A 57671-nucleotide genomic window follows, 5' to 3' on the forward strand; every position below is an offset into this window, starting at 1 on the left:
CCTTTTATTGAGTGCGCTTTAGGCTTCAGCAGCCTTCAATTCTTTCTTTTTAAATCTTTTGTCCTTCTTCTCCTTTTTACCTTTTAGTACATCTTCAACGTAAGTCAATGTCTTTGCAGTTTGCTTTGCTTTCTTATTTTCCTTTTTTAGAATGTCTGCAAACTCAACTGCAATTCGCTTTGAACTTTTGTTAATTAATTTTTTAACCTTCTTTGATGGTTCCGGCAATTGTAAACGGCCAATTGCGTCACGCATTGAATCATTTAGCAATGTTCTCAATGCTTTCTTAGATACGTTTTTGTTTTCCATAACTAGTAGTTACAACTCCCAATTTACCAATTGTTAACTGAATATTTCCTCCTTAACAAAAACTTAATATTAGTTCTAAAAAGATTCGAAATTAGCCTAAAAAAGCACTCTTATTCATACCGCAACGAATGTACCGGATTCGCAATTGCGGCTTTGATAGATTGATAACATACCGTAATCCATGCAATAAGAACCGCAGTCACGCCACTTAGAACAATTATCCATGGGCTTACTTCTATACGATAAACGAACCCGGAAAGCCAATGATTAGAGATAAACCATCCTGTTAATGCAGCAGGAACAAAGGCTATCAAAACAAGTTTCGTGAACTCTCTGGATAATAAAACTGTGAGGCTAAAAACGGTTGCCCCCATTGCTTTGCGAATACCAATTTCTTTGGTTCTTTGCTCTGATGTAAATGCAGCCAATGCAAATAAACCCAATGAAGCAATAAATATTGCCAAGGCAGAAAAGATACTAAATATAGTACCCATGCGCTGCTCGACACGAAATAGCTGATCAAATTCCTGATCCAGAAAAGTATATTCGAAAGGTTCATTTGATGAATTGTCTCTCCATAACCTTTCAATAGTCGATATCAATGATTGCGCACTTCCCTCGTAACGGATAAGAAGGTTGTTCTCATTTTTTCTTAGTCTTATGGAAAGAGGTCTTACCTGACTTTTGAACGACTCGAAATTGAAATTTTTAACAACTCCTACTACTTTTAAACGCTCTGTTGTACCATTATCCTTATAAAGGATCTCTTCTCCAACGGGATTCTGATATCCAAATTCCTTTGCCGCAGCTTCATTCAAAATAATGCCCATCGAATCTGAAGGAAACTCCTTAGAGAAATATCTTCCTTCTTTCATTTCAAATTTCATTACGTCCATATGATCATAATCCGCATAGTATATACCCATGATATGATCTTGCTCAGAACCTGCCTCCTTAAAAACAGTAGTGCTGTTAACACCGGGAAAAGTGTTATTGGTATAGCTTAGTTTTGTTACACCTGATTGCTGAGCCAATGCATTTCTGAATGCTTCCTTATTTACACCTAGCCTTCCTGTGTTCTGCAAAATAAGAACATTACTTTTATCAATACCCATGTTCTTTTCCTGCATGTATTGTATTTGTTGATAAACAACAAGGGTAAAAATGATAAGAAAGATAGATAACGCGAATTGGAACACAACAAGAAAACTTCTAACTCCTTTGCTTTTCATCCCTGCCCTTACCTTTCCCTTTAATACTTCAACTGCATTGAAAGAAGTGAGGTAAAATGCTGGATAGCTTCCGGCTACCAGTCCCACAATAATGACAAGTGTTACAAGGCCCGATATAAACAAGGGACTTACCAATGTTGCCATCCCTAGTTGTTTTCCTGATAATAGATTGAAATGCGGTAAAAGGAAATAACAGGCAACCAAAGCGAATATGACAGCAGCAAAACTATAGACAGTAGATTCCGCAAGAAATTGCCCTACCATCTGACCTCGAAGTGATCCTAGCGTTTTTCTTAAACCAACCTCTTTAGCACGGCCTGCAGATCGTGCCGTAGATAAGTTCATGAAATTAATGCAGGCAATAACTATAATAAACAGTCCAATAGCAGCAAAGAAATAGATATACATAACATTTCCCCCGGCCTCTATATCATCTTTGGATGTTGAATGCAGGTGTATATCTGTTAACTTGGTAGAATAATAGCCATACTCCCCTCCCTGGCTTCGCATCTGCTTCAAGGAAATTCCCATGAACCGTTCGGCTTCTGGGCCAACATATTTCTCAACAAGAAATTTAAATTTCTCATTTACCTGCTCCACGTGTGCGTTCTCGCGCAGCAAGAAGTAAGAATAAAGGTAATTATTTAACCAAACGGTACTTTTCAACCCTTCATTAGATGAGGCTGAAATAAGCATATTAAAGCTAAAGTGAGAATTTCCTGGCGTGTTTGCTGCAATGCCTGTTACTTTATAGGAACGATTGTCATTTCCGATTACTAACAGTTTCCCCATAGCTTGCTCGTTACCAAAATACTTTTTAGCTGTAGCTTCTGTTACTACTACCGTATTAGGCTCTTTAAGGGCGGTAGCAATATCACCATCCAGTAACTTAAAGCTAAAGAATTGAAAGAAGTTAGAATCAGCAAAAATCACTTTCTCTTCTGTAAAAGCTTTACCGTTGTATTTTACTGAGGGTTTTCCCCAGTAAGGACTAATGCGAGTAGCAGCTTCCACTTCAGGAATTTCAGCTACAAGCGTTGAGGCCATGGGTGGGCATGTACTTGCTGTTCTTATATCCTGGCCTGAAATTTTGCCATGCAAACCTACCTGGTATATTCTTTCTGCACGTGAATGAAATTTATCATAACTTATTTCATCAGCTATGTATAATATGATAAGCAGACATGCAGTAATACCGATCGTCATGCCTAAAATATTTATGGCCGAGAAAAACTTGTACTTAAGAATATTACGAAGGGCTACCTTAAAATAATTTTGTAACATAAATAACCAATTAAAAATCTTTATTGAATAATCTACGACTCACTCTGTCCTCAACGTATTTACAGGATTCATAGACGCTGCACTGAATACTTTATAGCCTATTGCTATTGCGGAAATAAGAAACATAATAGACACTGAGGCAATTAAGGTCAACTCCGTTGTCGATTGGTAATATTTCCAAATGCTTCCCATCAATGCGTCAACAAGTAAAAAGCTTACAGTAGATCCAAGAAGTGAAGCAATAACGAGTATAACCACAAATTCAGTATTGATGATTCTGGTGATATTACCAATAGATGCCCCAAGCACTTTGCGAACACCTATTTCTTTCATCTTTTTAATGATGTTCAAGGATACAAGCGTGAAGAGGCCGGTAGCGGAAAGAAGCAGTGCAACTGCACCAAGAAATCCAAACATCTTTACAATGTTATTATTCACCGTATCTGCCTCAACCATATCTTCGTTTATAACACGGCCATTGTACAATCTATTTGGGAATACATCTTTCCATGATGCCTCCATAAACTTATCTACGTCTTTCACTTTATCGGAAGGCATATTAACAACCACATGTGTGTATTTATCTTTAGACGTATACCTGATCATTAATGGTTCATTCTCGCGCCACAAGCCATTGGTATAAACATCTTTTACAACGCCAACCACAAATAGTTTAACCGTATCCATCCACTTTATCTCTTTCCCTATAGGATCATCCCAGCCGAAGCTTCTAACTAATTTTTCAGATACGATGATTGATTCACGCTTGTCTGTCTCTGAGTCCTTTTGAAAATCCCTCCCCTTAATGAGTTTAAGGTCCAATGCTTTTAAATATTCATCGCCAACTTCAATAATATCTACTTCCAACTGTTGCGATTCATATTTAACGGGATCATTATATCCGGCAGAAAATAGACTGTGGGTGGAACCTGCTATCAGATTAATATCTTTATTTTGAAGCAGTGTGTTTTTATACGTCTCATACTCGTTGCCATTTTCAACGTAAGCTATAATTACATTATTAGGATTAAATCCTATATCGAAGGCACGCTGATATTTAGAATTCTGATAAAAGGCAATCGCGAAAATTATTGCTAGCAGTGAGATAGAATATTGCAGTGCGAGAAGAGCCCTGGTAAATACATTGGTACCACCAAACTTCAGCTTGCCTTTAAGAATGCTTACTGGTTCAAAATGACTTATATAAAATGCCGGGTAGGATCCAGCAATCAATGCGGTAACAAGAAGTGTGCATACAATAAAAATAACAAACGCCGGATTATCGATATAATGCGAAGTCAACTTCATGTTTACCCAAAGAGAATTCCACGCATTCAATAATACTTCACCAAAGAACAATCCTAAAAGCAGGGCTATTGTACATATAAAGAAGGTCTCTCCTAAAAATTGAGCAATTAGTTGACTACGCAAGCTTCCCATCACTTTCCTTACACCGATCTCTTTCAACCGTCGTGAAGAAATAGCAATAGCAGTGTTTGTCATATTAAAACATGCAATGAGTAATACAAGCACCGCCATAAATCCAGGAGCAACAACTGCAGCACGATTATTTGCTGAGGTTGTCTGTGACCAGGTCTCGTTGGCGGAGTCTCTCCTTGCCATACCTTCAAACGGATCAAGAACGTATTCCTTGATCTGAAAATCCTCCCTTACCTTATTATTATTTTCAATGTATTGCTGGATTTGTTTACTTACTACAGCCACGCGTGCGGGTTCTTTTATATGAACGAATATTGTGTTGTGATTCTTCCAATCATCCTCCTTCAGGCCCCTTGCCTCATCGTAATAGTTTTCGAAGTTCATGAAAGCCTGCCAGTGAAAACTTGAATTACTGGGTTGCTTTTTAAATACACCTCCTACCTGAAATTCTTTTAACACAGTACCGACTACCTGCGTTAGTTGCTTACCTACTGCATCGGTAGTGTTAAATAGTTTAAGTGCCATTTCATCACTTAAAAATACTTTCGACTTATCCTTTAATTCATCAGGATTGCCAGATATAAACTCAAAAGAAAATACATTGAACAAGTCAGCATCTGCATAGCCTAGTTGGCCAGGAAATAAGTTATCTTCTACTTTAAAGTTTGACCATGAATGGTTAATCCTTACAACTTTGTCTACATCAGAAATATTATGTCGGATTACTTCGCCTAAAGGACCAGGAGCATGACCATATAATGTTGTTACATTATTGAACTCTCTTACTGAACTTATCCTATAAGTGTTTTTGGCGTTGACATGATGAGAATCGAACATCACATCATATTCCCAATTAAAATAAGCTACAATACAACAGGCAATACCAATGGCGAGACCGAAGATATTAATGAAGATAAACATTTTGTTCTTCATCATACTTCTCCAAGTAATGAGTAAGTAATTTCTAATCATGAAGGATGCGTTTTATTTTGGTAGCTATAAGACTACATTTTCAACATCAAGGTTGCATCTCTTTGCCAGAAATTATGCCATAATCAACTTCTTTAATTAAAGAACGATTGAACAGCTTTTCGTTTTTACAATGTTCAGATACGAACAGAAGGTGTACAGATATAAAAAAAGCCTTTCAATTTGAAAGGCTTTTAAGAATCAAAAATTGATTTCGACTCAGAGTAAACTTGTTAAATATGGAAGTGTTCTTTAATGTTTTCAGTTACTACCTTACCATCGAACAGGTTAACAATCCGGTGTGCATAGTTAGCATCATAAGGAGAGTGAGTAACCATTACAATAGTAGTTCCTTCTTCATTCAATTGCGAAAGAAGCTTCATTACTTCTTCACCATTAGCAGAGTCAAGGTTACCAGTAGGTTCATCGGCTAGAATTACTTTTGGTTTGGCTACTATGGCACGTGCTATGGCTACACGCTGCTGCTGCCCGCCAGAAAGCTGTTGAGGAAAATGGTTTCTTCTATGCATGATATTCATACGCTCTAACACCTCTTCAACACGTGTTTTACGTTCAGCAGCAGGCACCTTTAGATACAACAAGGGCAACTCTACATTTTCAAATACAGTAAGTTCGTCAATCAGGTTAAAGCTTTGGAATACAAAACCTATAGAACCCTTACGCAATTGTGCGCGCTGGCGTTCCGAATATTTTGAAACTTCGTGTTCGCCGAAATAATACTCACCTCCTGATGGATTATCAAGTAGTCCGACAATGTTCAGCAAAGTAGATTTGCCGCATCCTGAAGGCCCCATGATGGCTACGAATTCGCCATCTTTAATATCAAGGTTAATGTTATTAAGTGCCGTTGTTTCTACTTCTTCAGTAGTGTACACTTTCTCGAGGTTTTTAAGTTTTATCATGGCGTTAAGATTTATGCTTTATTGAGATGTTCTATTGGTACAATTAGTTTTAACTCTATACTTCTATTTTTAAAAAAGGTTACTAATTCAGAAGTAATACTTCGTTATCCCCGAAGTTTTCGTACGACGATGTAATCACGCGATCGCCAGGCTGAAGGCCTTCCAGTATTTCAAAGTTCTCAGGATTCTTCCTGCCCAACTTAATATCACGCTTCACTGCCCTGTTTTCACCATCCAACACATAAACCCAATTTCCACCAGTATCCTTGTAGAATCCACCTACTGCCAATAACAATTCTTCAGTTGACTGGCTAAGTTCTATTCTTAATCGTAATGATTGTCCCCTAACAATTCCTTTTGGTGCTTCGCCCAGAAATTTCATATCCACATCAAATCTACCATTAGAAATATCTTCATATTTATAGATAATTTCCAGTGAATAATCTTTATTATTATAAGTTGTGGTTGCGCGTTGCCCTACCGTGATCCTTGGAAGGTATAACTCATCAATAGGCACCCTTACTTTATAGCTTCCTACAACATCCATCTGACCTAAACGTTGGCCAATGTTAACATTCTGCCCTGGATACAATTGCTGAGGAAATATAAGCTGTCCGTCAATCGGTGCACGAATAACCAGGTTATCCAATATTTTACCGGCACTAACTAAACTCTGGGTCATTTTGCGCTCAGAAAAATTAAGATCATTGTATTGTCTGATACGATCAACCGAGTCTGCCTTATACACTTCATAAGTTATTCGCTTTCTCTCAAGATTATATAGATAATCAGCTTCAGTTTTTTCGAACTCCTGCTTAGAGATCAACTTTTTAGCAAAAAGTTGCTTCTGACGAGTATATTGTGGGCCGAGAACCTGTAATTGATTTTCAATCAAAGCCAGATTCTGACGTTGTTCAAGGTCGTTTCTTGAAATCTGTAATCTCGTCTCGCGCAATTGGTTTATACTCTGATTTAACTGAGCTTCCTGCTGTAAGACATTCAATTCGCGGTTGAGGTTGCTTAATTCGAGAATTTTATCTCCTTTTTTTAGCATCTGACCACTTTCAGCTGATATATTTTTAATGATACCACCTTCAACAGCATCCAGGTATACGGTAAGACTAGGCATTACTGTACCTGTCTGCGGAATTGTTTCCTGAAATACACCACGCTTTACTGTTGAGATGGTTATTTTATCCTTTTCGATTTTTAATTTGGAACGCCTGTCTGCAAAGATGAACTGGTACCCTACAAATACAATGAATATTGCTATCCCACTGTAAGTACCAATGCGCTTCAGCGTCCATTTTTTCTTTTGAATTTTCTTATCCATTCTTTTGGTCTTTCACTAGACAGCTTATGAAAGCCAACAAGCGTGCCAGACGATTTTCGCTCTAACAAACCCTTAAATTAGTCAAATTTCGATGTTTTTCTCGTTCACATATGAACGAAGCTGTTCGGGACCGAACATAATCGGACAGCGTAAAAGCGAACAATCCTTTAAATTTACCAGATTTCAGCGAAAGAAGGTGAAAATAGAAATCGGTATGTACTTTGCCCATTAACGGACAGCCCGTTTCGAATTCGAAACACTAACATTACTTAAACTCACGATCAATGTCAGAAAATAAGCATGGTAAAATTCTAATTGTTGACGATAACGAAGACCTTCTTAAAGCTGCCAAGATGTATCTGAAAAGACATTTCTCGCAGGTTGATATAGAGAAGAATCCGGAAGCAATACCCTCCCTTATGAATAATGAGGATTACGATGTTATTCTTCTCGATATGAATTTTACCAAAGATGTGAGCAGCGGCAGTGAAGGATATTATTGGCTTGAAAAGATTTTACAACTCGATCCTTCCGCTGTTGTTGTACTCATTACAGCTTATGGTGATGTACAAATGGCTGTAAGGGCAATTAAAGCCGGGGCGACGGATTTTGTTTTGAAACCGTGGGAGAACGAAAAGCTGTTGGCAACACTTTACTCAGCCATGCGGCTGCGGGAAACACGCGACGAAGTTGAGACACTCAAGATAAAAAACCAGGAGATAAATCAGGTTATTAATACACGTTTTAGCGAGATCATAGGCCAGAGCCCCAGTATGCAAAAGATCTTTCAAACCATTGAGCGTGTAGCCAAGACAGATGCTAACCTGTTAATACTGGGTGAAAATGGAACGGGTAAGGAATTAATTGCGCGGGCTATTCATAAAAATTCTCCCAGGCAGAATGAATCCTTTGTAAGTGTCGATCTTGGTTCTATAACAGAAACATTGTTTGAAAGCGAACTGTTCGGGCATAAAAAAGGAGCGTTTACCGATGCAAAAGAAGACAGGGCCGGGCGTTTTGAACTAGCCAATGGAGGCACTTTATTTCTTGATGAGATAGGAAATTTAAGTATGCCATTACAAGCAAAGCTTCTTACTGTTTTACAAAATAGAAAGGTAAGCCGGGTAGGATCAAACAAAGATACACCAATCAATATCCGTCTTGTTTGTGCTACAAACATGCCTCTTTACGAGATGGTAAAGGATAATCGTTTCAGGCAAGATTTACTTTATCGTATCAATACAATTGAAATAGAAATTCCACCGTTAAGAGAGCGTTTCGAAGACATTCCACTGCTTGCCAATCACTTCCTTAAATACTATAGCGAGAAATACGAAAAACAAGTTGCCAAAATCAGCGATGCAGCCATGACACGGCTTCACAAACATAACTGGCCGGGCAATATACGAGAGCTCCAACACGCCATTGAACGCGCTGTTATTCTTAGTAACGGAAGTGTTTTACAGCCTGAAGACTTTAACCTGAGCGCATCACAAACAAAAGAAGATGGACAGCTAAGTCTCGACCAATATAATCTCGAAGAAGTAGAGAAACTACTGATACGAAAGGTGTTAAAGAAGTTTAATGGCAATATAACCCAGGCAGCTTCTGAACTTGGACTAACAAGATCATCGTTATACCGAAGGCTGGAAAAGTATGGACTTTAAAAATCAACTGAACAAGGGCCTATTTTTACTATCTTTGTTCTATCTGCATGCACTTTGGATTTAATGATTTTCCCACCCGCGTAGCATTCCGGGTAATAATTTTAGGACTAACGATGGCCTTGTTCATCTTTATGATATCGAGGCCTAATATGCTATTTGCCGCTATTTTAACCTTTATCATTATAATAGGGCAATTGGTAGAGATCTGCCGTTTTGTTAGTCAAACCAACCGTAAGCTTACACGCTTTCTTGAATCCGTAAAGTATTCCGATTTTATTTCCGGCTTTACTTCTGATAATAAGCTTGGCAAAAGTTTTCGTGAGCTTAACGTAGCATTTAACGAAGTGCTTGAGGCCTTTAGAAAAGCGCGTTCAGAAAAAGAAGAGCATTGGCAATATCTTAATTCGGTAGTTCAACAGGTCCGAACAGGTATACTATCTTTTGATGCAGAAGGCAACGTACAGCTAATGAATGCAAATGCTAAGCGATTCATGAATGTTACTTCCATCAAAAATATAAAAGAGCTTATTCAAATCAATGCAAAACTGTATCATGCTATAAATAGTGTTGAACCAGGCAAAAGCGAACTTTATAAGGGAAGTAACGAGCTATACCTCACCATACAGGCTACAGAATTGCGCATACGGGCAATAGACGTAAAACTGGTAACACTTCAGAACATTCAGCCTGAATTACAAAAGCAGGAACTTGAAGCCTGGCAAAATTTAACCCGCGTATTACGTCATGAGATCATGAATTCAATTACACCTATTTCCTCACTTACCTCTACGCTAAGAGATATTCTTGAGCAGGAGATGGTAAGGAAGGATGGCCACTGGGAATTAAAGGAAGAAGGAGCAGATGATCTCAAAGAAGGGCTCAGTACTATTGAAAACCGTAGTCGTGGTTTAATTAAATTCATTGACGCCTATCGTGAATATACTTCACTGCCTAAACCCCATTTATCAACGATAAGACTGAAAGACCTTCTCGATAAGGTAGCGCAGCTGATGAAGAATGAGATCAGGAAAACGAAAATCGCATTTCACTGCGAGTGCTCATCAGACTACCTGACGATACAAGCTGACCTGGAAATGATAGAGCAGGTATTGATTAACCTGTTGAAAAATGCCGTAGAAGCAATGATGGAAACAGAAAATGCTCGGCTGCAATTAATAGGCAGGTATGAAGAAAATGCTGTAATTATCGAAGTAACTGACAATGGCCCTGGGATTATTAAAGAAGCACTGGAGCATATATTTGTCCCTTTCTATACAACCAAGCGAACCGGTTCAGGTATTGGACTAAGTCTTTCTCGGCAGATCATGCAAATGCATAATGGCTCCCTATCGGTTGTCTCAGAACCGGATGTAAAAACAACCTTTACCCTTAAGTTCTAATCCCTTCATTTCGTAGAATAATAAGGCCGCTTAACATTCAAATCATAGAAAGTTAATAGAAGCCTTAAAATTATTTATTATATTTATTCTATCCCCCTAAGTAAAAATAAAGGTTTAACACTTAATTCAGGTGCCATGAGATCTAACATTGTCATTGCAGGAGGCTTGTTACTATTCCTGGCAATAGTAATTACTACCCTACGTCCACCAATGTCCATGCGGACAGAAAAACATTCCATCACAGAACAAGGTGTTGTGGTAGAAATGTATGAGACTGCATTTAAAGACCTTGTTGTAAAACTTCAAGGGCAGGCTTCTACTTTCTATATAAATGTAAATAAGCGCGATAAAATAGATCTTGCTGCGTTAAAGGATAAACTACTTAATAAAAAGGTGATGATTCAATACGATGAACCTTTGTTCAAAAACAAGTCTGAGCACTTCATTTCAAAACTCGAATATGACGGAGAAGTTATCTACTCAGACAAATAAGAAAACATTGCATCAAATAAAAAAAGTAAGGTCATCGCCTTACTTTTTTTATTTTATAAAACAACAAGTTGTGCTTACTCAACTTTCTTAAATACCGCACTTGCGTTGTGACCACCAAAGCCAAAAGTATTGCTTAATGCAACTTTAACATCTTTTTTAAGTTTGCTACCAATTACAATATTTAATCCTGAAGGAAGTTCCGGATCAAGTTGTTGGGTATTAATTGTAGGAGGGATTATACCAGTTTCTATTGCCTTGATACAGATAATTGCTTCTGTGGCACCTGCGGCACCCAGTAAATGTCCTGTAGCCGATTTAGTAGCACTGATGTGTAAATGATCGGGTTTTTCTCCGAAAAAGTTTACTACGGCTTTCATCTCACTTACATCTCCTAATGGTGTAGAGGTAGCGTGAGGATTTAAGTAATCTACTTCATGTGTTTTTACACCTGCATCTTCCAGCGCCCACTTCATGCCAAGCGCAGCACCTTTCCCTTCAGGATGCGTGGCTGTAAGGTGATAAGCGTCGGCCGACATACCTCCGCCAGCTACTTCAGCGTATATTTTTGCACCCCGTCTCTTTGCATGTTCGTATTCCTCAAGTATCAAAGTTCCTGATCCCTCTCCCATCACAAAGCCATCGCGATCGATATCAAACGGTCGTGAAGCTGTTTGAGGGTCATCATTTCTCGCTGATAAAGCTTTCATAGAAGCAAAACCACCAATACCCGCCTCGTTAATAGCAGCCTCTGAACCTCCGGTTACAATAATATCTGCCTTACCCCAACGGATGTAGTTCATGGCATCAATAATAGCTGTAGTTGAAGTAGCACATGCAGATACCGTTGTAAAGTTAGGCCCCATAAATCCGTATTTGATAGAAATCCATCCAGATGCAATATCAACAATCACTTTAGGAATAAAGTACGGGTTAATCCTTGGAGTACCATCACCTCTTCCATATTCTATCATCTCCTGCTGGAAAGTATAAAAACCGCCATTCCCAGTTCCCCAAATTACGCCTACACGGGTTCTGTCTATTGCCCCTAAATCCAAGCCTGAATCCTTTAGTGCTTCAGCTGTAGATACCATCGCATAATGTACAAAAGGATCCATCTTTCTGATGTCTGCCTTATCAAAATGATCTTGAGGATTAAAACCTTTTATCTCACAGGCAAATTTTGTACGAAACTTAGCAGGATCGAATCTGGTAATGGTAGCTGCACCGCTTTTACCTTCAGTAAGGTTATTCCAAAACTCACTAACCGTGTTTCCTAAAGGCGTTAAAGCTCCGAGGCCAGTTACCACTACTCTTCTGGGTTGATTCATAATTTATATACTAATTTGGTCTAATAGATTTTTACAATGAGAGACAATAATATTTATTGGTTCTTCAGATCTTTCAGCCCTCGAAAACATAACTGCACCTTCAATAGAACAAAAGATTACGTAAGCAAGCCTGCGAGCATCTGTTTCTTTTTTAAACTCTCCATGCTTTATGCCTTCTTCCAGTAGCTCTTCAATGAAGTCAATTATTAAATGAAGCTCTTTAACAAGTACTCTTCTAAAGGAAGTGCGATAATCATCTACCTCAACGGCGGTGTTCAATAAAGGGCAACCTCCTTTTACTGGCGGGTTAAATACATATTCTTCGTAAAAGTCCAGAAACGCAAAAAGTTTGCGCTTGCTTGTATTAACTGTTGCTATTTTTTCACGTGCGCGTTGCCTCGTGGTGTTGATGGCATAACGAAAAGCTTCACGTGCAATCTCTTCTTTATCTTCAAAATTGCCATATATAGCCCCCTTTGTAAGCCCTGTTGCTTCAGTAAGGTCATTGAGAGACGTGCCATCATACCCCTTCATATTAAATAAAGGAGCCGTTTTCTCAATAATGTATTGCCGTGTTCTTTCTGCCTTGCTCACGAGGCAAATATAAATAAAAATATTAAAATTATACCGTACGGTATTTTTTATAAGTTACAAAAAAATACCAAAATCGACTGACAAGCCTAAGAAAGAAATTCCTCCCGGATGGGATTGAAACTATCTATTAATCTCAACGTCTTACTTAGTACTTGTATGGTATGCTTCTTATTTGAAGTAACAAAGAACATATCACCGGCTTTCAAATGCTGATCAGGTTCTCCTTCACATAGAAATAAAAGCTCACCCTCTGCTACATAGGTAGCCTGTTCATGAACATGAAAATGAAAAGGCTCGGGCTCGCTCCAGGGTCCATTAGTAAAATCAATTACTACCATCATCAGGTTTTCTCCATGTATTAATCTTCTTTCAACACCTGACTTTACTTGTGTTATAGCCTGATTAGCTTTTAATATTGGCATTCTTATTTTTCCTTAAACGTTATTTTAATATTCACTGCAAATACAATAATAACAATACATACTGAATAACGTCATTCTTCTAGATGACAATGATAAAAGCCGATACGTCAATATCTATCAAACGGCATTATTTCCTTTAAGATTAGCTCCATTTTTCGTATTTTTAATCTCTTATCCCATCCCGATTTTTCCCTTTTTTAACATCTATTCCTTTTAACAACAACTCCCCGACGAGTGGACAAAGAGTGCAGAGAGGGTGGAGAGAGTGTGGAGAATGTCTTGGAGAAGACTTAGAGAAGTCTCAGGGAAGTCTTAGAGGAGTCTCAGAGAAGCCTTAGATGAGCCTTAGAGAAGCCTCGGAGAAGTCTTAGGGAAAAGGTTTAGAAAAGGCTTGGTAATAGATCATCTACCAATTGTTACTATTTATCAGCGAAACGTGGGCATAAAGCACATTGTTAAATTTCAAAACACCTAAGGCGCCCCCCTAAGCCTTTGGAGGAGAAGTTTAAAGAGAAATGAAGAAAGCCTGATGAATTTAAGAGCAGGCTAAAAGCGTGAAGGATGCGTGAAGGAATTATTGAAGTTAAAATCAAAAATGAGGAACCCATTGATCAGTGCCTGCAAGTATTTTATGAGGTGTTAATTCTTTGACCTGCTTCTCAGTAAGCTTGTGCGACCAACTCACCCTCTTACCTGGTGCGCCTGGACCAGTAGAATTATATTCAGCATAAAATGCAGTTTTCTCAGCATCGGGTTTATTCCAGTTGTGCCATCCCTCGGGGCGAATGTGTTTATCGAGAAAACAGTTTATAAAAATAGTTTTTGCATAAGGGCGCCAAGGCCTGCCTAAATAGTACGTGTTTGCAGGAGCATCACCCGTGATCTTGCAATTAATAAATACAAACCCATGTTGTGTTTCTTCCAACGTAGATGCTGCTGTTACGTAACCACTTCCATCCTTACAGAAAATGGTACAATTCTCGAACACAGCAGTAGACCACCCGAAAATAAAGTCTACCGTTCCTTCTATATAGCAATCTTTGTAATACTGCCTGCTTTTTTCACCGTGCGGATATAATGTATCCTGATAGCCCAAAAATCTGCAATCCTTAAACTGCACGCGGTCGCCATCAACTCTTACCGCCACGGCTTGCCCTACAGGTCCAGAGGAATTTTCAAATGTGATGTTTTCCGCACTAAAATCATCACCAAAAATATAGAAGCTAGTAGAACCTGTGGTTCCCTTCTCTTCTCCAAATCGATTCTTCTTAGAGGCGTAATCATCATAAGTTAAAATCGTTTTAGTTACATCTTCTCCTATAAATTTCACGTTTGTTTTAGAGGGTGCCAGTGTAAGCTTTTCCTTGTAGGTTCCATTCTTTATAAAAATGTGTGTGGCTTGCTTCCGAAAATCAGGAATAGCATGAATAGCCTCCTGTACCGTTTTAAAATCTCCTGATCCATCTTGGGCAACAACAAAATCATAAGTAGGCTGGGCCAACACGCTAGCCTTTAAACCCAACCAGAAAGCAAACAGGATTTTAACTCTCAACAGAATTTGCAATATCGTTTATTTAGAAGTTGTTGACGTATTATTAATGCTTTCGAATAGAATTGAAGCCATAATAAAAGGACCTACAGCTTTAGGATCGTTATCCCGTTTCTGCTCATTCACATAGTACTCGTAAGAACCATCTCTATAAGGCTTTCCTCCTAAACCTGCCACTGCACATACATTGGTAATATCTACAGAGCCGTCCGGATTTTCGCTTATAAATTGTTTAACCACTCCGTTATACGCCCTTTTTCCTTCTGATAAATATTTCTTATCTATATATCCTTTGCTTGCGCCTTTTAACAGGAAGTACGTAAACATTGAAGAAGCCGATGCTTCAAGGTAATTGCCTTCTCTTTTTCCCTGATCAACTACCTGGTACCACACACCTGTCTTCTTATCCTGGTACTTCATTATACCCTTAGCAAGTTTATCAGCAATGTCCAATATCTCTTTTCTCTTAGGGTGTTTCTCGGGCAGAAAGTCAAGCACATCTACCACTGCCATTGCAAACCACCCCATCGCTCTACCCCATACCTGGGGCGACCGCCCCGTCTGCTTGTCAGCCCATTTTTGTTCTTTGCTTTCATCCCAACCGTGGTAGAACAACCCATTCTTAGCATCATAAGTATATTTATCGATAAGGTGGAATTGTAAAGCTACATCATCAAACAGTTCTGGCTCATTAAATTTAATCGCATACTGCGCAAGAAAAGGACTCCCCATGTATAAGCCATCGAGCCACATCTGGTGAGGGTAAATCTTCTTATGCCAAAAGCCACCTTCTGATGTTCGCGGATGTGTTCTCATCTGATCGCGTAATGCTTTAATTGCAATTTCATATTTATGTTCACCTGTGCGCTCAAGCATGGCAAACAAAAACTTGCCGGAATTCACTTTGTCGATATTGTACTCCTGCGGTTTATATTTGTTGATGGTACCATCATCATTGATCATTTCATCCGCGTAAAGCTTGATATAATTATAGTACTTCTCGTCACCCGTTTTCTTCCATACTTGTTCAATAGCACTGCATACCAGACCGTTTGTGTAGTTCCAGCGCGGCTCTGTGGCAAAGTCAAGCAACGATGGTCTTGGATTTCTCGCCATATCTGAGTCAGCCATGCGCACAGAAAATGGTTTGCTTGGAGCTTGTGATTTAGAAGCTGGTTGTGCACATGCGGCAAAATGTTGAACTACAAAAAAAAGTATGAGCGCACGAAGAACAAATTTCATGGTTATTGTTATTGAGTAAACGATCAATTATTAATCAAACCCGTAAACATTACAATCAAAATTACTTCCCTAACGATACCTTTACTGGTACTGCAAGCTCTTCTGCTGTTTTTGAAAGGTATTGCGTAAACTGATCTTTAGTTTTTATTCCATCTGGCTGGCCTACCCAGGCTGCACCAAAATAATATTCTATTTTACCATTGTTAGGTTTCAACACAGCAATGTGACTGTATTTATCAGAAGCAATTTTAACGATGTTATCCGGGTTTACAAAGAGAACGAGACCGAGCTCATCTTTATTCAAGCTTTGCTTTCCATAAGTAGCGAGATATGCCCAATGTTGTGCATCACCTTCACGGTAGATATATTCCGCATCTTTATCTTTAACAATCCCTGTACAGATATTCTCCGGGGCAGCGGTGATATCAAGGGTTTGGTGCGTGAGCAAGGTGCCAGCATGTATTGTGATTTTTGATTCGAGGTCATGTCTCTTTGCACCTATCTTCCATCCATAATAATTAGTTTGAATAGAAGAAAATACAGAACCATTTTCAGGTATAGAACAGATCACGCTATCAGTTTTCTCTACGCGTATAGCAGCAGTATCACCTACAAAAGAACCTATTGAACCAAGCCCTAAAGACTTCCCTACTTTCATCACATCCATTCCCCATGGTTGCATCTCATGGTACGAGTCAAAGCCGTCGAGACCAACCTGGCTCAGTATCATTTTTGAGGTTTTCTTTCCGAATACATCAGTGGCATTGCGTTGATCGAGGTAGAAACGATAGCCAACCTTATCAGACTCCCACCCGGGTCCTTCATAACGTATAAACCAGGAGTGGTCTTTGTGTTCAGGAGGAACGCGCAAGTAATTCACGTTCACAAATTGCCCCCCTACGTATTCGCGATTGATAAATTGGCCATCAACTTTGTGAGACAACTCAGCCTGTGTGCGCTTCGGGTAACTTCTTGTAGTTCTACCTGTAGGATTATACCTGATGTCAATCTTAACATTTTCAAGAGCACCCAATTTATCAAGAACAAAAACTACCCCGTTGAACTGTTTGTCGTTAACATTATACTGTGATGGTATCTCCTGCCCCTTGTATACAACTACAAAATTATTCACATTGAAGTCTTGCTTTTGTGCCTTAAGCTGTTCGGTAGTTAAATGAATGAACACACTTTCCCTTGGTGAGTTAAGTGGATTAGAAACTTCTACAGATATGCTTTTAGGAAATTGCTTTGATAATTGTTGTGCATAAGAATTACCAGTTACGCATAATAAAATAGTCAGCAGAAAAATTCTTAACATAGTTTGGATAATGCTTTTAGCAAAACAATAAAAAATTATGCAGAAAGAAGAAGCCCGCATGATTACCAGGCACACGGGTTCTTCTAACCCAAACAAAATGATCGCATATTTTTAGATGCTAAATTGTACAACAACACCTAAATATGCGCAATCGATTGCATTTTAGTGATCATATTTAAAACATCAAAGCAAAACCCGAAATATTTAGTAGGAAAGTTAGCAGTGCAGGGTGGGGTAAAGGCACTTAGCGGCGTCTTATTTTAGAGACCAGCAGCAACATTTAGATCCATTATACTTTTGTTTTTTGTTTATATTGCGCAACCGATTACACAGCTATGAATAAACGATTTTCAATACATCCGAACGATTTTAAACATTATACTACTGATAAAATCAGAAAGGAATTTTTAATAGAAGACCTTTTTCAAAATGATGCAATTACCCACACTTATACCCATTATGATCGCTTAATTGTGGGGGGCGCCATGCCCGTAAATAAGGCTTTAAAACTCGAGACAATAGATGTTCTAAAATCAACCTATTTTCTGGAAAGAAGAGAGATTGGAATAATCAATGTTGGCGCAAGTGGGTCGGTTACCGTAGATGGTACCCAATACCCATTAAACTTTAAAGAAGCACTATACATCGGCAAAGAATGTAAGGAGGTTGTTTTCCATCCATCAACTAATGGTAGGGCCTTGTATTATTTTAATAGCGCTCCTGCCCATGCCAAATACCCGACACGCAAAGTAACCTTTAAGGAAGCCGAAACAGTAGAAATGGGTTCTTTAGAAACCAGCAACAGCAGAACCATCCGAAAATTAATTATCAATACAGTAGTACCTACCTGCCAGCTTCAAATGGGACTTACCGAACTAAAACCTGGTAGCGTATGGAATACCATGCCACCGCACACGCATGACAGGCGTATGGAAGCATATTTCTATTTTGAAATACCTGAAAACCAGATGGTATGTCATTTTCTTGGTGAACCTCAGGAGACCCGCCACATCTGGATGAAAAACAACCAGGCTGTGCTCTCACCTCCTTGGTCAATACATTCAGGAGCAGGAACAAGCAATTACACTTTCATCTGGGGCATGGCAGGAGAAAACCTGGATTATAGTGACATGGACGCAGTTAAGACAGTTGACCTTCGATAATCCATTATTGAGTGTCTCAAAATCAAATCAGATTGTTATTGCTTTAATTGCTTATGACCTCTAAAAGCAATTGATTATTACCTATGTCTACCATTTGTGTAACTATTAAGGTGCAGCAAATAAATTATAGGCCAAAGATTCTTATTATTGGTTGTTATTTTTTATGAAAAAGGAGAAGGCTACAATACATGACATTGCCCGCAAGCTGAACATCACAGCTTCGACTGTGTCGCGTGCCTTGAAAGACCATCCAAGAATCAGCGAAGAGACTAAGAAGGCAGTAATAAAGGCTGCCCAAAAACTTAATTACCAACCTAACCACATTGCCGCAGCCCTCCGAAACGGGAAAAGTAATATCATCGGCATTATTGTGCCTACAGTAGATCGCACCTTTTTCTCATCCGTTGTAAGAGGCATTGAAGAAATTGCCAATACGGCAAAATATAATGTAATGATATGCCAAACCTACGACAACTATGAAAAAGAAGTTGCTACCGTAGAAGCATTACTAAACGCCCGGGTGGATGGTATCATTGCTTCCTATGCTAAAGAAACAAAAGATTTCAGTCATTATTTGAAAGTGAAAGAGCGTGGCATACCGCTTATCTTTTTCGATAGATCTAATGATGAGTTGGAAGTTAGTCATGTTGTAATTGATGACTACATCGGAAGTTACAGGGCAACTGAGCATCTGATACAACAAGGCTGTAAACGCATTGCTCATTTTACCAATACACGTAAAATATCAATTTATAAAGAACGCTTACGCGGATACAGAGACGCCCTTCAGAACAATGGCCTGATGTACGAGGAATCACTCATAATTGAAAGTAACCTTCAACTGGAAGATGGACGGGAAAGTATGTTGAAACTTCTCACGCGCGATCAACTACCGGACGCAGTTTTCTCAGCAAGTGCTTTTGGTATTATGGGCGCACTGCAGATTTGTAAAGAAAAAGATATTAAAGTACCAGACCAGATTGCTTTGGTAGGTTTTAGTAACGAGCCTTTTACTTCATATACAGAACCAGGCTTAACAACCGTAGACCAGCACAGCAAGCGAATAGGTAATGCAGCTGCAGAGATTTTTCTCGAAGAAATAACTGCAGCTTATAACCAGTTTATACCTCAGAAAATAGTTCTTAAACCCGACCTGGTGGTACGGGGTTCTTCTTTAAAGAAAAAGTGATTTTAATTCCATGGCAAAATATTTTTTAACCGAAGATTTTCTACTTCAAAATGAGTTTTCAAAGAAGCTTTACCATCAATATGCTAAAGATCTTCCAATTATAGACTACCATTGCCACCTGCCACCGCAGGACATAGCTACCAACAGGCAGTTTTCTAACTTAACTAAAATCTGGTTGGAAGGTGACCACTACAAATGGCGTGCAATGCGCACGTTAGGCATCGATGAAAAATATATTACAGGTAACGCTTCAGATGAAGACAAATTTAATAAATGGGCTGAGACAGTACCCTACACCATGCGGAACCCGCTCTACCATTGGACGCATCTTGAATTAAAACAATACTTCGGTGTAGAAACGCACTTAACGCCGGATACTGCGACAGAAGTTTATAATAAATGCACCACACTACTGAATAAACCTGAATACGCTACGCAAAGCCTTCTAAAAAAAATGAAGGTGGAAGTGATTGGAACTACTGATGATCCTGCTGACTCACTGGAATATCATCAGCAAATTAAAAAGGCTAACATCGGTATTATTGTGGCCCCTACATTCAGACCAGATAAAGCCTACGCCATTGAAAATGCCCCGGCATACATCCAATACCTCGAAAAACTGGGTAACGCATCGGGCGTTACCATTAAAAGTTTTGATACGCTATTGGATGCTCTAAAAAACAGGGTTGATTTCTTTGAAAGCAACGGATGTAAGCTTTCGGATCATGGACTCGAACAACTTTATTTCCCTGAGGAAAAGTCTGCATTTACACCCGACGGAATCCTTAAAAAGATTTTGAAGCAGGAGAATTTGAGCATCGCAGAAATACAATATTTCAAATACGCTGTTCTTATTGAATTGGGAAGAATGTATCACAGCAAGGGATGGACACAGCAATTCCATTTGGGAGCATTGAGAAACACCAATGAACGAATGCTTCGCATCCTCGGCCCCGATACTGGTTTCGATTCAATAGGCGATTTCCAACAAAGTCGGGCACTTGCTAAGTTCTTGAATGAACTGGATAAAAGTGATCAGCTAGCTAAAACCATTCTCTATAATCTAAACCCTGCTGATAATGAAGTAATGGGAACGATGATCGGAAACTTTAATGACGGATCTACGAAGGGAAAAATACAATTTGGTTCAGCGTGGTGGTTCCTCGATCAGAAAGACGGTATGGAAAAACAAATTAATGCGCTTTCAAATCTTGGTCTATTAAGTTGCTTTGTCGGAATGCTAACAGACTCCCGCAGCTTCCTCTCTTATCCACGTCATGAGTACTTCAGAAGAATACTTTGTAACATTATTGGTAAAGATGTAGAGAACGGCGAACTACCTTGGGACGAATCATGGTTAGGAAAACTGATCTCTGACATCTGTTATTACAACGCGAAAAACTATTTTGAATTCTATAAATAGATTATATCAATAACATAAAAACATAAAAGCCTGGTTGTTTAAAACAGCCAGGCTTTTATGTTGAGAGTTCTCTCACTATTTAAACGCTTGTCTTGCTAAAAGCTTCCATTCCTGGCCTTGCTTTATCCATATCAGGAGTACGTTGATATTTACATTACCAGGTTCCTTCCCTTCATCTTGAACGCGACCCGCTAGTTTATGTCTTACTACTGCGGTATTCCCTGTTATTTCAACACTCTGCTCAGTAAGTGATATATCGAGAAAATCAGACTTCCCTGATACAAACGTTTCTATAAAAGCTTTCTTGTCTTCTATTTTTCCGCTTGAATGGCCATAGCTGAGCTTATCAGCAGCAAGTTTATCCAATGCAGCTTTGTCTGCATTAATCATTGCAAGTCTTAACTTCTCTACTGCACCTTCAACTTTTTGAGATTCCGTAGCTTGTGCAAAAGTCATCAGTGATAGGGTTAATAATAGTACCGATAGCGAGATCTTTCTTTTCATATTATTTAGCATTTATAGCATAACATACTTAAACTTAACTAATTCAATGCTTATTTCTTAGTCTTCACAATTTTGTCAGAAAGACCTTCTTCGAGTAAAACCTGTTTGTTAGCCGTAGATGCATTTATATTTATAAGTTGAATTTCTTTTGATCCTGCACCAGCTACTGTCATAAAAACGCTGGTCGGTTTATAGCTTACCTTATCAAAAGTTAAATTTTTGCCATTCGAAACTTCAACTACCTTAGCATTATCATTTGTATGAAGCGTAACGTTTTTGATTTTCACGTCTTCGCATTCAATGCATTGCATTCCCTTTTGGCTTTCGATAGATATATTTTCCATCGTGATGCCTTTAACGTTCATCTCCGGTAACCCCCTGACGAATATTGCGGTTTCCGCTCCTTTACATACCACATCTTTAATATGGATATCTTTAAACTGTGGCGTAGCTTCTGTAACAGGGAAATATCCAATAACAGGCTTATCAGCACCACCAAACATTGTTAACGGATCTTTAGCCATGTAGTACATATCAAATAATATGGCAGCACCTCCAATGTTATTCATACGGATATTATTGATGTATATTTTTTCTACGATACCACCCCTGCCGCGCGTTGTCTTAAAGCGAAGACCAATGTCTGTACCAAGAAAATTACAATCATATACGTGAATATTTCTTGCTCCACCGCTCATTTCGCTTCCTACAACAAAACCGCCATGCCCGTGAAAAACAGTACAACCTCTTACGATAACATCTTCTGTCGGTACTCCTCTTTTTCTTCCCTCCTCATCACGACCTGACTTGATACATATCCCGTCGTCACCAACATCGAAAGAGCTATTCTCAATAAGAACATATCTGCAAGACTCTACATCTATACCGTCTCCATTTTGCGCATTCCAAGGGTTTCTAACTGTTACATTACGAACAGTAAGATGCTGACTGAGCAAAGGATGCAAACACCATGCAGGTGAATTTTGAAAAGTTACTCCTTCCAAAAGAATCTTTTTACAATGGATGAGGCTCACCATATTAGGGCGGAGAAATTCTTTTATAGTCTCAGCCTTAACGAAATCATAACCTTCTGCAATTACACCAGGTCTCTTTTCCTTTGAACCCTTGAGTGCACGTTCAGTTGGATACCATGTATCTTTCTTTTCGTTCAGAAAACCACCGGAAGAAACAAGCGCCTCCCATTCCGGAGGTGTTAATTTGTTTTTCTTTACAGGTCTCCATACCTGCCCGGCACCATCAATTATTCCTGATCCTGTGATACCAATGTTCTCGAGTCCATCTCCGTAAATGGGAGACTGACAACGAATGGCATCAAGGCCTTCCCAGTTAGTTTTGATGAGTTGATAATCGTCAGTATTACTGCTGAATTGTAACACTGAGCCGCTCTTTAAATGAAGGTTAACATTACTTTTCATGGTAATCGGGCCTGTTAGCCAGAAACCCTTTGGTATAACCACTACACCGCCTCCTTTCTTATTACAATCATCAATGGCTTTTTCAATCGCCTTCGTATTTAAAGTGATTCCATCAGCTTTCGCTCCGTAAGAAGTGATATTAAAGGTATCAGGTTTAAAGGATGGATATTCTACTACAGGCAATTGTTGTGCTTGTGTAACAGAGATAAGTAAAGTCAGGAATAAAATTGTAATGTATTTCATGGCATTAAGTTAAAGAGAATACCCGTATTCTATAGACGGATATTCTCGTATTTACATAAACTAATATCCAGGGTTTTGAGGTACTTCTGCCTGATTTAAATCCAAAGCTTGTTGTGGTATCGGGCGTAATATTTTCAGTTCACCATCAGCCCCGGTAAATGGATTTACTCCTCTGGCAAAATATTTCGCTTTAACTTGCGTATTGTATGCCTGAACACGCTCCACAAGCTTACCTGTTCTCTTCAGGTCCATCCACCTATGGTATTCACCAACAAGTTCGCGAGCGCGTTCATCAAGGATAAAATCAATAGTTACATCAGCTTCGCTAATCATCATCTTTGCTTCCTGTCCAGGAAGCGCTGCTCTTCTTCTTACCTCATTGATACGTTGCGCTGCTAATGAGGGATTACCTGCTTTAAAATAAGCTTCAGCAGCTATGAGATAAGTTTCGCCTAGTCGTGCTAAATAAATATCGCGAGTGCTGTTACCATCGGTGTTCCCAATAAACAATGAAGTTGGGTCATCAAATTTTTTTACCGGAGGCGTCGCCCGATCCTGGCTGTTTGTTGTTGCCTCCCAATTCTCAAACTTAACTACCGTAGCCTTGCTTCTTCTGGCAGGGTCGGCAGCACGCCACGTTGCTTCATCTACCCAGGGCGGCGCATAGAAATACCATACACTTAAAGTATTAAGACTTGAATTTCTATCATAATAGTCATAATAGCGATCATATATTTCCAGCATAAATGTTTCATAAAACCTCGAATCATATGTTGTAGTATTATTCAATTCATCCTTCGACAAAAAGAGATTGAATAAATGCATAGATGGGGCCAGTGTATACATTCTATATGGATATCCTCTTGCAGCACCTTCACCCCCCATGTAAGGACCAAAGAATGCATTCTGATTACTTCCGTCTCGCTGTGAAACTGCAATTGAAGTTTTATCATACTGGATGGAGAATAAGACCTCATCATTCTTCTCTTTTCCAGGCCAAAAAAGATCTTTAAAAGATATGCTTAAAGATTTCCCTCCTATAGCGACATCGGCATAAGCCGCAGCTCTGGTAAAGTCATCTCCGGCAGCAAAGGGTTCATAACCTCTTGTTAGATGCACTTTTGCCAGATAGTGTTGAACAACTTTCGCTGTAACACGACCAAATGCCTGTGACGTAGCAGGCTCCAATACAGTGAGCGCCTGGTCCATTTCTGAGATTATAAATGCATAAACTTCCTCGGCTGTATTACGCTTAAATTCAAGTACAGGCTCTTCAAATCGTTCTGTAACAATAGCAACACCACCAAATTGCTGAACAAGAAGAAAATAATAATATGCACGCAAGAATTTAACTTCAGCTACCCGAATAGGAAGAATGTCTGACTGTTCTGTTCTCTCGCTGTAATAAATGGCGGTATTACAACGCTGGATAGCTTTATAACAAGATGTATAAAATGATAAAACATTGATTTCTGTAGGCGTAAGAAGTTTATATTCAAATAGAGGTTCTGGTTGTGCATCACCTCTACCCATTACATATATATCTGTTCCTGCTTCAAAAACCCACGGCATGTTGTATACCTCACGAAGAGATGAATAGGTACTATTAACCAAATTCTCATATCCATCCTTTTTTGTATAAAATTCATCGGCCGGAATATTGGATTTATTTTCTTCTTCAACAAAGTCACTACACCGCACTGTAATAAAAAGAACAACCAGCGTTATTAACAATATTTTTGTATTCATATACCAGAATTAGAATTTAAGATTTACACCTACTTGATAAGTAATGGAGCTTATTCCTCCTTCAGCATAAGTTGCATTGCCCCACTCCGGATCAAATCCTTCATAATCAGTAAATACAAATGGATTTAGAACATTCCCATATATTCTAAGTGAACTAATACGGGCACGTTCGAGGGCACTTGCAGGAATAGTATAACCAAGGGTAATGTTCTTAACCTTTATGAAGCTGGCATCTCTGTAGGCAGCCACACCATTTTCAGTTCGCCAGTACGGACCAAAGTTTTTAGGTTGAGGATATTCGTTTGAATGGCGCTCAGGCGTTACGTTATTGGCAGGCATGTACCAGTTAACGTTAAGCTTCTGCCTTCCTCTGTCATCCCAATTAAGAAACTCTTCGTGAAAAGGACTGTATACCTGTACTCCCTGTCGGGTAAATAAAGAAGCAGAGAAGTCAAAACCTTTAAATGTTAAAGTGGTTGTAACACCACCCGTCCATGAAGGCATAGAGGTACCTATAATTCTTCTGTCTTCAGGAGTAATAGCGCCATCGCTGTCCATGTCTTTTACGCGGGCCTGCCCTGGTAATTGATTGTAAGATGCAGCAAGATCACGATCTTCTTCCTGCCAGATACCACCAAATACATAGGTATAGTTTACGTTAATCGGTTCTCCTATAAACCATTTGTTTCCTGGCAGGTCTTGCTTGCCATTCAAAAGCTCAAGAATCTCGTTTTTGTTTTTAGTAAAATTAAATGATGTAGACCACGTTAAATTATCATTGGTTACGTTTATAGTAGTCAAAGCGAGTTCTATACCTCTGTTTCTAACTGTTGCCACGTTATCCCATACTCTAGGATGGCCAATTTCAGGAGGTAACTGTCTATTAATTAACAGTTCTCTGGAACGCCTGTTATATAAATCAACTGATCCTGTAACGCGCGTTTCAAATAAAGAGTAATCGACTCCTACATTAAGCTCACTTGTTCTTTCCCAGGTGAGGGATCTATTTCCTAATCCTCCTGGGGCAAATCCTCCTGCATTTGTACCACCAAAATCATAATAAGACTGGGAACTTGCTGCAACCGTTGTTGTGTAAGGGTCGATTGCATTGTTACCTGTAAACCCATAGCTTACTCTGAAAGCCAGGTGATTGACAGCTCTTAAACCTGACATGAAGAGTTCTTCAGAGATTTTCCAGGATGCCGCAGCAGAAGGAAACGAAGCCCATTTATTTCCTTCGGACAGAACTGAGGCACCATCCCATCGATCTGACAATGTCAAAAAGTATTTATCCTTCCATGAATAATTTAAACGAACTGCAAATGACATTAGGGAGTATTTGCCAAAACCGGTATCAGCGCGTTGGTCTGCAGTAGGAGCACTTCCGATGTTGCTATAACCCGAGTTAAAAGGGAGGTTATTACCTGAAGCAAATGTTGAGTCATTGCGGAATATATTCATAGAATATAATCCCATCAGGTTAAAATTGTGATCACCAAATGTTTTATTAGCGGTAACCTGGTTATCCCAAACGTAGGAGAAAGATTCTACCGTAGAAAGCTCAGCACTACCCAGTAGCCCAACCCGTCCTTCTGAATTTGGTCCCCAATACCTTCCCCTTTTCCAATTTCTTAAAGATGGCGCAAAAGTGCTTCGCGCACTTAGCCAATTAACAGGAGCATATTGAAGGTAAACATTACCTAATATATTATAAGTATGTCTGTCATCCTTTGCGTTCTCCATGTCAATTAAAGGGTTTACAGAACTTGTCATATCTATGTAAGGAAGATCTTTGCCGGGTTGAATAGCAAGTTCATTTGGTCTATCCGTATAGTACGGTTTTACAAGAGGTGACATTCTAAATGCATTAACAATTGCATTTGGGCTTCCTGCTTGCTGGTCCGCTAGCGCCAAGTTTAAATTAGCACCTGCAGCCCACTGGTCATTGATTGTATGACTAACATTTGCTTTAATGTTGTAGCGCTTGTAGCTCTCATTAATTACGTTTCCAGTTTCTTCCTGATAGCCCACGCCTAACGTATATCCTATCTTATTTTCTGAGGTACCAGAGGCAGATATCCAGTGGTTCTGCTGAGAACCCGTTTGAAGAAGAAGATCAGGCCAATCGGTAAAATCCTTCTCAGCAAGTCTTCTGGTCAGCTCAGTTCTATCTGTAGTGTTGTTACCAATCGCGGCATCGTAGGCCTGATTATTTTGCATTGCAGGTGTGATGTAAGCATCCTGACGGAAGTTCCACCAGGTAGTACCATCCATAAAATCAGGTAAACGAGCTGGCGTTCTCCATCCATAATAACCATCATAAGAAATGGTTGCTTTTCTTTTAACAGATGCACCTTGCCTTGTTGTTACAATAACCACTCCGTATGCGCCACGTGACCCATAGATAGCGGTTGAAGAAGCATCCTTCAATATGTCCATCCGCTCTATATCCTGAGGGTTAAGAAAATCGATGTTGTCTGTAATAACCCCATCAACAACATACAGGGGATTACCCCCCTTTAAAGATTGTTGTCCTCTGATTTGTACTTTAAAACCTGCACCGGCGCGACCAGAAGGATTTGAAATGTCTACGCCTGCAACCTGTCCTTGTACACCTTCAAGTGCGCTTACGGGACCTCTCTTTGTAATTTGATCCGGTTCAATGGTAGCTACAGACCCTGTTAAATCTGTTTTCTTTACAGTTCCATAACCGACAACTACAACTTCATTTAGCTCAGTCACATCTGGAGACATGGCTACGTCGATGGAAGTTCTTGACCCTATCGAAACCTCCTGTGACGCATACCCAATAAACGAAAACACAAGTACACCGTTTAAATCTGGAACACTAATCCGGTAATTTCCATCGGTGTCTGTGGTGGTTCCTGTGGTTGAGTTCTTCAAGAGGACTGTTACGCCGGGTAGTCCTGAACCATCATCAGCAGAAGTTACTTTTCCTGTTACTGTAGTAGATTGACTGAAAGCATGTATCGGAAGATACAGTGCTAATAGTACGAAGAGCAAAATTCTCCTATTCGAATGCCTGAGCATCGCAAAAGGAGATGGCATTTTTGAGGGTAATGATAATACCATAAAAAGGTTTTTTGGGTAAGTAGATATTCGTTGGATTGGCAGCAAATACTTACTTGATGCGCAATCGATTGCATTTTAGAAAAGGTGAGTGATAATTCAAAATAAAATTGCCCAAAAAACTGTATTAATAAGATATTTTAGTGCCGGACCCCTCCATTTTCCCTATTTTATCCTAGTAAAGCGACCGTATTTGAAATAAAAATTCAGCTCATATTGTGCAATCGATAACATGCGATCTACATTAAGAATGAAGCCTAGCAAGCTCCATTCTCGCTTACATTACTTCATCTGGCGCCAACCCAATGTGGATAAAGAGAAGTCGGTCTGGCAATTTTATCCAACCTCTGGAGGTGATCGTTTGACAAACGCCATTCCACTGCACCAAGATTATCTTTTAATTGCTCTACGTTTCTAGCGCCTATTACTACGTTGCAAACCGTTTGTTGTTGTAGTAACCAATTTATTGCGATCTGTGGTATTGTCTTTCCGGTTTCAATTGAAATTCCATTTAGTATATCAACCGCGTTGTATAACAAATCAATTGATACCTGCGGACCTCCTATGTCTCCTCCTGACTTAATTCTTCCTTCAGGAAGCGCTGCGTCTCTTCTTATTTTACCGGTTAACCGACCCCATGCCAATGGGCTCCATATCATTGAACCAATGCCTTGATCCTTCCCTATTTGCAAAAGCTCAAGCTCCGCATCTCTTCCTATTAAAGAATAATATATCTGATGGACTACAAACTTTTCAAAACCTTCTCGCTCTGATGTTGAGAGCGCCTTCATTAACTGCCATGCAGCGAAATTAGAACATCCGATATAACGAACCTTTCCGCTTCTCACCAAGTGATTGAGTGTGCTTAGTGTCTCCTCTAATGGTGTAGTGTAATCAAAGCCATGAATAAAATACAAATCAATATAATCCGTTTGAAGTCTTTTCAAACTTGCCTCACATTCTCTGATCAGGTGATAACGGGATGCACCTCTATCGTTGGGCTGATCTCCTGTGGCGAAGGTAGCTTTGGTAGCTATAATAGAATTGTGGCGTCTGCCTTTAAGTGCTGCTCCCAGTATTTCTTCTGCTGCACCAAGGGAATAGACATTTGCTGTGTCAAAAAAGTTTAACTGGTTTTCAAGACAAACATCAATTAACGCTGATGCTTCTTTTACATCGGTTTCGCCCCACCGCTTAAAAAATTCATTCGTTCCACCGAATGTTCCTGTTCCAAGACTAAGCACAGGCACACGCAATCCTGACTTTCCTAATTGACGATATTCCATAATGATAATTTATATGATTTTTATATCACACAAATTTCAATATGCTAACCCTACAGCTTCAGCACATTATACTGTTTAACTGGTACTTTCCACAGATTTTAAAATTTCGGATGGCGACGTTCCGGTTTGGCTTTTATAGAAACGTGCAAAATAGGAAGGGTCTTCAAACCCAAATCTATAAGCAATCTCTGCAATAGTCTCGTTAGAATTCTTAAGACAAGCTGTTGCATAGCTAACCAATTGCTGTCTGATTAGTTGCCCTGCAGATTTACCTGTAATTGTCTTAACGGTGTCATTCAGATGGTTTTGAGCTACGCCAAGCTCGTTGGCATACTCGGAAACTTTCTTCAACTTAACCACCTTATTATCTTCAAGTACTTTAAAGTCCTTCAAATATAAAGCTGTAAAATCCTGCAACAACTTTAATCCGCGATGATTAAATTTAGGCTGATCGTTTTTTCTTGTTCCGCTTATAAAGCTTGCCTTTGCCAATAGTGTTTGAATATGGCTTCTTATAATCGGATGAGTAGATTTACTTCTATCCCTTGCTTCGACTTCAATAAGCCGAAATAAAGTAACGAAATACTCCATGTCCTGCTCCGAGAGTTTGATCACTGCGTTATCACCTGCCTGGAAGTACGGCAGGGTAACTAGATATTGTTTATCAGTCCTGCCCAGGTTGAAGAAGTCCTCTGAGAAGGTGCAGAAAAAACCTCTGTGTGCCTCTAATTCCGTTTGCCAGGATGTTATAACACCTGGAGGCACAAAACATAACATGTTCTTTGCTACATAGTAGTCACGTGCTCCGATGGATAAAATTCCTTCTCCTTCCATAACCAGTACTACCATGTAGAAGCCCAGGCGATGGACAGGGATCACATTCTTCCATTCGCATTTGTAATGAAAATCAAAATGTTGAAGCGAAAGGAAAGTATTCTCTTCTTTGCTTTTGTCTGATTCTTTTAAATACGAATTTACGTATGAGTCTCCCTGATAGATCGGTATCTGTTTCCGCATATTTGTACATTATAAGCAATGTCAACACCGCCTGCGCTAATTCTTTATACCATCTTGCTTCTGACAACATAGTCAACAGCACGGGCCGCTAATGCCATGTATGTTAAGGACGGATTTTGTGTTGCGGTAGATGTCATACACGCTCCATCAGTTATAAACACATTTTTACATGCATGTAACTGGTTCCATTCATTAAGCAATGATGTTTTCGGATCTTTACCCATACGCACCCCTCCCATTTCATGGATATCTAAACCAGGAGCTTGTTTTGAGTCACTTACTTTAATATCAACAAAGCCTGCCTTCTCATACATCTCTGTAAACTGTTCAATAAAATCTTTCACCATCTTCTCGTCATTGTCATCGTAGTCAATAGAGATTTTCAGTTTAGGCATGCCCCATTCATCCTTTTGAGTTTCATCCAACGCAACATAATTAGTTTCTTTCGGAATAGTCTCTCCCATCATGTGGGAATTCACGTGCCACACACCAAGTTTCGTTTTTGCAAGGTTGTCCTTTAGCTCAACACCTAACCCATCCCAACCCTGCTCATCATAACGACCTGAGTGAAATCCTGCCGCGTATCCGCGAAGGAAATCCGTTTCCTGTTTATGAAGATTTCTAAATCTTGGAATATATCCGCTTGTAGGTCTCTTTCCTTTTGTTGTTGAGTCAAGAAACCCTTCATAAGAAGCATTAATCCTCGCCCTGTAATTATGAAACGCCACATATTTACCTAACAACCCATTATCATTTCCAAGACCGTTAGGGAAACGATTGGACTTAGAGTTGAGGAGTATAAGGTTGGTATTAAGTGCAGCTGCATTAACAAAAATTACAGGTGCATAATATTCTACTGATTCTTTTGTTTTTGCATCGATAACCAGAACACCTTTGGCTTTTCCTTTTGCTTCATCATAAAGTATAGAATGAACTACAGAATCGGGTCTTAAAGTAAGGTTACCGGTTTTAGCTGCCCATGGCAAAGTCGAAGAGTTACTGCTGAAGTATCCGCCAAAAGGACAACCACGTTGACATATTGTTCGATGCTGGCATTGGGCTCTGCCTTGTTGTATATGAATTGGCTGAGGATCGGTAATATGGGCACAACGGGCAACGATGAGATGCCTGTTACCGTAATTTTCCTTAAGTTTTTCTTTAAAATATTTCTCAACGCATGTGAGCTCGATGGCAGGAAGGAATTCTCCGTCAGGTAATTCAGGAAGACCGTCTTTATCACCTGAAATCCCCGCGAACTTCTCTACATGGCTATACCATGATGCAATGTCTTTATAACGTATGGGCCAGTCAACTGCAAATCCATCCCGCGCAGGTCCTTCAAAATCGAAATCACTCCAACGTTGTGTTTGTCTTGCCCATAATAATGATTTGCCGCCTACCTGATAGCCCCTTATCCAATCAAAGGGTTTCTCCTGTATATAAGGATGTTCGTTGTCTTTTACGAAAAAATGCATGGCATCTTCCCGGAAGGCATAACATCTGCTTACTACTGGATTTGCTTCTTTAATTTCCTGAGGAATTTCACCGCGATGTTTAAATTCCCAGGGCATCATGTTGGTAGTCGGATAATCGACATTATGTTTTACATCTCTTCCGCGCTCGAGCACAAGCGTCTTAAGTCCACGTTCTGTTAACTCTTTAGCCACCCACCCTCCGCTGATACCAGATCCAATTACAATTGCATCATAAGTCCGTTGTTGAGCGCTATCTATATTAAAATTCGCCATTTGTAAATTAAACGTTAGGGGTTTCAGACACTGCTATACATCCTTTCCAACCAGGACCAGGAACAAGCTGATAAGGTTTTACTTCTGTAAGAAAATATTGAGAAGAAGTATAGCCTTGAATGATGTATTGTTTGGAGGCCATGTAGAAAGTAACGACATCTTCCTTTAGTCCAACTTCGTTCTTATCAATCTTTTTTAACAGCGTAAGTCGCTCTTCAACACTTAAATCCGAAAAAGATTTGCCGCTTATTTCTTCACATGCCTCATCAAAAGCACGTAAACCCCTCATATATTTTTCTTTAGATTCTTTATTCCCACAATCATCGATCATTACTAAGGTAAACAAATGAGCCCCAACGGTCTTAGCTCCAGGTTTGTCCGTGTCAGGAATAATTGTATCGGCAATTGCAGCAAGCAATTCTTCTTCTTCGCCTGTAACATTAAGATTACTTAAAGCAATGGAAACCTTCTTAGGATCTTTTATGCATGATGGCAGAAGCATTGCAGCGGTGGTAGCTAAAGCAAAGTGCTTCAACATCTGTCGTCGTTTCATACGGGTTAATCGTTTATTAATTTTTTTTATTTATCGACTTAGCTTTTGCAGGCAATTATATCCATACCTATCGAAAGTGAAATTTACGGAGAAATATGCTGCTCAAGACATAAAATTTAAGGAATCACATTTTTCAGCAAGAATCAGGTTAACAACAAACTTAATTGCTTCCCAAGTGTATTCCTTTTCGTGAACTGAAGAAAAAGATTACCTTAATAAACATGGGTAGCTGGTTGTATAACTTTAAAAGAATATACATATTTGCAGCTCCTTCGCTGGAGCTTGGGTAACTGGGCTAGAAATAGTTAGAGGATCTAAGCTTTAGCGAAGCCAAGCCTGAGTGGCGGAACTGGTAGACGCGCACGACTCAAAATCGTGTACCTAACGGTGTGCCGGTTCGATTCCGGCCTTAGGTACAAGCTTGGAAGCAATGTTTTAGAAGCCATCCTTAACCGGATGGCTTTTTTATTTCCCTATCCAGAATGACAATCACCAACTTCAATTCAGGTAGAAACGGCAATAAGTTCTTGAGACCGCTTCAATCGACGAAGATATACCCGTGAACTATACTACGGCATTCCGCGGAAAACTTAAAACCACCATTTGAATTTTCTCTTCCCATCCAAATGACAGCCGAGGAAGCATTATAACCTGGCCGTTGGCGTTAAGCGTGGTTTTTGAAGTTTCTTATTTAACTGGCATAGTTCTATTCGAAGCACGTGACATTACACTGAAAACATAATTCTTATGATAGCAGAGAAAACAAGCAAGACGGCACAAAATCCCCTGGAGAAATATCCGAAGCCTCCGTTTGAGGAACAGGAGCAACAGTTACCAGGTCGTGAGAGTGACCTTAATCCGAAGGCCGACCATGGGGAGAAATCTTATAAAGGATCCGGAAAATTAACCGGGAGAAAAGCAATTATAACCGGTGGTGATTCAGGAATAGGTCGTGCGGTAGCAATTGCTTTTGCGCGCGAGGGAGCTGACGTTCTGATATCTTACCTGAATGAGCATGATGATGCTAAAGAAACGGCAAAGTATGTTGAAGAGGCCGGGCGTAAGGCTCTGACAATAGCAGGAGATATAAGTGACGAAAACCATTGTAAAGAAATTATTGAAAGAGCTGTTAAAGAGTTTGGTCAAATTGACATTCTTGTAAACAACGCAGCTTTTCAAATGGAAAGAGAATCTTTGCAGGAGATTTCTACAGAAGAATGGGATCGGACTTTTAAAGTAAACATCTATCCTATGTTCTATCTTTGTAAAGCAGCAGAAAAATACCTGAAGCCAGGTAGTACAATAATTAACACAACTTCTGTTAACGCTTATAAGGCGCCTCCTAAATTAATTCCTTACTCCGCTACAAAAGCAGCGATACAAAATTTCACAGTGAGCCTGGCGCAACTTTGGGCAGAAAAAGGTATCAGGGTAAACTGTGTAGCTCCTGGTCCAATATGGACACCGTTAATTCCTTCAACCATGGGCACGGAACATGTAAAGTCATTTGGTGAAAGTGTTCCATTAAAAAGAGCAGGACAACCTGCAGAATTAGCGCCGGCCTATGTATTATTAGCCTCTGAAGACTCCAGTTATATGACTGGTTCTACCGTTCAGGTAACGGGTGGGTATCCTACTATATAGGAAGTAACTTCTACAGTTTTAACATAAGAAGGCTAACCTTTTCGGTTAGCCTTCTTATCTGTTTAAGAATTAAACATTCTTATTTGGTTCTCAACGTGTTGATATCTCTCGCTGGCACCAATACTTTGTTAGTTTTTGAAACAACCTTTGTTTCTTTAACATCATACTTACCTTTCAAGGGAAGATCTGCTACTGACGTTCCTACTAAGATGCCGTAGGAACCTTTTTCTGTAATCCATGCCGATTGGCTAGCATCGAAGGAAGCAAGGTCTGCAGATGTAAGGGTAAATTCAAGTTGCTGTTGTTCCCCAGGTTTAAGAAGCTTTGTTTTTGCAAAAGCCTTTAACTCTTTTGCTGGTTTTATTAAGTTACCTTTAGGAGCTGCTATAAATACCTGAGCAACTTCTTTTCCTGGGCTCTTTCCGGTATTCTTAATAACGCATGTAATTTTTACATCCCCTTTAGACTCGCTTACTTTTAAATTCGATAAAGAGAATTTACTGTATGAAAGTCCGAAACCAAAAGGATATGAAACTGGCACACCAAATGTCTTGAAGTAACGGTATCCGACAAAAATATCTTCTTCATAAACCACTTCTGACTTCACACCCATAAATGCTGCAAAACCTCCTTCTTTGGTATGGGCCTCCAGTTCTTTACCAGGAAAGTTTTTAGAGGAAGAAACATCTTCATAATTTACAGGAAAAGTCGTTGCCAGTTTGCCTGAAGGATTAACTGTACCGAATAACACATCTGCTACAGCGTGTCCTCCCTCCTGACCGGATTGCCATGTAATAAGAATAGCGTCTGCATATTGTTTCCATGACGCTGTTTCGATAACTCCACCAATGTTAAGTAATACTATGAACCGCTTGTTTCTCTTATGAAAAGCTTCTGCTGTTTTTTTTAAGTGATCACTTTCCACTTGTGTAAGATTAAAATCTGCTTCTAGTTTACGATCTGCAAATTCGCCGGAAGTACGTGTAAGTGTAAATACTGCAACTGAACTTACTTCTGCCAGGCTATCCAATTGCTTATCAGAAAAACCCATCTCTGGTGCAATTTTATCAGGCTCAAAGAAAAACTGCTTGGGTGGTATTTTGGCCTTTTCCTCCTTGAGATATTTCTGATAATAATTGGCTAAGGGTTCAGAAAGCAGTATGCCTTTCTTCTGCAATCCCTCATATATAGATACGGTATAAGCCTTATTAACATCACCACTCCCAGTTCCACCGGCAATAGTTTCATAAGATCCTATTCCCAACAGGGCGATTGGCGACTGTGCATTCTTGAGAGGTAACGTATAATTTTCATTTTTTACCAATACCATTCCTTCGCTCGCAGCATCTTTTGCAACACGCTTATGCGCTTCAAGATCGGGTTTGTATGATGGTTTATAATTTCTAAAAGTTAATGTTTGCGAATATACCTTAAGAATTGCTTCAACGTTCTTATTCAGGACGTTTTCAGAAAGCGAACCATCTTTAATAGCGTTGAGTATATCCTGTTCCTGCTTTGTTGTGCCTGGCATGAGAAGGTCATTACCTGCAAGCATTTGTTTTGCAGGACTTTCACCACCAAACCAATCCGTCATTACAAATCCTTTGAAACCCCATTCCTTACGAAGAATGGTAGTAAGTAATTCCGGGCTCTCTGATGCAAACACCTCATTAATTTTATTATAAGAAGACATCACGCACCAAGGCTGTGATTCCTTTACAGCTATTTCGAAATTCCTTAAGTAGATCTCCCTTAAGGCACGCTCACTGACAATGGTGTTGATCTTGTTGCGATTTGTTTCCTGATTATTTGCAGCGAAATGTTTTATGGTAGCACCGACACCCTGAGATTGCAGACCTCTTACAAATGCAGCCGCCATTTTCCCAGACACTACCGGATCTTCTGAGTAGTATTCAAAGTTACGGCCTCCTAACGGATTACGATGAATGTTAAGGGCTGGGGCAAGCGCAATGTCTACACCATATTCCTTAGCCTCATTTCCATAGGCAACACCCACCTTCTCCATAAGCTCGGTATTAAAAGTAGACGCTATTGATGTTGCAACAGGGAAACCTGTACAATAAAAAGTCTGATCAGCTTGAGAAGATCTTTTAGGATCTATTCTAACCCCGGCGGGGCCATCAGCCATCACAACTTTAGCAATACCTAATCTTTCTATAGACTGACTCGTTCCTGCCGCGCCAGGCACTTTATCTTCCGTAGACCCAACAGTGGTACCTCCTTGGCCTGGCATTTTCATACCTGCCCCTACAACCAATTTTACCTTTTCCTCTACAGTAAGTTTACCAATGATTGCTGGAATATCATTAGCAGTAATTTGTTGAGCTTTGATGGAATAATACCCCATCGATATAAGAAGAAGCAATAAACATCTTTTCATAAAATACTTATATTATTTTCTATAGATTATATTAACCACGAATATCATATGTGTCAAATATACACATTGTTTGGTCTAAGCAAGTATTGACCTGGGCTTTTCTTGTTATTGAAATGACGATGATTCAAGCTGAATAAATGTGTATTTTGGACACATTAGATTGGAATCATGTGCGACTAACGAGAAGAAATGAATAAAGGCTTACGAATTGAAGTTAGAAACAAAGAAGAATAGGATAGTCATTTAATAGATATAGTTATTATTGAAAGAACATCTTTTCAATAATAACTATATCGAGAAACTTTAAACTTCGTCTGACATAACTTCGGTTTTTTCTGGTTTGGATGATGGCATGCGGAAGTAGTTAATCACACCTCCGGCCAATACAACCTTCACTTGTCTCTCAGAAAGGTTATGCTTCAGCTCATACTGAAGTTGTTTTGTTTGATTTACAGCAGTAATATTTTTGCCAGGGGCCAGTACGTCTAGCAGGTGCTCAAATTTAATTACGTCAGTTTCTTCGATGGTGTCGTAATCCTCCTTGTTAACAAACTCCAGTGGAACAATTCCAAAATTAATGAGGTTTTGCCATCCTAGACGTGCATAACTTTTTGCCAGTACTGCCACCTGTCCTAAGTAACGCGGTGCTATAGCTGCATGTTCACGACTTGACCCCTGGGCATAATTATCTCCAGCTACTACAACGTGCCCGCCAAAGTCTTCTTTAGCCCGCTTTGCATCTTTGTAAAAGTTCTCCCTGATTACCGCGTAAGCCCATTTACTTATTTCAGGAATATTGCTTCTGTACGCCAAAACTTTTACTCCTGCCTTTAAAATTTCATCAGTAGAAATATTATCTCCTACTTTAAGCACTACCGGAATTGAGTAATTATTTTTTAACCTGTCGAACTTAGGTAGTGATTGAATATTCGGTCCTTTTTCCAAAGGAAGATTTCTTCCATCATCGGCCGGCGGAAGTAGCATTTGTGTATTTATAATTTCCCTTTCTGGTTGTTTGAACAAAGGATATTGTATTCCATACCTCTTCTCAAGCGTTCTAGGGTCGGTAATTGCTCCTGTTAATGCAGATGCCGCGGCAGTTTCAGGACTACAGAGATAAACACGATCGTCCAATGTACCCGAACGACCAGGAAAATTTCTTGGAACTGTTCTTAAACTATTTTTCCCGGTGGCAGGGGCTTGCCCCATTCCTATGCAGCCCATACATCCTGCCTGGTGAATACGCGCACCTGCATGATAGAAGCTAGAAAGAGCGTCCATGGCTATGAGGTTTTCCATCATTTGTCTGGAGGTTGGATTAACATCCATGGAAACACCATTATTAATTCTGTGTCCTTTAATTATCTCTGATACAATCCAAAAGTCTCTGAGACCAGGATTTGCAGAAGATCCTACAACTACCTGCGCAATTGAAGTACCCTCAACTTCACGAACGGGCACCACGTTGCCCGGGCTACTGGGAAGTGCTACCAGGGGCTCAAGTTCAGAAAGGTTTATCTCATCAAAAAGGTCATAGGAGGCACCGTCATCAGGCACAAGTTCCATCCAATCTTCTTCTCTGTCTTGCGCTTTCAGGAATCTCCTTATTTCATTATCTGAAGGAAAGACTGTAGTAGTTGCTCCCATCTCCGTACCCATATTTGCAATTACATGGCGGTCCATTGCGGTAAGATTAGCAAGGCCCGGACCAAAGTATTCAATGATCATACCACGACAACCTTGCACGTTGTATCTTCGAAGCATTTCCAGTACGACATCTTTTGCACTAATCCAATCCGGAAGTTTACCTGTAAGTTTAACACCTAATACCTTAGGCATCTTAATATATAACGGTTGCCCTAGCATAACGAATGCAACATCAAGCCCTCCTGCGCCTAAAGCCAGCATTCCCATCGCACCGCTAGCGGGAGTATGACTATCAGAGCCTGCCAATGTTTTACCCGGTATACCAAACCGTTCCATATGCACCGGGTGACTAACACCATTTCCCGCCATGCTATACCATAACCCAAAACGCTGAGCAGCAGAACGAAGAAAAATATGATCGTCAGCATTTCTGAAATCGGCCTGTAACAGGTTATGGTCAACATACTGTACTGATACTTCTGTTTTAACCTTGTCTAAACCCATCGCTTCAAGCTCCAGCATCACCATAGTGCCAGTAGCATCCTGAGTTAAAGTCTGATCAATCTTTAGACCTATCTCAGTGCCCGGTATCATCTCTCCGCTCAGCAAATGCGAGCTTATAAGCTTTTGTGTTACATTCAACGGCTTCTCCATAATCTTTAAATTAGTTACAACTGTCTTAGATAAACATGCTTGTTGGAGGGGCTTGAATAAACATCGTACCTATACTTTGACATATTGTATTTGTACTATCGGAGCAATAAAGTCTTCACAATTGGTTGAACAGATAGACTTAATTAAATATTGTATCGAAAAAACTGGTATTAGCCGGTGACTCAATATGGGCTTTATCTCCAGCCCCCACCTAGCGCTCTGTATAACTCGACAGTAGCTTGTAATCTTTGCAATTGATCATTAACACTGCCTAACTCAGCTTGTAACAATGATTGCCGTGCCTGAATAACTTCTGTATAATTGGCAAAACCGTTTTGAAGCAGTTCATTGGAATACTGAACTGATCGCTGCAATGACAAAATTTGATCCTTACGTATTTCTATCTTTTCAAGTGCACGCTGATGTAATGAAACGGCATCAGATACCTCCTGCCCTGCTGTAATTACTATGCGTTGAAAATTAAAAAAAGCTTCCCTTTGCTGAGCGTGCGCTATCTCATATCGTGTGCGCACAGCACGTTGATTAAAGATAGGCTGGATTAATCCTGCGGCAATGCTCGCTGCAAGTGAATTAGGATCAAATAATTCTGCCCAACTCAGGCTTGAATATCCAGCAGAGCCATTAATTGTTAACGAAGGATAGAATTGTGTTCGCGCTACGTTTGTCAGCTCGAAAGCATTTCTAAAACTTAATTCCGCCTCCTGTACATCAGGGCGAAAAGCCACCAATTGAAAAGGGATGCCTGTATTTAATACATCTACAGTCTGTTGTTCATCAAGTGTGGTTCGTTCAATACTGCGTGGTGTTGTACCCAATAAAATGCTAAGTGCATTCTCTGTTTCTCTTATTCGCTGCTTAATATCTGGAATTGTTACCTCTGCTCCATATCGTTGTGCCTCACTTTGAACTACTGCAGCACCAGTAACCACTGCAGCGTCTTTAAGCGCACGCATTGTTTGAACTGTTGTATCCCAATAATGAACTGTTTGCTCTGTTATTTTTAATTGTGCATCTAATGCAAGAAGCTGAAAGTAAGTGGTTGCAATGGATGTAACCAGTATGGATTGTACAGTACGTGCTGCAGCTTCTGATCGTAGAAGATTGGCAAGATTTGCCCGGCGATTACTTCGCAGCTTTCCCCATACGTCTATCTCCCAACTTGTTGACACGCCGATTTGATATTGGGTCGCCCTTGTCCTGATGCCAAAGCCTTGTGCTTCTGATAATCTTGATTCTGTGAACGTCGCGTTTCCATTAAGTGTTGGCCAGAACGCTGCACGACTTTGCCGAAAGGAAGCTTCAGCTTGTGCTATTCTGGTATAGGCAACCTGCAAATCAAAGTTATGTGCAATTCCTTCCGCTATAAGCCTTTGTAAAATGGTATCTTTGAATAATTCACGCCATTGAAGTTGTGCGAGGTTTGTAGTATCTCCGCTGTTGATAGAGTCACGATAAAGATTTCCTTCTGGCAATGTTGGCGGCTTGTAGCGATGCGTAATTCTGCAAGCAGAAAATAAAATTCCGAGTAAAACAAGGATGATCAGTTTTCTAAAAATGTGCCTATATAAGCTCATAGCAAGTCTGCTCATTGTTTTGATATCACTTTAGTATTAGTCTTAAAACGTTCTTGTAATGATTGAAAAACAACGAACAAAACAGGTATGATAAATAACCCTATTAGTGTACCGATAAGCATTCCTCCTATTGCACCAGTACCAATGGATCTATTGCCTGCAGCACCAGCCCCTGAGGCGATCATCAACGGAAGCATTCCAAAAATAAATGCAAATGACGTCATCAGAATAGGACGTAAACGTGCCTCTGCTCCTTCTAATGCAGCATCTATCAGCGAAAGACCATGACGCCTTCGTTCAACAGCAAATTCAACAATAAGAATGGCATTCTTGGCAAGAAGACCTACCAACATCACCAATGTGATCTGCAGATAAATATTATTTGTAATGCCAAACAAGTTTGCAAAAATAAGTACACCGGCCAGCCCTACCGGTAATGACAACAACACTGCAAATGGCAAAAGGTAGCTTTCGTACTGGGCACTTAATAGCAGATATACAAAGACAATAACAAGAAGAAAAATGAAAAGTGTTTGTCCGCCTGCGGCAAGCTCTTCTCTTGTGATGCCCGAAAATTCATATCCATAACCCGTTGGTAACTTGGCCGCTGCAACCTCCTCTACAGCTCTGATAGCATCGCCGGAACTATAGCCGGGATTAGGAGAACCTGTGACGCCAATTGACGTAAACAAATTAAATCTTGAGATAGACTGTGGTCCATATACTCTTTTTAAAGTAATGAAACCAGTAATTGGTGCCATCGTACCATCCGCATTTCTGACGTATATATTGTTAAGGCCTTCGGGATTGGCTCTGAAATTTGCCTCTGCCTGGTACATGACTCGGAATATTTTTCCAAATTGATTGAAGTTCGAGGCATACACTCCGCCGTAATATCCCTGTAGTGTACCTAGAATGTTATTTACGCTTAATCCAGATTCTTTAACACGTTCTACATTTACATCAACTTCGTATTGAGGGAAGTTTGGGTTAAAGGGAGTTTGCGCATATTGTATCTCAGGTCGTTCACTTAATGCTGAAAGAAAATCAGACGCCACACTAAAAAAGGTATTAATATCTCGTCCCGTTTTATCCTGAAGTTGAAACTCAAATCCACCGGAAACGCTAAAACCCTGAATACTTGGTGGAGCAAAAAAAACAATTCGTGCATCTCGTATGGTAGAAGTTTTAGCGAACATTTTTCCGATGATAGATTGAACGTCTTGTCCCTTACCTTTTCTTTCACTCCAATTCTTCAGTCGCATAATTACCATCCCATAATTGCTTCCTGTACCGCTGATCATTCCTCTTCCGGTGATGCGAAGAATATTTTCAATTTCAGGAATTGACCTTGCCATGTTTTCTACTTCCCTGGTTATTTCATCTGTTCTTTCCGTGGAGGCCGAGGGAGGTAGTGCCACATCTGCCATAATTGATCCCATATCTTCGTTTGGAACAAATGCTTTTGGTGTGGTTTGCATCAAATAGTAGAACAACCCTGCAAATGCAAGTAAGCCAATCCAGGCAATCCATTTCTTACGAAACAAGAAAGCAATAGAGTCGCGATACTTTCTACGTGTTGCATCAAAACCAGCATTAAAGCTTCGATAGAAGCGTTGCAGTAAATTCATTTTATGGCCCTCTTCCGTATGAGGTTTGAGAAATATAGCACACAACGCAGGGCTAAGGGTAAGGGCATTAACTGCAGACAACACAATGGAAATTGCAAGTGTCAAACCAAACTGCTTAAAGAAAACTCCGGCGGAACCACCGATAAAAGCTACAGGAATGAACACTGCGGACATGACCAGGGTAATTGAGATAATGGCACCTGATATTTCATGCATGGCGTCTTTGGTTGCATTTATTGAAGAGTCATACCCTTGATCGAGTTTTGCATGTACTGCTTCAACAACCACAATGGCATCATCAACTACAATGCCTATAGCCAATACAAGTGCAAATAACGTTAGCAGATTGATCGTGAATCCGAACATACCTAAAAAGAAAAAAGTCCCTACTATGGCAACAGGAACAGAGATGGCGGGAATTAATGTAGATCGGAAATCCTGCAGAAAAATAAACACCACAAGAAAGACAAGTACGAACGCCTCAATTAAAGTATGAATTACTTTTTCAATAGATGCATCCAGAAAGTCATTGGCGTTAACCAGGGTTACGTATTTAATTCCTTTTGGAAAAGACTTGGCAGACTCCTCTAGAACTGCAAGACTCCCCTCAATAACCTCTTGAGCATTAGACCCCGCAGTCTGGCTTATGGCTACACCAACAGAAGGGTTGCCATTGGTGGTTGAAGCGCTTGCGTAGCTCATGGCGCCCAATTCAATTCGGGCTATGTCCCTTAACCTTAATAATTGACCGTTGCCAGTTGAGCGTAAAACAATGTCACCAAATTCTTCTGCATTTTTAAGGCGACCTCTGTATTTAATAATATATTGAAAAGCCTGCTCACCCTGTTCCCCGAATTGACCAGGAGCAGCTTCTACATTTTGTTCCGCTAATACAGCGCTTATATCCTCAGGTACCAGACCATAAGTAGCCATTACATCCGGCTTCAGCCATATACGCATTGAGTAGTCCATCCTTCCAAATGCACTTGCGTCTCCAACACCCTGTACACGTCTTATTTCCGGAACGAGATTTATCTCTGCATAATTCTGTAAAAATGTTTGATCATAAGCAGGATTATCGCTATAAAGAGAAAAGATAACAAGATTACTACTCTGGCGTTTTGCTGTAGTAACACCAGCACGTGTAACTTCCTGTGGCAAGAGCGGAGTAGCTCTTGAAACCCGGTTTTGAACATTAACGGAAGCAATATCTGGATTTGTACCAAGTTTAAAATATATAGAGATAGTTGCTGTTCCATCGTTACCTGCAGACGATGTCATATAAGTCATTCCTTCAACGCCATTAATTTGTTCCTCCAACGGAATTACTACACTATTAAGAACAACATCGGCATTTGCACCTTGATAAGATGCTGACACTACAACAGTAGGTGGCGCTATTTCAGGATACTGAGAAACAGGTAGCGTGACCAGCCCCAATATTCCCAAAAGAACAATAAGAACAGAAATAACAGTAGATAATACAGGGCGGTCAATAAATCGATCAAACATGAATTTAATGCAGGTAAGGTGAGACGAAGTTTATCACGTTCTATGTTCTATCAGGATTTCACAAGAGCCTGAAACAAGCTATCGGCACCGATTGCTTTAGGGGCAACGGTAGCACCGTCTCTCAATGATGCAACGCCTTCTACCACTATCTTTTCTCCTGGTTGAAGACCTTTTTCAACTACAAAGAATTGTCCATTGTCATTCTCCATCACGTCTATCTCCTGACTTCGTACTGTACCTGTACTTTCAACCACGTACACGAATCTTTTTCCTTGCAATTCATAAGTAGATTTTTGCGGAACAAGAAGAGCAGAATCAATTTGAACAGGAATCTGAACATTACCGGTACTTCCACTGCGAACCAAATTTTCCGGATTAGGAAATGTTGCTCTAACTCGAAGAGAACCTGTAGCAGTATTTATTTGACCACTTACTGTTTGAATTTTACCTGGGTGAGAATATTCGCTTCCATTGGAGAGAATTAGTTTAACAGGTGGAATCGTAGCAAGCCTCTCTTCCAGCGTTTTGCCTTTTAAGTTTGTAGCAGACTCCAACGCTTGTTTTTCATTGATCGAAAAGTAGGCGTAGATACGTTGTATGTCAGAAACTGTTGTTAGTGGTTGTGTTGTATTACTGCTTACAAGGCTTCCTAAGCGATAAGGTATTGTTCCTACTACACCATCGACAGGACTGGTAATTAAAGTATATGCTAAATTTGTTCTTGCATTCGCCAGTTGAGCACGTGCCTGGGCCAGTGCTGCACGACGAGACTCTAAGTTAAACTCCGCTGACTCCAACTCATACCTGCTAATAATCTCCTTCTCAACAAGTGGTTTTATCCGATTTACCTCCATTTCCGCCGTACGTACGTCTGCTTCAGCAATCTTAATGTTTGCCTGTGCGGTACGTACTTCCTGCTCATATTGAGGAGCCATTATCTGAAAAAGTTTTTGTCCTTTCTTTACGGCAGAACCTTCATCAACGAATATCCTATCAATGTAGCCATCTATTTTTGGTCGTATTTCAATATTTTGTTGTCCTTCAATTGTAGCGGGATAACTGCGCGCAAGGGTAACACTTCTTGGTTCAAGTGTTACAACAGGATAATCCTTTACGGGAGCATTACCCTGTGATTCTTTCGCGCCCTCGCCCGTGTTATCATTACACGCAAATAGAATGGACCATAAGAAAAGCAAAGGAAATGATGATGGTCTGCGTCTTTTCATAAGTATAGGGTAAGAAGCCTTTGAGTAGTTTTACTTTTTGGTAAAATGTTATTCCTTCTCACTCAAGCGCCTTCAAGAAAAGACAACGACAAGAAGAAAACGACAATTATGTGATAGTCTCTATTGATACTTCGATGCTGGTAAATACTCGCATAATAGACAGGGCAACTTTTATGTTAGTGAAGGCATTATGTTGTATTTCATTTTAAATACTAACAATGCCATTTAACGTTACAGCAGCAAATATTTGGAAGAACTTTTATAAGTTTACTTTACGTTTAAGCACAGATATATTTTATTGGTAAATGTTTAAGAGCCTTATTCAAACTACTATTCTCATAAGCATAAGTGCCTTTCTTAGCTGCAATGAGGAACCAGAAGTTGAAACCAAACCAACAGTCGATAATTGTCTTACTACGAGCAGTATAAAACAGGGACAAATTATCGAAGGTGACTATATTGTTACTTTCACTTCATCCGGATCAAGTAATGGACGATTAGAAGCAGCAAGAGCTGCTGCCTTAAAATACAGTATACCCAAATCCGCTATTCGGCGAGAAATAGAAGGAGAACGAGCTCATCTTTTAATGCAGCTGTCAGCTGATAAAGTAGAGGAGCTTAAGAAAGACACCAACATATTATCGATAGAACCTGATCGGGTAATTTCTATTTGCGCGTGCTTTAACGTTATTGAACCAAGATCTGTAACCTGGAATGTAGAGAAAGTCGGGTATGGTGACGGAACAAACAAGACTGCGTGGATTATAGACACGGGTATTGACAGTGATCATCCTGATCTAAATGTAAACACTAAGTCAAGTAAGTCGTTTCTTGAAGGCAATGATTCCTTTGAAGATGATAACGGCCATGGTACCCATATTGGAGGTATTATAGGTGCATTAAACAACAGAATAGGAACATTAGGCGTAGCGTCTGGAGCTTCTCTTGTTGCGCTTAAAGTATTGGACGAAAATGGGGATGGCAAACTTTCAGGTTTGCTGGCTGCGTTGTCGTACGTACGCTCAAACGCCAAAGCCGGCGATGTAGTAAATATCAGTGTTGGTTTTGAAGATGCATCTCAGACTTTAGAAAATGAAATTAAATCGATTGCCAACCGTGGTGTTTTCTTTGCCCTGGCAGCTGGAAATGAATCCACCAAAGCAAATACATACTCCCCTGCACGAACATCGGGTAATAATATTTACACAGTCTCTGCTGTTGACAGTCTGAACCGTTTTGCTAACTTTTCTAACTTTGGAAACGATGTGGTAGATTATGCAGCGCCGGGTGTGAGAATATTATCGGCATATAAAAACGGGAAGTATGCCATTCTAAGTGGCACCTCAATGGCTGCACCACATGTAGCAGGCATACTTCTGATAAATTCTGGGAAGATCAATAGTGCGGGTACTGCTTTAAATGATCCGGATGATGATCCGGACCCAATTGCCCACAAATAAAAACTATGAACTTGTTTCAGGTAACTCATTCGTTACTCTGATGTCTCCAGGATTCATAGCGGTATATTTCACGATCTTACAGCCATTATATTCTGTGACGATCACTTTGTCGTCATACCCATTTCGTTCCTTTACCTCCTGAGCAAGATCGTCCGCCTCGTCTGAAGGCAGGATGATATACAAAGGTGATTCTCCCTTGTGGGCATTCTGATACTTATTAATTTCTTCCTGTACTTTAGACAATATAGAATTACTCATAGCTTTCCCTTCTATTCCAAAAAAATTCTATTAATTATAATGATTACAGATGCCTAAACTTCGGCCATGTGTAATGCCTTAGACCTTGATACTTTAGTATGCAGATAAGTTGGTTTTACCACCACCGGAATTCTGTTTTCGTATAGGATATGCTTAATGTCGTTTTCCCAATTTTCTGCATAAAAGCGATAAGCAATTCTACCTGGTTCGTGTTGAGCATTCTCTACAGGTCCATGATCGATTGAGAATTGATTTAAAGCCTGATTTACATTTGTTCGGTTATGCAGAAGGTATGTTTCCCAAAGCTTGATTTCAACGATTTCCAAAGCATCTGAAATTATACCAACAGGTGTACCAGCGATGAATTGCATATTTTAAATTGATTAGGTTCTATAATAGAACCAGAATCATAAAAAACTATGCCAGCCGTTTGGCCGTCTATTACGATTGAAAAAAGATAACAACACAAAATCTTTAAGAAGAGGGCGCTCATAATCATCTGCGAATATCAAAAAGCTGGCATTAGATTTTATTGCTGCTCTTTTACAAATAAAATTGAAATGTGAATATGAAAATTAGTGCTGTTCTCTCCTCTCTTCTTATCTTATTTTTTTCGTGCAAGGACAAGGAGAAGATTATTGAAGTAGTTGATGAAGTGCCAAATGATATCTTCAACATCCAGCTATGTGAAACGCTTTCATCAACAGTAATGTCTACGTTGACAGAGTCAAAAAATAACAGGCAAGCTTATCCTGGCCTTTTTTCTGATAATGTACAGCAACAAATATTGATTACAAAAGAGACTGAAGTTTTCATCAGTTTCGTTACAGAAGGTGCCGCCAGGTTATACCTGTATAGTGAAACCATCTTACATCCTGAAGTATTTCGTTCCAGTTTATCTCACCCTGTTTAATATGAGCAAAGGCAGAATCGAACCTGTCATAAATAATGCGGGAAGCACGCTGAATTGCTCCATTCTCAAGAAAGTAAACACCCATTCTTTCTTTACCATATATAATACCGTTTGTGTTTACTCCCAGTTTTCTGAGCGATTGTGTAGCTGCATGGCCAAGGTCATTATCCGGAAACTTAGTTACATGAGCCGATGGAATACCAAAGTTCTGTAACGATACAGCTACGTTAGCTTCTGCGCCGGCATAAGTAACAATAAAACTACCAGCTTGTGTAAAACGCGCAAAGGCCGGGGTAGAGAGCCTTAACATTACTTCTCCAAACGTAACAACACTGGGATTCTTCTCCTTATTCATAATTGAGGTAAGCTGTTATAGTGACGACGATGAAATATAGGAAGTACCCTACTTATCAACCAAGTAATATTTTCCTGCAGCTTTAGGCGGGAAGTTTTCTGCTGGCTTGTAACTTCCGGGCTTAAAGTATTGTTCTTTAAAAAATTCATTCAAGTAATTGGTAAAAGCAATAAAATTGAGGTTGTAATTATATTAAAAATAGATATATTGCGCAATCGATTGCGCATATTATGCTGATCTATGGCAAATAAATTCCTAAAAATACATCCCACAGACAATGTCTTTGTGGCGTTAACAGACCTTAAAGCCGGTGAAAACATTGTAAACAACGGCTCCTCTTTTGTTCTTAACGATGACATTCCGTCAAAACACAAGTTTGTTGAGTATGACCTCAACCCCGATGATGAAGTAGTTATGTATGGTGTACTTGTAGGAAAAGCATTAAGCCATATTCCTAAAGGCGGTGCCATCGGTACGCATAATGTTAAGCACAAGTCGTCGTCCTTCGCAAAACGTACCGAACCTTTCTCCTGGAACGCTCCCGATGTTTCTAAATGGAAGGATAAAACTTTTCTTGGATTTCATAGGGAAGATGGCCAGGTAGGAACAGCAAACTACTGGCTTGTAGTGCCTATGGTATTTTGTGAAAACAGAAATGTTAACATCATACGTCAGGCATTTGAAGAAGAACTTGGATATGCTAAACCAGAAGCATATAAAAACTATGTTCATGAACTGGTGGAATTATATAAGTCCGGGAAAACAGATTCACTTACCTCTGCCTCACTTACTCCGCACCATACCAATGGACACAACAAGGTCTTCAAGAATATAGATGGAATTAAATTCTTAACGCATGAGGGCGGTTGCGGTGGCACGCGCCAGGATGCTGAAGCACTTTGCGCATTATTGGCGGGATATATTCACAATCCGAATGTAGCAGGAGCCACGGTACTGAGTCTCGGCTGCCAGAATGCGCAGGTAGACATCTTAAAAGACAAGCTAAACAAACTTAACGCGAACTTCTCTAAACCACTGATCATTCTTGAGCAACAAAAAGAAGGAACAGAACAGGAGTTGCTTACACAAGCCATAAGACAAACCTTTGCTGCGTTGATAGAAGTAAACAAAATTGAACGCAAGCCTGCTCCTCTAAGTAAACTTGTCGTAGGACTTGAATGTGGGGGGTCAGATGGGTTCTCAGGAATATCGGCAAACCCGGCAATAGGTCATGTATCAGATCTCATTGCTGCGCTGGGTGGCACTTCTATTCTATCTGAGTTTCCTGAACTTTGTGGTGTTGAACAAGAACTCATTAACCGTTGTGTAAATGATGACGTTGCTAACAGGTTTGTACAACTTATGCGCGCATATGCGAAAGCTGCTGAAGCTGTAGGTTCAGGATTTGATATGAATCCCTCACCAGGAAATATTAAAGATGGATTAATTACAGATGCAATGAAGTCAGCAGGGGCTGCTAAAAAGGGAGGCACTTCACCCGTTAGCGATGTTCTTGATTATACAGAGTATATCAAAAGGCCTGGACTGAACTTACTATGTACTCCTGGTAATGATGTTGAAAGCACAACTGCTATGGCGGGATCAGGCGTTAATATGATGCTCTTTACTACAGGTCTCGGTACTCCTACTGGCAATCCGATTGCCCCTGTAATTAAACTTTCTTCTAATACAAAGCTTGCACAGAAAATGCCCGATATCATTGACATTGACTGTGGTCCGATTATCACAGGAGAAAAGACCATTGAGCAATTAGGAGAAGAGATCCTCGACTTTATTATAGAAGTAGCAAGCGGACACAAGCAAGCCAAAGCTACAATGCTTCACCAGGATGATTTTATACCCTGGAAGAGAGGCGTTTCATTGTAATAATATCACTCAATAACCTATACCTCCGGCCATTCTCACGTGAGAATGGCCTTTTTTGTTAAAGTAAGTTGAATAATTATTATTAATGATTATTATGTGCATCTGTACTGCTTCATCAATCAATAGATAGAACTCAACGTTCTTTTCTTTATAACTCCAAATAAGCAAAGTATTTCGGTCTCCACCCTGGAGACAAATAGGCTTACGGAGATTATATTCATAAATCTATTTTACCGCAACCTGGCTACTGCTTTTGACAAATAGTGTCAAAACCACCAGGCGTGAAATAAAAGTATGCGCAAAGCTACAATCGATGGTGGGAGCTTAAACCAAAACACTAACTTCTATAATACAGCCCAATGTCGTTGGGAATCTACGATGCCAGCACCGTGTTTGCGCCATGCGTGCGGTATGTCTGCGAGAAAAGGGGGTAGTTTCTCGCACACATACCGCACGCATAGTGCTCGCATGGTGCTGGCAGAATTCATTCGTAAGCTATGTAGTAGTTATCATAAGAGGCTGTATATATCCTGGAATTTTCGAGGATAGCTTTTGATTAGATGTGTTAGGTCTCACCAGGCGGTCTATAAGAAGATGGAATAAAAATACAAAAAAACAGAAGCAACCGCAACGTAAAAAACTGAATAACCTTCCGTTTCAACCTCCCTAGACATTTTTAATAGTAGCAGGCACATTAACTACTTAGTAACCTTTACCTATCACTTAAAAAGTATTTCTTCTATTTCAACTTCATCTATCTCAACTTCATTTGCCTTAAATGTGGTACAAAGGTTACAAGAATATTCGGGGATATGGAGAGATGTAAAATAACCAGAAATATTATGAGCAGGTGCACTGCCCTGAAATCCTTCAACAATTACGTTGTTCAAAGGTATCTGCAAACCCATACCCCATGCCTTTAAAAGACTCTCCTTTTTAGTCCACAAGTCAAAGAAGATTTGTGGAACGTTATCGGCCTGTTGAATGGTAGTCCATTCGTTGTCGGAATAACAGCTTCTAAAGTCTGATATTGCTATTGTTCGAATCCATTCAATATCAATCCCAACTATACCTTTGTCACATACCGCAGCTATTACTGTATTGTTACTGTGAGAAATATTAAAATGAATGGATGAACTACTAAACTGCCACTTGCCAAATTTGTTTTGATGCAACGTATCTAATAGCGTTTTAGGAAGCTGCATATCGAAAAACATCTTTTCACATAGCAAGTGACCTATCAAACTTAATATTTGCTTGTTGTCCTGATCATATTGTCGAATATTAGGAAATACCTTACAAGTTGAGAGATCACCCGGCAATATTTTATCAGAAGCAGAAATTGTTGATGAAAGGATCCTGATCATGAAGGGATTGCAAAAATATAAGTAGATATACTGACACAACGGTCGGTGAAATATAGTACGTTCTAAAAGAATGATTAGACCTTACGTTGGAATATGTTTAAACATCATAATGATAATTAGAAATATTGGTAAAAATCTTATGTGCACCGATTATTTAACTAAAGTAAATGAATGAATTTAAGGCGTAACTGCTATTTTTAATACTATAATTTTACTTAACCTGTTTTAAAGTATGAAGAAAGAACTTAATAGACCTAACTCAAAGGATCTATACGCAAAAATCACCTACGAGAAAGAAAACAATTTGATTTATCTCGACTGGAATGGCTATCTGTCTGTAGATCTTGTTAAATCTGGTTCAGAAGAGCTACTTGCGGTTATTAAAGAAACGCAATGCCAGAACGTTTTGGTTGATAACAGAAAAGTATCAGGTCCTTGGCAGGCAGCGAATGAGTGGTACCAAACTGACTGGAATCCACGCGCAGCAAAAGCTGGTCTTGCTAACATGGCTGTTATCATGTCTGATAACATCTTCACACAATTATCACTACAAGGTTTTGCTAAAGTAAGCAAAGGCGTATTTACAGTAAACGTATTTAATGCCGATGTACCTGCAAGAAAGTGGCTTAAAGAACAATCTACTGCCGTAGTTAAATAACTTATTTTCTCCCCGATCTTATCAGAAGGAAGATTTCGAATTGCGATTCGGTTTCTTCCTTATTTTTTGTACATCTCAGCCCTTTAAGAATCTCTTCTGATCAGAGCTATTACGAACAAAAAGACCTCGGAATAATATTTCAAATTACTCCGAGGACTATTACATAGCCGTATTACTCCATCAGGCGCGTTTCCACCTCACATTAAACACTGTTTCGTGCCCATCTATAGTAACTGGCGGCGCACTCAGGATGAGGTATCCATCTTCAAATTTTGCATACCTTGTTTCCTTCTGTCCTACCCAATTAGGAAAAAGGCTTCCCTCTACTTCGTGAACAAGTTCTCCGGGAGAAACTTCATAGTACTTTCCAAAGTAGGCGGCATAGCTTCTGTAAGCACCATCCGTCTCCTGCAGGTTTCCACTCATCAATGAGCTTGCCTGAAGGTTGGCACGGCCTGACTTCATTAACTGTGCATTCATGTAACCGTTCTGGTCATACATCAATATGCCTACTGGGTTATCGCTAAAGTAATTTATGATATTCCCTGCTGCATCTTTATAAGTCCAGGATACGAGTTTCCAGGTACCAATTATTTTATCTCTAACAAACTCCTTCATTGTGCTATATCGAGTTAATCTCTACTTGTAAGAAACTTTCTCTTCCGTTACACCAATTTCCTGCAGGATAAGATTAGCAACGTATTCGCCATCATGTGCTATATATCTATGTTCTCCTGATCTTGAGATAAGCCTAAACAACACTGAAGTTTCTTTTTCCCATGCTTCTATCTGATGTCTTTTCACGCGCTCATCTTCAGAACCATGTATTGCAATGATAGGAATATCCAACGGCTTTTCTACTGTATACTTATGTGAGTATAAGAACTGTAAATCGGCACGTAGTATATTTACAAGCATACTTTGCAATTCAACATCTCCAATGTTATCGATATGAAGGTGCGGGTACAAATGCACAAGTTCATCGTTGCTTAACGTAGGATCTACCTGACTCTTATCATAAGCCCCTAGACCTGACGTAGAGGAGATGAACAATTTTTCGGGCATTCTGAAATTTGTTCTTCTGAATTCCCTAATAATCTCAAAAGCAAGCAAGCCTCCCATGCTATGACCGAGGAAAACGTAAGGCTTATTCAGCAGCGGTTTAATTGCAGGTATAATATCATCTAGGAAAGGTTTTAACTCCGTAAAAGGAGCTTCTTCTAATCTTCGTCCTCTTCCAGGCATCTCAACAGCGATAAACTCAACCTTGTCGCTATCCAGAAGATTTTCCCATCCATCAAAAAGAGAAGCACTTCCGCCAGCATCGTGGAAACAGAATACTTTAAATAATGCGTCAGGATTAGGTTTCGGAATATTGAACCAGTTCTTTTCATGACCCTTCGATGCAGAAGTATGCTCAGCATTTGCTTCCGGCATTAACACACTTTTCAAGTATATTGTATAATCACTTATGCTAGGGTGCGACCAGAACATACCCACCGGCAACTTAATGTTAAAATCCTTTTCTAATTGATTACGCAGTTGCACCGCCATAAGCGAGTCAAGTCCCATTCCCTTAAAGGTCATGGAGCCCTTAATGCGGTTTTGAGGAATCTTAATAATCTTAGACACCTCTGTTATTAAGATCTGCTGAAGAACTTCAATCTTTTCTGATTCGAGTTCCATCTGAGAGAATTTCTGAAGCGCCTCTGAACCTGAGTTCTTCTTACCATTGCTCATTTGGGCAGAAATGATTCGGCCTGCTGTTCCTTTCAATCCGTAAATACTCATTACAGCTGTATTGTCGTAGTTTGCAATGAGTATATCTGCGCTGAATGACCAGGTCGATAGTGCATCCGTGGCGCGTTCCAGTTTCTTCAGCATCATTAAACCTCTAAGCTCACGCTCATAGTTAACCGCGCCTGTGATCTGAAGCTTTTGAATATTTTCCAACGTTACATTCAGGAAGTTCCCTTCCTCAAGAATGGATATCAGTTGACCAAAAAGAGGCTGCATGAAACTACTGATAAGCGCCGGGTGAATAATGTATTTACCGGCTGATTGCTTTACGGCAGCATCTGGCTTTATTGAAAACAAGATCTGGTTGCTACTTTGATTGGTTATCTTATCAACACCTGTAACCGCATGAAAATGTTTACCATAATCAAAGCCTATTGAACGTAGCAGATTGTAGTAATTACTTCCATCGGTATAGCTTGGTGCCTGATATTCTATCTCATCGAAAGCCACCTGGATGTTTATCTTCTCCTCGGAAAGAACTACGCTACCATTGGAAAGCTCAACCCACGAGTCACCTTCGCGCTTGTAGATGTAGAACTGCCCACCCTTGTCATCGCAAAGCTGAAGTTTCAATTGAACGTCAATAACTTCATTCTCAGCAAATACAAGTTGACGTGAAAAGTTCATCTGCTCAATTCTTACCGTAGTGTCTTTGAAGATCTCATTCATTGCTTCAAACACCATCTCCAGATAACATGCTGTTGGCAGTTCAATCTTATTGTTTATCAAATGATCTTTCAGATAAGGGAATTTGCTTACGCTGATAATCGACTGCCAGAAGTAGATATTCTGGATGTTAGCCAGATTGATCTTGCTGCCCAGCAGTGGATAGGTTGCCGCAGTCTCCTTATTTAATTCAAGTTCTTTAGAGTAATCTTCAATCTCATATCGCTCACGTTGGAAAGGATAGTGAGGAAGAGCAACCTGAGGAACTTTATTGGTTGAATAAAAATGCTCCCAATTAATTGAATATCCTTTGTTAAATAAGTCATTCAGGTTCTTAAGCATTTCCTTTTGTTCGTCCTTCTCGCGTGCAGTAGAGGCTACGGTAATCACTTTCGCGCGGCTATGAGCAGCACACTCATTTACGGCATTTACAAGTACGGGATGTGGATTTGCTTCGATAAAAACGACGTGCTGATCCTCAATTAACTGCTGTATAACGGAAGCGAACTGAACCGTACCACGCAAGTTATTTACCCAGTAGTCAGCATCAAGGGAAGTCCCCTCCATTACCTTGTTAAACACTGTTGAGAAGAATGGAACTGTCGATTGTTGTGGCCTTACTGATTGTAATGCCTTACGCAAATCTTCTTTCAAAGGGTCCATCTGCGGACTGTGAGACGCGACATCTACTTTCACCAACCTGCAGAACAATCCTTTACTCTCCAGCTGCGCCATTACTTCATCAATAGATGCTTTATCACCTGCAAGCACAGTTGATTTCGGACTATTGTTTACCGCTACTGATAATTTACCCGCATACCCCGCAACAACTTTTAAAGCATCTTCATGGCTCAGTTCTGTCACTGCCATCGCGCCTCCTTTGCCACTCACGGTCTTCATTAACCGACTTCTTGTACAGATAATGCGCGCAGCATCGTTAAGAGAAATTGCGCCGGAGATATACGCCGCAGCAACTTCTCCCATACTGTGCCCTACTACGGCATGAGGCTTGATCCCCCATGAAAGCCAGAGCTTGGCAAGTGCAATCTGCATAGCACAGATTGAAGGCTGAATAACATCAATCTCTGAAAGACGACTTTTCTCTGGAGTAGCATTCAATTGCTCCAGGAGAGACCAATCCGTAAATGGTTTGAACGCGTCATCCAATTCTTCTATTGCTTTTTTGAAAACCGGTTCTTTAGGAAAGAGGTCTCTTCCCATGCCCAACCATTGTGCGCCTTGTCCTGGGAAAACGAATACGACCTTATCACTATCCTTCAAGGGCATATAAGGTAACGCTTCAACGTTGTCCTGAACAAAATTCTTTATTTCTTGCAATACCTCTTCACGACTCGTTCCTGAGAAAAGTATTCTATGGTCGAATTCGGCTTTGCAAAAAGCAGTTGCAATACAAATATTTTTAAAGGTCTCTTCGTCACTTCCTTCTAAAAGTGCGGCATACGCCTTCGCGTAGTCTAAAAGCGCCTGAGGAGATTTCGCTGTTAAAGGAAGGCTATACAACGCAGTTGACCTTTCAGCTGCAGCGCCTTGTGTGTTAAGCTTGGCAACATATTCTTCCAAAACGGCATGCGCATTAGTACCACCCCACCCAAAAGAATTAACTCCGGCTTTCAACGTTTCCCCTGGTTTTACAGGCCAGCTTGTAAGGTCTTTTTGAACTTCAAGTTTAAGATCATCAAAGTCTATGTTAGGGTTAGGACTATTAAAGTTAAGATTAGGAGGCAACATTTTATGTTGCATGGCCAGTACCACTTTAATAAGGCCTGCAATTCCTGCTGTGGCCTCTGTGTGACCTAAGTTGGTTTTAACAGAGCCTATTCTCAACCTAGACTCTTCCCTTCCTCTTTTAAAAAACTCCCCTATAGCACGCGCCTCATTCGGGTCACCCAGCTTTGTTCCTGTTCCATGGGCTTCCATATAATGCACCTCGTCAGGTCTGATGCCTGCCGCTTCGTAAGCTTTTTCAAGCAATGAGATTTGTCCTTCAGTGCTCGTCGCAGGTAGTGTATCGTTAAAACCGTTGTTATTTACGGCTGTACTTTTAATAACAGCGAAGATTTTATCACCATCGCGTTCGGCATCAGATAACTTTTTAAGAAGAAGTACTCCCCCACCTTCACCACGCACAAAACCATCAGCATCAACGTCGAAAGTACTGCATCTGCCCTTTACAGAAAGACCACCAAACTTTGTGAGCTCAATATATTTACCAGGATCAAGAATATGGTTAATACCTCCAATAATTGTCATCTCCGATTCGTTGCTGAGCAGACTCTGGCAGGCCAGGTGTAAAGCAACCAATGAGGCAGAACATCCTGTATCTATCACCAGGCTGGGACCTGTAAAGCCAAGCGCAAACGAAACACGGTTAGCAATTACGTTAGACGACATACCTACCGCAGAGTGAAGGGTAGCCTTTGCATTCTTAAATTTCCTGTAGTGCTCAAAGTCACTCCATATATTACCTACATAAACACCTACATTTTTACCCTGTATCTTTTTAAATGGTATGGTCGAACTTTCAATAGCTTCCCAGGCTAACTCCATCATTAACTTCTGAGAAGGGCTCATTTCAATAGCTTCTGCAGGAGAGATGTTAAAAAACAACGGATCGAAGTCATGGATATCAGACAATAACGAAGCATGTTTCTGCTGCGTCTTGCGTTCTGAAAGCGGATCGGGATCGTATAAAGCGCTTGCATCCCATCGCTCTTTCGATATTTCGGCTATTGTGTCCTTTCCATTGCTCAGTAAATCCCAAAAGCTTTCAATAGAATTTACATTTGGAAATCTGCATGAAACACCAACAATAGCTATAGCGTTAGAATGAGAAGTATTTGATGAAGGGTTCATAGGTAGGTTAATTGTGATTATACAAACCTAATCAAGTGGCGGATCGAAAACCTTTCTTTAAAAGTGCAAAGCTTACCTACCAAACTATTTCTGACGAAATCGTTTTCACTCGGTGAAGAGTGATTCACCTCGATGACATTAACGTATGCAATACGGGTAAATCAGTAATTTCCTCAGAAGGAGTACTTAGACGTTGTAACAAATTTCGCATTTTGTTCTC

40 protein-coding genes and 1 tRNA gene are annotated in these 57671 nt (G+C 39.9%); 11 read left to right on the forward strand and 30 right to left on the reverse strand.

Annotated features, from left to right (window positions below; translation table 11 throughout):
• Positions 1-18 precede the first annotated feature (18 nt).
• From KK060_RS11990 to KK060_RS12010, 5 genes are all read right to left on the reverse strand, one after another.
• Entirely contained in the window at positions 19-309 is a 291-nt protein-coding gene (locus KK060_RS11990) for a hypothetical protein (RefSeq protein WP_254153975.1), read from the reverse strand.
• 110 nt (positions 310-419) lie between these two features.
• Complete coding sequence (locus KK060_RS11995) at positions 420-2825, reverse strand: ABC transporter permease (RefSeq protein ID WP_254153976.1); 2406 nt, start codon at positions 2823-2825, stop codon at positions 420-422.
• Positions 2826-2864: 39 nt separating this feature from the next.
• On the reverse strand, positions 2865-5237 hold the full coding sequence (locus KK060_RS12000) for an ABC transporter permease (RefSeq protein ID WP_254153977.1): 2373 nt from the start codon (positions 5235-5237) through the stop codon (positions 2865-2867).
• 230 nt (positions 5238-5467) lie between these two features.
• Complete coding sequence (locus tag KK060_RS12005) at positions 5468-6157, reverse strand: ABC transporter ATP-binding protein (RefSeq protein WP_254153978.1); 690 nt, start codon at positions 6155-6157, stop codon at positions 5468-5470.
• An 82-nt stretch (positions 6158-6239) separates the two neighbouring features.
• Complete coding sequence (locus KK060_RS12010) at positions 6240-7490, reverse strand: efflux RND transporter periplasmic adaptor subunit (RefSeq protein ID WP_254153979.1); 1251 nt, start codon at positions 7488-7490, stop codon at positions 6240-6242.
• 284 nt (positions 7491-7774) lie between these two features.
• Here KK060_RS12010 and KK060_RS12015 point away from each other — a divergent pair, with 284 nt between their 5' ends.
• From KK060_RS12015 to KK060_RS12025, 3 genes are all read left to right on the forward strand, one after another.
• Positions 7775-9157 carry a sigma-54-dependent transcriptional regulator gene (locus tag KK060_RS12015; protein WP_254153980.1) on the forward strand — a complete coding sequence of 461 codons (1383 nt, stop codon included), beginning with the start codon at positions 7775-7777 and terminating at the stop codon, positions 9155-9157.
• 131 nt (positions 9158-9288) lie between these two features.
• Positions 9289-10557, forward strand: a complete 1269-nt coding sequence (locus tag KK060_RS12020; RefSeq protein WP_254153981.1) for a sensor histidine kinase — start codon at positions 9289-9291, stop codon at positions 10555-10557.
• 135 nt (positions 10558-10692) lie between these two features.
• Entirely contained in the window at positions 10693-11049 is a 357-nt protein-coding gene (locus KK060_RS12025) for a hypothetical protein (protein ID WP_254153982.1), read from the forward strand.
• A gap of 74 nt (positions 11050-11123) precedes the next feature.
• Here the strand turns inward: KK060_RS12025 and fabF are convergent, their stop codons facing one another.
• The 6 genes from fabF to KK060_RS12055 all read right to left on the reverse strand — a co-directional run bounded on the left by fabF (position 11124) and on the right by KK060_RS12055 (position 17502).
• Entirely contained in the window at positions 11124-12377 is a 1254-nt protein-coding gene (gene fabF, locus KK060_RS12030) for a beta-ketoacyl-ACP synthase II (RefSeq protein WP_254153983.1), read from the reverse strand.
• Between the two features lie 3 nt (positions 12378-12380).
• Positions 12381-12971 carry a TetR/AcrR family transcriptional regulator gene (locus KK060_RS25200; RefSeq protein WP_254153984.1) on the reverse strand — a complete coding sequence of 197 codons (591 nt, stop codon included), beginning with the start codon at positions 12969-12971 and terminating at the stop codon, positions 12381-12383.
• An 86-nt stretch (positions 12972-13057) separates the two neighbouring features.
• A complete protein-coding gene (locus KK060_RS12040) occupies positions 13058-13393 on the reverse strand; it encodes a cupin domain-containing protein (protein WP_254153985.1) in 336 nt (111 codons plus the stop codon).
• A gap of 589 nt (positions 13394-13982) precedes the next feature.
• Entirely contained in the window at positions 13983-14957 is a 975-nt protein-coding gene (locus tag KK060_RS12045; protein WP_437124577.1) for a pectinesterase family protein, read from the reverse strand.
• Between the two features lie 6 nt (positions 14958-14963).
• Positions 14964-16184: a glycoside hydrolase family 88/105 protein gene (locus tag KK060_RS12050; protein ID WP_254153986.1), complete on the reverse strand. Its 1221-nt coding sequence runs from the start codon at positions 16182-16184 to the stop codon at positions 14964-14966.
• Between the two features lie 61 nt (positions 16185-16245).
• On the reverse strand, positions 16246-17502 hold the full coding sequence (locus tag KK060_RS12055; protein ID WP_254153987.1) for a DUF4861 domain-containing protein: 1257 nt from the start codon (positions 17500-17502) through the stop codon (positions 16246-16248).
• Between the two features lie 335 nt (positions 17503-17837).
• Here KK060_RS12055 and kduI point away from each other — a divergent pair, with 335 nt between their 5' ends.
• The 3 genes from kduI to uxaC all read left to right on the forward strand — a co-directional run bounded on the left by kduI (position 17838) and on the right by uxaC (position 21277).
• Positions 17838-18665 carry a 5-dehydro-4-deoxy-D-glucuronate isomerase gene (kduI, locus tag KK060_RS12060; protein ID WP_254153988.1) on the forward strand — a complete coding sequence of 276 codons (828 nt, stop codon included), beginning with the start codon at positions 17838-17840 and terminating at the stop codon, positions 18663-18665.
• A 163-nt stretch (positions 18666-18828) separates the two neighbouring features.
• Complete coding sequence (locus tag KK060_RS12065) at positions 18829-19854, forward strand: LacI family DNA-binding transcriptional regulator (RefSeq protein ID WP_254153989.1); 1026 nt, start codon at positions 18829-18831, stop codon at positions 19852-19854.
• Between the two features lie 10 nt (positions 19855-19864).
• Positions 19865-21277: a glucuronate isomerase gene (gene uxaC, locus KK060_RS12070; protein ID WP_254153990.1), complete on the forward strand. Its 1413-nt coding sequence runs from the start codon at positions 19865-19867 to the stop codon at positions 21275-21277.
• 75 nt (positions 21278-21352) lie between these two features.
• Here uxaC and KK060_RS12075 read toward each other — a convergent pair whose 3' ends face one another.
• From KK060_RS12075 to KK060_RS12110, 8 genes are all read right to left on the reverse strand, one after another.
• Entirely contained in the window at positions 21353-21781 is a 429-nt protein-coding gene (locus KK060_RS12075; protein WP_254153991.1) for a nuclear transport factor 2 family protein, read from the reverse strand.
• A 50-nt stretch (positions 21782-21831) separates the two neighbouring features.
• Positions 21832-23460: a glycoside hydrolase family 28 protein gene (locus KK060_RS12080; RefSeq protein WP_254153992.1), complete on the reverse strand. Its 1629-nt coding sequence runs from the start codon at positions 23458-23460 to the stop codon at positions 21832-21834.
• Positions 23461-23520: 60 nt separating this feature from the next.
• A complete protein-coding gene (locus tag KK060_RS12085; RefSeq protein WP_254153993.1) occupies positions 23521-25209 on the reverse strand; it encodes a RagB/SusD family nutrient uptake outer membrane protein in 1689 nt (562 codons plus the stop codon).
• Positions 25210-25218: 9 nt separating this feature from the next.
• On the reverse strand, positions 25219-28302 hold the full coding sequence (locus KK060_RS12090) for a SusC/RagA family TonB-linked outer membrane protein (RefSeq protein WP_254153994.1): 3084 nt from the start codon (positions 28300-28302) through the stop codon (positions 25219-25221).
• A 284-nt stretch (positions 28303-28586) separates the two neighbouring features.
• Positions 28587-29585: an aldo/keto reductase gene (locus KK060_RS12095; protein WP_254153995.1), complete on the reverse strand. Its 999-nt coding sequence runs from the start codon at positions 29583-29585 to the stop codon at positions 28587-28589.
• A 75-nt stretch (positions 29586-29660) separates the two neighbouring features.
• On the reverse strand, positions 29661-30602 hold the full coding sequence (locus KK060_RS12100; protein WP_254153996.1) for an AraC family transcriptional regulator: 942 nt from the start codon (positions 30600-30602) through the stop codon (positions 29661-29663).
• A 44-nt stretch (positions 30603-30646) separates the two neighbouring features.
• On the reverse strand, positions 30647-32350 hold the full coding sequence (locus KK060_RS12105; protein WP_254153997.1) for a GMC oxidoreductase: 1704 nt from the start codon (positions 32348-32350) through the stop codon (positions 30647-30649).
• 7 nt (positions 32351-32357) lie between these two features.
• Entirely contained in the window at positions 32358-32903 is a 546-nt protein-coding gene (locus KK060_RS12110) for a gluconate 2-dehydrogenase subunit 3 family protein (protein WP_254153998.1), read from the reverse strand.
• A 334-nt stretch (positions 32904-33237) separates the two neighbouring features.
• Here KK060_RS12110 and KK060_RS12115 point away from each other — a divergent pair.
• Together KK060_RS12115 and KK060_RS12120 are read left to right on the forward strand one after the other, a co-directional pair.
• Positions 33238-33319, forward strand: a tRNA-Leu gene (locus KK060_RS12115).
• 331 nt (positions 33320-33650) lie between these two features.
• Entirely contained in the window at positions 33651-34547 is an 897-nt protein-coding gene (locus tag KK060_RS12120; protein WP_254153999.1) for an SDR family oxidoreductase, read from the forward strand.
• Between the two features lie 79 nt (positions 34548-34626).
• On the opposite strand, the gene KK060_RS12125 is transcribed toward KK060_RS12120, so the two are convergent.
• From KK060_RS12125 to KK060_RS12145, 5 genes are all read right to left on the reverse strand, one after another.
• On the reverse strand, positions 34627-36948 hold the full coding sequence (locus KK060_RS12125) for a glycoside hydrolase family 3 N-terminal domain-containing protein (protein WP_254154000.1): 2322 nt from the start codon (positions 36946-36948) through the stop codon (positions 34627-34629).
• Positions 36949-37251: 303 nt separating this feature from the next.
• Positions 37252-39249, reverse strand: coding sequence for an aconitate hydratase (locus tag KK060_RS12130; RefSeq protein WP_254154001.1), 1998 nt, complete (start codon positions 39247-39249; stop codon positions 37252-37254).
• A gap of 194 nt (positions 39250-39443) precedes the next feature.
• Entirely contained in the window at positions 39444-40859 is a 1416-nt protein-coding gene (locus KK060_RS12135) for an efflux transporter outer membrane subunit (RefSeq protein ID WP_254154002.1), read from the reverse strand.
• Entirely contained in the window at positions 40856-43987 is a 3132-nt protein-coding gene (locus KK060_RS12140; protein WP_254154003.1) for an efflux RND transporter permease subunit, read from the reverse strand. Before KK060_RS12140 ends, KK060_RS12135 begins: the two co-directional genes overlap by 4 nt.
• A gap of 50 nt (positions 43988-44037) precedes the next feature.
• Positions 44038-45213 carry an efflux RND transporter periplasmic adaptor subunit gene (locus tag KK060_RS12145; RefSeq protein ID WP_254154004.1) on the reverse strand — a complete coding sequence of 392 codons (1176 nt, stop codon included), beginning with the start codon at positions 45211-45213 and terminating at the stop codon, positions 44038-44040.
• Between the two features lie 305 nt (positions 45214-45518).
• Between KK060_RS12145 and KK060_RS12150 the strand changes: the two genes are divergently transcribed.
• Entirely contained in the window at positions 45519-46673 is a 1155-nt protein-coding gene (locus tag KK060_RS12150) for a S8 family serine peptidase (RefSeq protein WP_254154005.1), read from the forward strand.
• Between the two features lie 3 nt (positions 46674-46676).
• On the opposite strand, the gene KK060_RS12155 is transcribed toward KK060_RS12150, so the two are convergent.
• The 3 genes from KK060_RS12155 to KK060_RS12165 all read right to left on the reverse strand — a co-directional run bounded on the left by KK060_RS12155 (position 46677) and on the right by KK060_RS12165 (position 48199).
• A complete protein-coding gene (locus KK060_RS12155; protein WP_254154006.1) occupies positions 46677-46931 on the reverse strand; it encodes a hypothetical protein in 255 nt (84 codons plus the stop codon).
• Between the two features lie 53 nt (positions 46932-46984).
• Positions 46985-47302: a hypothetical protein gene (locus KK060_RS12160; protein WP_254154007.1), complete on the reverse strand. Its 318-nt coding sequence runs from the start codon at positions 47300-47302 to the stop codon at positions 46985-46987.
• A gap of 453 nt (positions 47303-47755) precedes the next feature.
• Complete coding sequence (locus KK060_RS12165; RefSeq protein WP_254154008.1) at positions 47756-48199, reverse strand: PfkB family carbohydrate kinase; 444 nt, start codon at positions 48197-48199, stop codon at positions 47756-47758.
• Between the two features lie 240 nt (positions 48200-48439).
• On the opposite strand from KK060_RS12165, the gene KK060_RS12170 reads away from it, so the two are divergent.
• Entirely contained in the window at positions 48440-50086 is a 1647-nt protein-coding gene (locus KK060_RS12170; protein ID WP_254154009.1) for a UxaA family hydrolase, read from the forward strand.
• 719 nt (positions 50087-50805) lie between these two features.
• Here KK060_RS12170 and KK060_RS12175 read toward each other — a convergent pair.
• Complete coding sequence (locus tag KK060_RS12175) at positions 50806-51453, reverse strand: 4'-phosphopantetheinyl transferase family protein (protein ID WP_254154010.1); 648 nt, start codon at positions 51451-51453, stop codon at positions 50806-50808.
• A gap of 232 nt (positions 51454-51685) precedes the next feature.
• Here KK060_RS12175 and KK060_RS12180 point away from each other — a divergent pair, with 232 nt between their 5' ends.
• Positions 51686-52111, forward strand: coding sequence for a hypothetical protein (locus KK060_RS12180; protein WP_254154011.1), 426 nt, complete (start codon positions 51686-51688; stop codon positions 52109-52111).
• A 180-nt stretch (positions 52112-52291) separates the two neighbouring features.
• On the opposite strand, the gene KK060_RS12185 is transcribed toward KK060_RS12180, so the two are convergent.
• On the reverse strand, positions 52292-52729 hold the full coding sequence (locus KK060_RS12185) for a lipocalin-like domain-containing protein (RefSeq protein ID WP_254154012.1): 438 nt from the start codon (positions 52727-52729) through the stop codon (positions 52292-52294).
• Between the two features lie 21 nt (positions 52730-52750).
• Positions 52751-57451, reverse strand: coding sequence for a type I polyketide synthase (locus KK060_RS12190; RefSeq protein ID WP_254154013.1), 4701 nt, complete (start codon positions 57449-57451; stop codon positions 52751-52753).
• Positions 57452-57671 lie beyond the last annotated feature (220 nt).

This window comes from Chryseosolibacter indicum, from assembly GCF_018598585.1.
GTDB lineage: Bacteria > Bacteroidota > Bacteroidia > Cytophagales > Cyclobacteriaceae > Chryseosolibacter > Chryseosolibacter indicus.

Bases quoted from the DNA above. Each gene is read 5' to 3' on its own strand.
- KK060_RS11990 (WP_254153975.1), bottom strand. From the start codon at position 309: ATGGAAAACAAAAACGTATCTAAGAAAGCATTGAGAACATTGCTAAAT.
- KK060_RS11995 (WP_254153976.1), bottom strand. From the start codon at position 2,825: ATGTTACAAAATTATTTTAAGGTAGCCCTTCGTAATATTCTTAAGTAC.
- KK060_RS12000 (WP_254153977.1), bottom strand. From the start codon at position 5,237: ATGATTAGAAATTACTTACTCATTACTTGGAGAAGTATGATGAAGAAC.
- KK060_RS12005 (WP_254153978.1), bottom strand. From the start codon at position 6,157: ATGATAAAACTTAAAAACCTCGAGAAAGTGTACACTACTGAAGAAGTA.
- KK060_RS12010 (WP_254153979.1), bottom strand. From the start codon at position 7,490: ATGGATAAGAAAATTCAAAAGAAAAAATGGACGCTGAAGCGCATTGGT.
- KK060_RS12015 (WP_254153980.1), top strand. From the start codon at position 7,775: ATGTCAGAAAATAAGCATGGTAAAATTCTAATTGTTGACGATAACGAA.
- KK060_RS12020 (WP_254153981.1), top strand. From the start codon at position 9,289: ATGATATCGAGGCCTAATATGCTATTTGCCGCTATTTTAACCTTTATC.
- KK060_RS12025 (WP_254153982.1), top strand. From the start codon at position 10,693: ATGAGATCTAACATTGTCATTGCAGGAGGCTTGTTACTATTCCTGGCA.
- fabF (WP_254153983.1), bottom strand. From the start codon at position 12,377: ATGAATCAACCCAGAAGAGTAGTGGTAACTGGCCTCGGAGCTTTAACG.
- KK060_RS12040 (WP_254153985.1), bottom strand. From the start codon at position 13,393: ATGCCAATATTAAAAGCTAATCAGGCTATAACACAAGTAAAGTCAGGT.
- KK060_RS12050 (WP_254153986.1), bottom strand. From the start codon at position 16,184: ATGAAATTTGTTCTTCGTGCGCTCATACTTTTTTTTGTAGTTCAACAT.
- KK060_RS12055 (WP_254153987.1), bottom strand. From the start codon at position 17,502: ATGTTAAGAATTTTTCTGCTGACTATTTTATTATGCGTAACTGGTAAT.
- kduI (WP_254153988.1), top strand. From the start codon at position 17,838: ATGAATAAACGATTTTCAATACATCCGAACGATTTTAAACATTATACT.
- KK060_RS12065 (WP_254153989.1), top strand. From the start codon at position 18,829: ATGAAAAAGGAGAAGGCTACAATACATGACATTGCCCGCAAGCTGAAC.
- uxaC (WP_254153990.1), top strand. From the start codon at position 19,865: ATGGCAAAATATTTTTTAACCGAAGATTTTCTACTTCAAAATGAGTTT.
- KK060_RS12075 (WP_254153991.1), bottom strand. From the start codon at position 21,781: ATGAAAAGAAAGATCTCGCTATCGGTACTATTATTAACCCTATCACTG.
- KK060_RS12080 (WP_254153992.1), bottom strand. From the start codon at position 23,460: ATGAAATACATTACAATTTTATTCCTGACTTTACTTATCTCTGTTACA.
- KK060_RS12085 (WP_254153993.1), bottom strand. From the start codon at position 25,209: ATGAATACAAAAATATTGTTAATAACGCTGGTTGTTCTTTTTATTACA.
- KK060_RS12090 (WP_254153994.1), bottom strand. From the start codon at position 28,302: ATGGTATTATCATTACCCTCAAAAATGCCATCTCCTTTTGCGATGCTC.
- KK060_RS12095 (WP_254153995.1), bottom strand. From the start codon at position 29,585: ATGGAATATCGTCAATTAGGAAAGTCAGGATTGCGTGTGCCTGTGCTT.
- KK060_RS12100 (WP_254153996.1), bottom strand. From the start codon at position 30,602: ATGCGGAAACAGATACCGATCTATCAGGGAGACTCATACGTAAATTCG.
- KK060_RS12105 (WP_254153997.1), bottom strand. From the start codon at position 32,350: ATGGCGAATTTTAATATAGATAGCGCTCAACAACGGACTTATGATGCA.
- KK060_RS12110 (WP_254153998.1), bottom strand. From the start codon at position 32,903: ATGAAACGACGACAGATGTTGAAGCACTTTGCTTTAGCTACCACCGCT.
- KK060_RS12120 (WP_254153999.1), top strand. From the start codon at position 33,651: ATGATAGCAGAGAAAACAAGCAAGACGGCACAAAATCCCCTGGAGAAA.
- KK060_RS12125 (WP_254154000.1), bottom strand. From the start codon at position 36,948: ATGAAAAGATGTTTATTGCTTCTTCTTATATCGATGGGGTATTATTCC.
- KK060_RS12130 (WP_254154001.1), bottom strand. From the start codon at position 39,249: ATGGAGAAGCCGTTGAATGTAACACAAAAGCTTATAAGCTCGCATTTG.
- KK060_RS12135 (WP_254154002.1), bottom strand. From the start codon at position 40,859: ATGAGCAGACTTGCTATGAGCTTATATAGGCACATTTTTAGAAAACTG.
- KK060_RS12140 (WP_254154003.1), bottom strand. From the start codon at position 43,987: ATGTTTGATCGATTTATTGACCGCCCTGTATTATCTACTGTTATTTCT.
- KK060_RS12145 (WP_254154004.1), bottom strand. From the start codon at position 45,213: ATGAAAAGACGCAGACCATCATCATTTCCTTTGCTTTTCTTATGGTCC.
- KK060_RS12150 (WP_254154005.1), top strand. From the start codon at position 45,519: ATGTTTAAGAGCCTTATTCAAACTACTATTCTCATAAGCATAAGTGCC.
- KK060_RS12155 (WP_254154006.1), bottom strand. From the start codon at position 46,931: ATGAGTAATTCTATATTGTCTAAAGTACAGGAAGAAATTAATAAGTAT.
- KK060_RS12160 (WP_254154007.1), bottom strand. From the start codon at position 47,302: ATGCAATTCATCGCTGGTACACCTGTTGGTATAATTTCAGATGCTTTG.
- KK060_RS12165 (WP_254154008.1), bottom strand. From the start codon at position 48,199: ATGAATAAGGAGAAGAATCCCAGTGTTGTTACGTTTGGAGAAGTAATG.
- KK060_RS12170 (WP_254154009.1), top strand. From the start codon at position 48,440: ATGGCAAATAAATTCCTAAAAATACATCCCACAGACAATGTCTTTGTG.
- KK060_RS12175 (WP_254154010.1), bottom strand. From the start codon at position 51,453: ATGATCAGGATCCTTTCATCAACAATTTCTGCTTCTGATAAAATATTG.
- KK060_RS12180 (WP_254154011.1), top strand. From the start codon at position 51,686: ATGAAGAAAGAACTTAATAGACCTAACTCAAAGGATCTATACGCAAAA.
- KK060_RS12185 (WP_254154012.1), bottom strand. From the start codon at position 52,729: ATGAAGGAGTTTGTTAGAGATAAAATAATTGGTACCTGGAAACTCGTA.
- KK060_RS12190 (WP_254154013.1), bottom strand. From the start codon at position 57,451: ATGAACCCTTCATCAAATACTTCTCATTCTAACGCTATAGCTATTGTT.